The following is a 57,264-nucleotide window of genomic DNA, read 5'->3' on the forward strand; positions in this document are numbered from 1 at the left end:
CCCGGCCTTTTCGCCGCCGGCGAGGTCACCGGCGGCATGCACGGGGCGGATCGCATCGGCGGCCTCTCGAGCGCCAACGGCCTCGTATTCGGGAGGCGGGCGGGTCGCGCGGCAGCCGCATGGGCGGCACGCGTTCCCACCCCGTTATGCGGGCAGGCTCCCGCCATGCCGTCTGCGGGCATAACCGAGAAGGCGGCGCGCGACCTCACCGACCGCATGCGGCGAACCATGAGCGAACACGCCATGATCAACCGGACGGACGCCGGCCTTGCCCGGGCACTCGCCGACATCGACGCGATCCGCACGGATATGGAGCTCTTTGCCGCGCCTGCAGAACACGATGAGCCGGCGGTTGCCCGCGCCATCCGCCTGCGTTCGCAGCTCTCCCTCGCACGATCGATGCTCGAAGCCATGCGCACCCGCACGGAAAGCCTCGGATCCCACTACCGCGCCGACGACAGCGGCCAGGAACGCACCAAGTGATCAAGCCGTACGGAACGGGGCGCATCCCGAAACAGGAGGCGGGGTCCGCCTTGTGCCATCGGCCCTTCCTGGTGCGCTCTTGCCGGAAAGACAAGCCGCCTCCATAGATTATCCGCAGGGCCTCAGTGGAGGTTCGATGCGCACGTTTTGCTGAAAAATCGACGTTGTAGACGCCTGAAATCCAGACCCGCGCGAAACGGCACCCGCGGGACCGATGTTTCCGCAGGTGACGACCTCGCAGCGGGTGCGCTTTTCCGCGTGCGTCAGATCAATCCATCTACAACGTCGATTTTTCAGCAATTTTCCGCAGCGCAGCCTCCACTCGGCGTCCGCAGCTTCGGGGCCCTGCCGGGCCCCTCGCACGCTCGCTGGCAAACGCTCGCGCGTTTGCTCAGTCTCGCGACCTCCCGGTTCGAATCCCCCGAGAGCTGACCGGACATGAAAAAAGCTCCTTGTAGGAGCTTGTAAATCAAAGGGGTGGACCGTCAGGGATTCGCGGCCGCCTTCGGCGTCCGCAGCTTCGGGCGCGCTGCGCCCTCGCACGCTCGCTGGCAAACGCTCGCGCGTTTGCTCAGTCTCGCGACCTCCCGGTTCGAATCCCCTGGACGGTGGACGGATATGAAAAAAGCTCCTTGTCGGAGCTTCTGGATGCAATGGGTGGACCGTCAGGGATTCGAACCCTGGACCTTGGGATTAAGAGTCCCCTGCTCTAGCCAGCTGAGCTAACGGTCCATTATATGTGCAAGGGCATTGATGGTGGACCGTCAGGGATTCGAACCCTGGACCTTGGGATTAAGAGTCCCCTGCTCTAGCCAGCTGAGCTAACGGTCCATGAATGCCTGCTTAACAAGAGAGCGGATGGGGTGGGTAAAGGGACTCGAACCCTCGACCTACGGGACCACAACCCGTCGCTCTAGCCAACTGAGCTACACCCACCATGTGCTGCTCCTCTTGCAAAGCGCTTGATTATTATGCACGCACACCGGCATCTGCGCAAGCACTTTTTTCAAAAAAGTTTACGCGAAGGCAAACGCGCTGGATGAGGCCTGGATGAGGTCATGATATGGCACGTCGTGAGCCCGCAGCGCGCAGCACGGCACACCGAACCGCCACACCAAAAGCAGCTCCGCAGCAGTCGAGCATCACGTCGGTCACCATCCCGGACCGCCCCGCCACCGACAGCTGGATCGTCTCGTCCAGCGAGGGCACGAGCACGAGCAGCGCCGCGATCAGCAGCCAGCGGCAGCGCAGCCGGCTCCCGCGCGGATCGAGCGCCTGCGATGTCAGGATGCCCAGGACCGCGTACTCCGTGAAATGCGCCGTCTTGCGTACGAAGAAGTTCGTGACCCATGCGCTCGGCAGCGAGATGGCGTCGAGGAAGCTGCGCACCGCCTCCATGACAGCGGTGCTGATCGATGAGCTCCCCTCTCCGGGAACCAACGAGTTTCCCCAGATGAGGGCGATCATCGCCACCATGGCGATAAGCCACGGCACCGAAACGTATGAGCGGATGGAAGCCAAAGCGCGCCGCAAACCGATTACGCCTCTGCCGAAAGTCGCGGCATGGACATGGTGCCGCCCTGGATGACCCGCAGGTATTCCCTGCTCGTGCTGCGCATGCTCTGCGACGGGACCTTCTCGAGCTCTTCTTCCAGGATCTCGTTGATGCGCGTATGGCGGACCGTCTCGTTCGCACCCTCCGCAACCGCGCTCATGCGCAGCGGGTTGACCGGATCGGTGTTCTCGATCTTGCGGAAATGAGCACCGCGCGGCGGCTTCTGCTCGATGGGCTCCGGCTTCTCCTCCAGGATGGCGAGCGCCTCTGCCCACATGTCCTCATGGCCGCTGTAGTCGGCCACGGGAACCTCGACGACCGCGGGTTCCTCTTCCGCAGCGGACGCCGAAGCCAGGAAGTCATCCTGAGACAGCTCGGGCAGCACGCTGGTGATCTCGGTCTGCTGGACCGCAGAGGCGGGCGCGGCCGCAGGTTCGGCCTGGGACTTCGCGACCTGCTGCTGAGGCTCAACCGCAGGCACCTCGGAAACCTGGCGTACGACCGGGGCCGCAGAGGCATCCGCCGCCGCACGGACGGGCACGGGAGGCACCACGGCCTGGGCCTGCGTCGCCATGGCCGCCTGCATCTGAGACAGCACGAACGCACTGGTCGCAGTCATGTCGGGGGGCACCGGGGCGCCCGATGCCGACGGAGATGCGGTGGAGGCGGATGCCGTGCGGGCCATCTCCTCCAGCGCGATCTCGTAGATGTCCTTGGAACGAGCGGGGTCGCAGCTGACCGGCGAGCTTCCGTCGAGCAGCGAATCGATATCCGCCCACGCCTCCGCCTCGGTCAAGGCGTTTTGCGCACGCGCGATCACGGGCACGCCCTTCGGCGTGGCATTGCGGCTGTGGGAGAACAGGCCCCCCTTCTCCTTGACGCCGGCCTTCTCGTCGGCCTTGGCGTCCGCAGCGTCCTGCTCGCGCTGAAGGCGGGCGCGGACACGGGCGTCTGCGATGCTCACCCCGATGGCATAGATGCCCACGCCGGCAACGGAGCCGACCGCAAAGGGGACGACAGCCCCCTCGACCATCGCATGGACCTCTTCGAAGGGAATGGTCGCCGCATAGATCGCGGCAGAGACAGCCAAACCAGCGCCTACCGACAGCCCGGCAGTCAGCGCGCGATGCGCATGCAGGGGTCTCTCCATAGCCAAATCCTTTCGATGCATCCCTACCAACAGGAAATGCGACGAGCACACCCATCGCATCGCCGTGCGTTCGCCGGAAACGTTGATTTGTGCAGCTAGGAGGCAAGAGCCCCAAAGCGGCGGATAGTAGTTCAATTCATCTGCGTTTACCGTCGCGACCGTTATGCGCTATTATGCGATAACGCCTTTGCAAATGCAAATAATGCCTGTTCAACGCACACCTTTTTTCAACCGCACGCTCAGTCCGCGCCGTTTAGGGAAAAGATGGGGACGACTGGCATGCGCGACCGGCTTTGGGGAACAACGTCTCTAGGGAAACGCCGGTCAATTGCTTTCGTGCCAGGCGGCGCCTCATCCACGCGTTATGCGGTCGCGTCCGTTCCGGACAGCACGGCGCGCAGCAATCCGATCCGCGTTCCCCCGTACCGACGATTCGCCGCAAAGGAGCTCATATGCCGACTATCGCCATTGTGACCGGGGCCTCCTCGGGACTCGGCAGGGAATTCGTCCGCCTGATCGATGCCGGCGAGTTCCCGCATGTCGATGAGATCTGGGCCGTTGCGCGCCGCGCCGAGCGGCTCGATGCCCTGGTGCGCACCTGCTCCAAGGTCGTCCGTCCTTTCTGCCTGGACCTCACCGACCCCGATTCCCACGAGCTGCTGGAATCCGCGCTGTCGGAAACGCCCGCCGCGCGCGTCGCCCTCCTCGTCAACAACGCCGGCACCGGCTCGTTCGGCGACCTCGCCTCCATACCGCGAGAGGACACCGACCGCATGCTCTCGCTGCTCGTGCGGGCGCCCATCGAGCTCATCTACCGCACCCTGCCGTTCATGCGCGAGGGGTCGCGCATCATCAACGTCGCGAGCGTCGCCGCCTTTATCCCCCAGCCGCGGCTTTCGGTCTACTCGGCGGCCAAGCGGTTCATCCTCGACGTGTCCCGGTCCCTGGACGTGGAACTTTCCGGCACCAACATCCATGTGAGCGCCGTGTGCCCCAAATTCATGAACACCGAGTTCCTGGACGCCCCGGGAGATACCCGCGCCGCGCGCAAGATGTGCCGCATCGGGTTCGAGAACGTCTCCCGCGTGGCGCACAAGGCGCTGCGGGCCGCACGCGCCGGGCGGAGCCTGTGCATCCCCTCTGCGGACATGAAGGCGCTCTACGCGCTCTCGCACGTCGCGCCCTACCCCGCCGCCGTGGCGATCGAGCGCTTGATCGGCGTGCTGTAGACGCGGTCCATCCCTCGAAGGATAATCGGCGCCACCAAAGGTATACAACGTCGACAGTGGTCAAAATACCCATCGAACCGGGAAATCTGGCGGTCTAGAAGAGGATTTTGGTCCTCTCAGGCGCTTTTGCGGACACGTTGGCGCCCCATGCGGGCTTCAAGCGCTTCCGTTCTGTTCGTTTTGATTGTTATGGCAGCTTTAAATACGGCACATCGCGCCGCGCCATCCCGGTTCGATGACTCAATTGACCACGGTTCCAAAACGATAGGCGCAAGGCGCCCCGTCCGGCGTGTTTATTGCGTCTCGCATGCCGGACGGGGAAATCAAATCGAAAGCTACAGCGCCTCGGGATGGTCTGCGGCCTTCTTGGCCGTGCGGATCAGGAACTCCTCGTTGGAATTCGTGCCCTTGAGACCCTTGATGAACGACGCGGCGGCGCGCTCAGTGTTGTTCATATTGGCGAGCACGCGACGGATGCCCCACACGAAGGGGCGCATGTTCTCGTCGATCAGCAGGTCCTCGTTACGCGTGCCGGAGGCGACGGGGTCGATGGCCGGGAAGATGCGGCGGTCGGCCAGATCGCGATCCAGCTTGAGCTCCATGTTGCCGGTGCCCTTGAACTCCTCGAAGATAACCTCGTCCATCTTCGAGCCGGTGTCGATGAGGGCGGACGCGAGAATGGTCAGCGAGCCGCCGTTCTCGATGTTGCGCGCGGCGCCCAGGAAGCGCTTGGGCGGATACAGCGCCGCGGAATCGACGCCGCCCGACAGGATGCGGCCCGAGGCGGGCGCAGCGAGGTTGTAGGCGCGTGCCAGGCGCGTGATGGAGTCGAGCACCACCACGACGTCGCCGCCCATCTCCACGATGCGCTTGGCGCGCTCGATGACGAGCTCGGACACGCGCGTGTGGTTGTCAGCGGGCATGTCGAACGTCGAGGCGACCACGTCGCCCTTGATGGAGCGCTGCATGTCCGTCACTTCCTCGGGGCGCTCGTCCACCAGCAGGCAGATGAGGTGCACCTCGGGGTTGTTGATAGCGATTGACTGGCAGATGTGCTTGAGAACGGTGGTCTTGCCGGCCTTGGGCGGCGACACGATCAGGCCGCGCTGGCCCTTGCCGATCGGACTCACGATGTCGATCGCACGCCCCGTGATGGAATCGCGCCCGTGCTCCATCTTGAGCCGTTCGTTCGGATAGATGGGCGTGAGCTCGGAGAACTTGGGGCGCGTGCGGATTTCCTCGGGATCGACGCCGTTGATCGTGCGGATCTTCGCGAGCCCCGGGAACTTGTCGTTCGCGCGCGAGGGGCGCAGCGTTCCGGCGACCAGGTCGCCTGCGCGCAGGCGTGCGGCGCGGATGAGGTTCGCGGGCACGAAGGCGTCGTCGCGGCTGGGCATGTAGCCGTGGGCGCGGATATAGCCGAAGCCGTCGTTAGTGATGTCGAGAATGCCCTCGATGTCGCGGAAGCCCTCGGCGCGCGCTGCCGCGAGGTAGACCTCTTCGACCAGCTCGGCCTTCTTCTTACCCGCGGTGTCGATATCGAGCTCGCGCGCCTTGTCGCGCAGCTCGCCCACCTTCATGGCGGACAGGTCGTCGCGCGAGAGGCTCGGCTCGACCGGGGCGTTGTTGAAGCGCCCGTTGCGCTTGTTGTTGCGGTTGTTGCGCTCAGCGCGATTGTTCCGACGGTCGTTGCGGTTTTGGCGGTCGGCGTGCTCGCCGTGACGCGACGCATGGCGGCGATCGCGGGCGCCTTCCGCTTGCTGGGAGGCTTCCTGGGCGTCCTCTGCCTGCTCAGAAGCCTTGTCGGAACCCTTGTCCTTCTGCTCGGCCTTTTCGTCCGCCTGCTGCTTGGCGGCCTTGGAACGACGGCCGCGACCCGGACGGACATCCTGCTGCTCCGTCGCCTCGGGGGCCTCGGACGGCGAGGTCTCGCTCTGGGGCTTTTCCGCACGCGCGTCGGAAGCGGGCGCATCGGCTGCGACCTCCCCTGCCGCGGCCGCCTGGCTCTGGGCAAGAAGCGCTGCCGCGGCGGCCGCCGCGGCCCGCTCGGCCTCGATGTAGGCCTTGGGCTTGCGGCCGCGCCGGTGCGGACGCAGGGCGGGATCGACGGTGGGAATGGACGCGAGCATCTCGGGCGTCAGACCCTCGGGCACCGCCGCCTCGGCGGATGCCGGCTCGGCTGCCGCCTTCTTGCGCGGACGGCCCCGGCGCGGCTTGGGCGCGGGCTCGGATGCGGAGTCACCGTCCGGCGCGAGGATCTCGGCCGCGGCATCCTCCTCCTGGCGCTGACGACGGACCACCTGCGCCTGCGACACCTGGGCGAGCGCTCGCGCCTGGGCGACTTCCGGGCTCACCTCGGCCGCAGCCTCCTCCGGCTGCTCGACCTTCTTGCGCGGGCGGCCGCGACGGGGCTTGGGAGCCTCCTCGGTGGCCGGCACATCGTCTGCCGCCGCCTTGGGCTTGCGGCCGCGGCGCTTCGGCTTGGGCGCCTCCTGATCGGAAGCCCCCGTCTCGGGAGCGCTCGCCCCCGCAGCCGGTGCGGACTCGGCAGGCGCACTCGCCTGCTCGCGCACGGGCTCCGCCGGAGCCGGAGCGGAAGCCGCCCCGGCATCCGACGAAGCGGAAAACTCAATCGACAGTGTTTCGTTCTGCTCGTCTGCCACTATGCCTGCTCAACTACTTTCTTCCAGTCGGCCTCGAAGGAAGCGAGACCCTGATCGGTCAGAGGATGCTTGACGCACTTCTTGAGCGCCGCGAACGGGACCGTCGCGATGTCGGCACCGAGCAGGGCGGCCTGCGTCACGTGGTTGGGGGTGCGCACCGACGCGGTGATGATCTCAACCTGATCGTCGACGTTCTTGCCGGTCCAGTCGTAGTTCTTGATGCACGCCACGACGTCGGCGAGCTGGGAGATGCCGTCCTCGGCGATGTCGTCGAAACGGCCGACGAACGGGGAGATGTAGCGGGCGCCGGCGTTGGCGGCGAGCAGGGCCTGGGGAGCGGAGAAGACGAGCGTCATGTTGATGCGCACGCCCTCATCGGCAAGCGCGCGGCAAGCGGCGAGACCGGCCTCGCACACCGGAAGCTTGACGACGATGTTGGGGGCGAGGCCCGCAAGGCGACGGCCCTCCTCGATCATGCCCTCGGCCGTGGTCGCCGTGGACTCAGCGGAAACGGGAAGCCCCTCGCACAGCTCTGCGATCTTGAGCATGTGGGGCTCGAAGTCCGCCAGCTTGCCACCGGTGCGCGCGTACAGCGACGGGTTGGTGGTCACGCCGGCAAGGCAACCCCAGCTTTTCGCCTCGGCGATCTCGTCAAGATCAGCGGTGTCAATGAAGAACTTCATTCCAATACCTCCTTTATTTGCTGCCGCGCATGTGCGGCACGAACCCTAGGTTGGAACTAGAAAACATAAACGAACATTTTGCGAACAACATGCAAAACGCGCTGCCTACCTCTGCTCCCAAGCAGCAGTAATGGGATTAAAAACAGGATATGCCATATAAAGCAAGGTCACTATATCACAATTCGCCGAGCGCGCAGATACAACCGGACAAATGGGTATCCGAGCATGCACCGATTGCGAGCTTTTTTCGCTGCACGGGCCCGGATGCGCGTCGGATACGGGAAAAGACGGGCAGGTCGTAGCGGAGGCAATGCGGGCGCGGGCACCCGTCAACAGAAAAGAGGGCCCCGACCAGCGGGGCCCTCTTCAGGGAAAAACGCGTTACATCGCCTGCGGGGCGGAAACGCCCACGAGCGACAGCACGAGCGCGAGCACGGAGCGAACGGCGTCGCACGCGGCCAGGCGGGCGCGGGACAGCTCGGGATCGACCGGGTGCCCCTCGCTGGGGAGGACCTGACACGCAGCGTAGAAGCTGTGGAAATCGCCCGCCAGCTCCTCGGCGAAATGCGTCAGGCGGAACGGGGCGCGATCGCGGGCGCAGCCGGCGATCAGGTCCGTGAGCTCGGAGATCTTGCGGGAGAGCGCGAGCTCGGTCGGATCGGTCAGCAGCTCGTAGCGGACGTCGTCGCCGATGGCGCGGGCGGCCACGGCCTCCATGCCGAGCTCTTCGGCCTCCTCGACCGACACCTCGGCCGCACGGCGCAGGATCGAGCAGACGCGGGCGTGAGCGTACTGGACGTAGTAGACCGGGTTGTCCTGGCTCTTCTCCTTCACCGCATCGATGTCGAAATCGATCATCTGGTTGCTGGAACGGGAAATGAGCGTGTAGCGGGCGGCGTCGGCGCCGACCTCATCGAGCAGCTCGCGGAACGTGATCATGGTGCCGCGGCGCTTGGACATGCGCACCGGCTTGCCGGAGCGCAGCAGGTTCACGAGCTGGCCGAGCAGGACCTCGAAACGGCCCGGGAAACCCAGGGCGTCGCACACGCAGCGCACGCGGTTGATGTATCCGTGGTGGTCGGCGCCCCAGATATCGATCACGTGGTCGACGCGCTCGAACTTGTTCCAGTGGTACGCCACGTCGGAGGCGAAATAGGTGTACTCGCCGTTGGCCTTCACGAGCACGCGGTCCTTGTCGTCGCCCAGGTCGGTGGAGCGGAACCACAGCGCGTCGTCCTTCTTATAGAGGTAGCCCATCTCGTCGAGCTTCTTGAAGGCGCGGTCGACCGGCGACAGGCCGTCGTCACCCTTCTTGTAGAGCGTGCGCTCGGAGAACCACACGTCGAAGGTGCAGCGCGCATCCTCGCAGGTGGTGCGGATGTCGTCGAGCATGCGGGCGTAGCCCTGCTCGCGGAACGTCAGCACGCGCTCGCCCTCGTCGGCGTCCACCCAGCGGTCGCCATCGGTCTCGACGATGTGCGCGGCCTCGTCGATGATGTAGCCGCCGCCGTACGCGTTGCCGCCCAGGGCCTCGTTGAACGCGTCCATGAACGGGTGGGTGTCGGGCGCGGTGCCCTCCTCGTCGTCCACGTAGGCCACGCGGTCGGCCTCGAGCAGCGCGTGGGCCTCGTCGAGCGCCACGCCGCGCTCGCGCATGATATTGACGAGCTGCAGGTAGCGGACGGACAGCGAGCGGCCGAACACGTCCATCTGGCTGCCGTGGTCGTTCACGTAGAACTCGCGCTGAACGTCGTAGCCGGCGTGCTCGAGCACGCGGCAGAGCGAATCGCCGAGTGCCGCCCAGCGGCCGTGGCCCACGTGCATGGGGCCCACGGGGTTTGCGGAGACGAACTCGACCTGGGTCTTCATGCCCTCGCCCACGTTGGAGCGGGCGAAGTCCATCCCCTGGGCGCGCGCCTCGCCCAGCACGGCGTTCTTGGCGGCGCAGGAGAGGTAGAAGTTGATGAAACCGGGGCCGGCGACCTCGACCTTCTCGATTGCGGGGTCCGCGGGCATGTGCGCGGCCACCGCGTCGGCGATCTTGCGCGGGGCGCAGTGCGCGAGCTTCGCGGAACGCAGGGCCATGGTGGAGGTCCACTCGCCGTGAGTCGTGTCCGCCGGTCGCTCGATGCCGCAGTCATCCAACTCGAAAGCGGGGACATCGCCTGCCGCCATCGCCTGCGCGAGGGCGGCGCGCACCAGCTCTTCGATCTTCTCGGGCATGGATCCTCCTCTTATATTTGTGCCGCCGCGACGTGCCGGCGGCCCGATAGGGCATAAAACGTTCCCACTCTATCACACTCCCCTTTTGTTCAGGGGAAACATGAGATATGTCTCACAACTCCCGCCGAGGATCGCGCCGGCGCCCTTCGATATCGCCCGCTTGCCGTGTCATTTTGGCCGGAGTGTCAGTCTCGTTCGCCGATAATCTGGAAACTTGCGCATATGGACGCCCCACTTGTGTTACTATTTAGAGTTTTTGTGTCATCACACAGCAAAACCGCTGGTAAACGTGGTATTCTAGGGGCCGTGTCACGAATACCCTGTGTAAGCCTATCAGTTGGAGGAAGCATGTTCAGCATCGGAGAGCACATTATCCACCCCGGGCAGGGCGTCTGCACGGTCCTCGGTTACGAGGACGCCCCCTCGCCCATGATCGTTCTGGAAGCCAAGGCAGGCCACGCCAAGACCCGCTTGATGTATCCCCTGTCTCAACTCGACCGTCTGCACCGCTGCATCCCCCGCGAGCAGGCCGAGGCGCTGATCGAGGACTACGAGGCGCTCGAATGCGACCCTTACACGGAGCGCAACAGCTCGCTTGAGGAGAGCTATTTCAAGCAGCAGCTTAAACTCGGCGCACCGGAGACCCTCCGCGTGGCGAAGACCATGCGCCGCCGCATCCGCGACGCCGAGGAGCGCTCCAAAAAGCCCAGCAGCTACTATATGCGCGTCCTGAAGGAGGCCCGGCGCCGCTCCATCGAGGAGTTCGCCGTCGCGCTCGACGTGAGCGAGGAGGACGCCGAGTCCCGCCTGCACGCCGCCGCCGTCGCCGCCGGGGAGATCTCGGACAACTAGTCGCTCGGCGAAACGGCCGCTCCGCCCCCCATCCGATTGCGCCACCCGCCCGCCTCAGGCCTTGCCGACGGCAGGCGGGTTCGTTTTGTTCGGCCAGCCGCGCAGCGCGGATGTTTCGGTCACGGCACGTTGCTTCGCAGCGAGCCGGAGACGTCGCCGTCGCGCTATACTCGGCCCTGTACGAAATCCGCGACCCCTCGGACGGGCCGTTCAGCTGATAGGAGGAACCATGGCCGAGACGCTTCGCGCCGGCATGACCCGCGAGCAGGCGCACGCCCTGCTGTGCGAGCACAACCACGACCCCTTCCACATCGAGCACGGCGAGACGGTGGAGGGCGTGCTGCGCTACTTCGCCCGCGAATTCGACCCGGACAACGAGGAGTTCTGGGGCATCGTCGGCCTGCTGCACGATCTCGACTGGGAGGAGCACGCCGACGAGCCCGATAAGCACACCCTCTACGCGGCGCCGCTTATCGAGGCAGCGGGCGGCACGCCTGAGCTCGTGCACGCCATCCAGACGCACGTGTGCGACTTCAACCCCGACCTCCCCCGCCCCGCGACCACGATGGAGAAGATCCTGTTCGCCTGCGAGGAGCTGACCGGGCTTATCGGTGCGGCCGTGGTCATGCGCCCCTCGAAGAGCGTCATGGACTTCAACGTGAAGTCGCTCAAGAAGAAATTCAAGGACAAGCGCTTCGCCGCGGGCGTGAACCGCGACATCATCCGCGAGGGCGCCGACATGCTCGGGTGGGAGCTCGATGAGCTGTTCGCCCGGACCATCGAGGCCATGCAGTCCTTCGCGCCCGACCGCGACACCTTCGGGGCGGAGGCGTAGGCGGCGCCGGCAGGATGAGCGCATTGTAAGATGACGAGGGGCCGTTCGGGAGTGCTTCCCGAACGGCCCCTCGCGTTGTCTGTCCGACCGCTGCGCCTACGCGCCCAGCAGCGCCTCGACATCGGCGCGCGCGGGCATGGACGGGATGCCGCCGCGGCCGCGCACGCACAGGGACGCCACGGCGTTGCCCATGCGGGCGAAGGCAGCCGCGTCGTCGAGCGTCACGGCGTCGGGGGCAAGGCCGCTCTCGACGAAGGCCGCGAGGAAGCCGCCCCAGAACGAGTCGCCGGCACCCGTCGTGTCGACGACCTCGGCCGGGAAGCCGGGCACCTCGCGGACGCCCTCGGCGCAGCACACGAGCGCGCCCGATCCGCCAAGCGTCACGACGACGACCTTGACGCCCTGGGCGACGAGCAAGCGCGCCGCCTCGGCCGGGTCCGCGACGCCGGTCATGAGCTCGCACTCCTCGTCGGAGATTTTCATGAGGTCCACACTGGGGACGATGCTGCGCATCTGCTTGGAGGCCGCCTCGGCGGAAGGCCAGAGGTTCGCACGGTAGTTGGGGTCGTAGCTCACGGTGCAGCCCGCCTCGCGCGCGAGGTCGATGGCGGAAAGCGTGGCCGAGCGCGCCGGCTCGTCGGTGAGCGACAGCGACCCCACGTGGAAGACCTTGGTGGCGGCGATCACGTCACGTGCGAGGTCGGCAGGCGCGAGCTGCGTGTCTGCACCCGGCTTGCGCGCGAAGGAGAACGTGCGCTCGCCGGTGGGCGCCAACGCGACGAAGGCCAAGGTGGTGAAAAAGTTCGGGTCGCTGATCAGGCCCGTGCAGTCGATGCCCTCGCCCTCGAGGACCTCGCGCAGGAACGCACCGTGCATGTCGGTTCCCACCTTGCCGATAAATGCGGTGGGATGCCCCAGATGTTGAAGCGCCACGAGCACGTTGGCCGGCGCGCCGCCGGGATTCTGCTCGAACAGGCGCTGCCCGCCCTCGGAAACACCGGCTTCGGTGAAATCAATCAGGACCTCGCCCAACGCCGTCACGTCGTACATATCTGCCTCCCGTGTCAGGAATTCCCGTATCCAATATGGTAACGATACCACATGGCAGATTATATGCCCACCTGCGACATGTACCAGCGCAAACACGCCGTTGATCAATTGGGGACGGAGTAAAAATGATCCCACGGATCATTTTTACTCCGTCCCCAATTGATCACACGGGGCGACCTAAAACAGACCCCCTTTGTTGATCTAGGGCTGCACGGCATGCCGTGCAGCCTCGAAATCGATGCGGATTACGGGCGGACCTGGCCGGCGCCGCCGCTACAGCCCCGCATCCCGTTTGAGCAGGGCGGCCAGCTCAGCTCTGTTATGGACGCGTAGGGTCTTATAGGAAACATCGCGCGCGGTGTTAACGGTACCCACCGCATAATGAAGCTCCGATGCGATACGGCCAGACGTCTGCCCTCCCACGACACGCAAGACCACGTCGGCCTGAAGCGCGGAGAGCCCCCGACCCGTCAGATAGCTGCGCACGCGGGTCTCGTCAAACTCGACGTCGGCGAGCGCGACAAGCGCCTGAACCTCATCGACCGCCAACCGATATCTGCGCGAAAACAGAGCAAGACACGCGACAGACGCGACACCGAAGACAAAGACCCCACCGCTGAGCACGAGCGACACCGCACCCTCGGACGCCATGCCGCCGAACAGGGGAAGCTGCGTGCGCGCATACGCAGGCAACGCATAATACGCAAGCGACGAATCGACAAGCATATCCTCATAGGCGTTGACCGCTTTGAATCCGATGAATGCCCCGATTCCCGCCCCGAGCGCCATCGCCCAGACCGCCCGGTCGTCCGCCGCCCCGATCCTCATGAGCTCGCGCAGGGCGACACCAACAGCGATACCGCAGAGCAGCAGGGCAGCAACTGTCAGCTTGTAACCCCACAACCCGAGTGCAAGAAGAGGAACAGCCGCGATAATCCTGCGCGCCGCTCGACGCGACACACCGCGCACGAGCAGAAACGCCACCGCGATCGCAGCGATGAGAACGATTGCCATAAGCAACGAGAAATCATGACTGCGCCTATTGATATCGCGCCAGATCTCCTCAGCAGCGCACCCCATGACGACGCCCACGGCGAAAAACCCTGGAGCTGCAGTCGAGAAATCCGGCGCTTCGCACGCGTTAGGCGCACCGACTGCCGCCCCGTGATGGCCCCGTTTATTCAGGAGAGCAGCCACGGCAGCCGACACGCAGCCGACGATGACCAGGCATACGCTGATGTGTGGCATCGCCCTGGAAACGATGAGGCACACAGCCGCACAGACAGCCGGAACGGCGACGATCAGCCCTTCGCCATATGGATCCTGTCGCGATGCGGACGCGCCGAGAGCACCCAGGGCAAGCATGCCACCCGCCGCAAGGAGCCCCGCGTAGAGCGCACCGACGAGGGTATCGTGAGGAAAAAGCGCCAAAGGAGATGCGCCGAGCAGCCCGGCGCGTTGCGCATGCAGCAACGTGCCGCAGAGTATCCCCCATGCCGCAAGCGCCATCCGAGCGATGGGCGCTAACGAGACCGATGACCAAGGGCGGCAGCTACCTCCCGTTACCGAGCATACGATCCGGCTCCAGCACCCAATCGACGCGACGGTCAGAAGCGCCACGATATAGGGAAGGCCGGCTCCCCAGTCTCCAAACTCACCGATCGGCAAACCGGATAGGGCGCAGCCGAGCGGCAGTGTCGCGCACGGGAGCACCGTGACAACGCGCCCGAGAGTGCCCGCCGTACAGGGGAGCGTGGGCGGCACCGTAGCCACGGAGTCTACCAGGCGATCCTCGGCGTGCCCCGGCAGCACATCGCGGGCCTGCTCAAGGGAATCAACCTCGAGCTTTCGGTACGCACGCTGCAGATACGAGCGGACGGTTGAGGCCTTGATACCGAGCTTTTCCGCCACGTGCGCCGAATTCTCGCCGGCGAGTGCAAGCTCGAGACAAGTCGACTCGCGTTCAGTCAGGCGCTCGTCCAACAGAGGGGCAACGGATACGGATGGGCCCTCATCAGAACCGTGATCCGCTTGAGACTCAACCTCAGGGGAAGGAGGCGCGAGGATCGTCACGGTCATAAGATATGTCATGAAGGCGACACCGAGCGCGCAGAACATGCGGCTGCTCACCACAAAATCCGGGGCGAAAGGCATCCAGAGCTGCGAGCATGCAGTCCACAGCAGCATGCCGAGCGCACCGGAACCGACCTCAAGCGCCGCAGCCTCCACCGCGCGCTCGGCCGGAATGCCCGCAGACGAGCGGACGGCGCAAAAACCGATGACGAACAGGCCGACTGCCGTCACCAGCACCGCTGCCATCGGCTCGCCCGCCGACCAAGTCAGCGGGGTAAATCCCGGCAGCGTAACGGAGGCGTCAGCTGGGTACGTGGCATGCGGCAGGCACCACATGAGCGCGGGCGCGCGCAACGCACCCAAGGCGACGGTTACAGCGAGCGTCACGCGCAGCGGTCCGAACGCCGCACCCGACGCGAGCCGTCGCCCTTCCATCGCCTTCGAAAGAAAGCCGACGCAGGCGATGCCAAGACCCAACGCAGACGTGAAAAACCAATATGGGAGCGTCCAAGGTCGGAGCCTCCCCGCACCCAGCAACACCTCCATGACGGCAGGCGTTCCTGCGGGCCACCCATACCAGCTTGTACCGGCGCCCCAGGCATCCACCGCGATCCCGACTGTGGCCAAGATGCCGAAAACCATAAGCGCGATGCGGGCCAGCCGACGCGGGCGCACGGGCGCACGGCCGAGTGGAATCGACACCAGCGCCGCAACGAGAAGACCCGCAGCACTATATGAATGGTGGGTCGCAAGGGAGACGGAGAGCATGTCCATCGACTCCACGGGGACGAGCAACAGTATGCAACACCAGGCGCATAGCAGTGCGCCCGTCACGGCCGTGATCAACCGCATGCCTCTCATATCGCTCGCCCCCAAGTCATCTCTCAACGTCGCCGTCCAACAAAGGCGCGTACTTAAAGCTCGATATCGAACGCTATCGTGTTGTTGTGTACGCCTATCTGTTCTTCATCATCGACCAGCATGCCGACGTGAACGGAGAATGCGCACTCCCCCGCTCGGGCCGCCTCGATATCCTCGAGCGGAACCCAGTAATACACGCTCACGTCTTTCGTCTCGCCCGTAGCGATATACGGTTGGCTGCAGGTATAGGTCTCTTCGCCACCCGTACCGTCGTCGCGCGTGTGCTCATGCGGAGCGTCGGGGGAGCCTGCCGTGAAATACCCGCCGATGCTGTACTCGCCTGCAAGCCAATTACCGGGCTCATCACGTGCGGCATAGTTGACTCCCGATTGTTGCCTGACAGGCGTCAGGCGCCATTCGCTCATCAGCATGCAGGCATCCGAATCGTATTGATCGCTTACAACCCAAAAGTCCGCATCGACATTCTCGATGGACATATTGAGCTTTGCGACCCCATACGCAACATGGCCGTACTTACCGTCTCGCGCCTCAGCGGAATCGTTGATGTCAAAGCGGAGCATCTCGTCGGTAAGCCCCGCCTCTTCATGGGTGTCGAACAGCTCGATGCCGTTCATGCGGACCTTCAGCGTCCCCCGCCAACCAACCGGCTCGCAAGCCGGGGTGCGCGCCGCAAGCTCATCGGTGTCGAGCGTATACCAGACCCCCTGATCGACATGGGTCACCTCAGCACCCGCAAGCTGGCGATACAGATTGCGTTCGCTTGGACGCATGAGCTCATCCTCCGCACGCTGGCGGTAGAGTTCCGTTATGGGATCGGCAGCCGTGGCCACCTGCCCCGTCGCGGGTATGGCGCCACCCATAGCCCACATAGCCCCGATCGCAAAGACCGCCGTCGCAGCACCTCCCGCAACCACATGTCTGTGCTCCCGCATACCTTCTTTCAGCCTGCGCCAGATCCTCGCCATGATGACCTCCTTCGCGTCTGTCGCCCTCAAGGGGCGAGGCGGGGCCGCCGAGTCCCGACCCCGCTCTACCCGCATCTTGGGTCATCGCAGGCGCAGGTGTCTGTAGTCAAGCCGTATGAAAGCACTGTCTACATCGTTGAGCTGGGCAAATATAAGATTGCTTCTTCTTGGGAAAAGACCGGAGCGGCCATTCATGTTTACATGAACGGCCGTTCCGGCCTCACATATTCCTTATGAACGGATTACGGGCGGACCTGGCCGGCGCCGCGGACCAGGTACTTGTAGGTGGTGAGCGCCTCGGCGGCAAACGGTCCGCGCGCGTGCAGCTTCTGCGTGGAGATGCCGATCTCGGCGCCCAGGCCGAACTCCCCGCCGTCGGTGAAGCGCGTGCTCGCGTTGGCGTAGACCGAGCTCGCGTCGACCTCGCGCAGGAAGCGCTCGCAGGCGGCCTCGTCCTCGGCGACGATGGCCTCGGAGTGCATGGTGCCGTAGCGGTTGATATGGGCGATCGCCTCCGAAAGCCCGCTGACGCACGCGACCGAGATCTCAAGCGCCAGGTACTCGCGGCCCCAGTCGTCCTCGGTCGCCGGCACGAAGCCCTCCCCCTCGACAAGCCCGAGGTCGCGGCAGACCGCGCACGCCGTCTCGTCGCCGTGGATGAGCACGCCGGCATCCGCCAGCCCGCCCAGCATATCGGGCAGAAACGCGTGTGCGATCGACTCGTCCACCAGCAGGGACTCGCACGCGTTGCACACGCCCACGCGCTGCGTCTTGGCATTCATGACGATGGGGCGCGCCTTGGCGAAATCGGCGCTCTCGTGCACGTAGATATGGCAGTTGCCCGTGCCCGTCTCGATGACCGGGACGAGCGACTCGCGCACGCAGCGCTGGATGAGCCCCGCCCCGCCGCGGGGAATGAGCACGTCGACGATGCCGCGCAGGCTCATGAGCGCACCGGTCGCCTCGCGGTCGGTCGTCTCGATGATCGTCACGGCCTCGCGCGCGAAGCCGCACGCCTCGACGGCGTCGGCGAGCGCGTGCGCGATGGACGCGCACGAATGCTGCGCGAGCGAGCCGCCGCGCAGGATGCAGGCGTTTCCGGTGCGGATGCAGATGCCCGCCGCATCCGCCGTGACGTTGGGGCGCGCCTCGTACACCATGGCGACAAGCCCCAGCGGCACGCTGACCTTTTTCAGGTCGAGCCCCTGGTCGATGGTGCGATGCTCAAGCACGCGTCCCACCGGGTCGGGCAGCTCCGCGAGCTTCTCGAGCCCCGACGCCATGCCATCGATGCGCTCGGGCGTGAGCAGCAGGCGGTCGAGCAGGCCGGCGTTCGTCCCCGCCGCTTTCGCCGCCTCCATGTCCCGTGCGTTCGCCGCCAGGATCTCATCCGCCCTGCTGCGCAGCTCAGCGGCCATGGCGCGCACCGCGGCCTGACGGCTCTCGTTGTCTGCAAAGCCGAGCGAGCGCGAGGCCTCCTTGGCGGCGCGCGCAAGCTGCTCGACGTACTCCCTGATATCTTGTGCCATAGGGCACCTCCGATCGCGTGTGTTCGGCGCTCATCGCCTTACAATGGATCTCGATACCGTACAGTTTACCCTGTCAGAACCTCTCGCCGGCCGCATCCCGCGCGGTTAACGGTCCGTACAACAAAAAGGAGTCCGCATGGCCCAGCTTGCAAGCTACTACGTCCCCGGCCTGTATGTCGAGGACCACAGCATCGACGTCCCGCTCGATTGGCGCGGGCTGGAACCCGCCCTGCTCGCCATGGGCATGACCATGCGCGTCGGCGCGTTTCCGGCGGAGATCCCCGGCGCCCCCGAATCCATCAAGCTGTTCTACCGCGTCGTGTGCGCACCTGAGCATGTGAACGACGACCTGCCCCTGCTCGTATTTTTCCAGGGCGGACCGGGCGGCTCCTGCCCTCGCCCGCTCTCCCCGACCAGCGACGGATGGATCGCGGAGGCGGTCAAGCACTACCGCGTCGTCCTTCCCGACCAGCGCGGCACGGGCCGCAGCTCCCGGGTGAGCGGGCAGACCATGGCGGGGCTGGCGCGGCGCGCCCAGGCCTCCGGAGCCGACCCGGCGCGCGCCCAGGCGGATTTCCTCAAGCGGTTCCTCGCGCCGTCCATCGTGCGCGACTTCGAGTACCTGCGCCTCACGCAGTTCGGCGGCAAACCTTGGACCACGCTCGGCCAAAGCTACGGCGGGTTCATCACGCTCGCGTACCTGTCGAGCTACCCCACCGGTATCGCGGCGTCGTTCACCTGCGGCGGCATCCCGCATGTTCCCGCCAGCGCCGCCGAGGTCTACGACCACACGTTCCCGCGCATGGCGGCCAAGACGCGCCAGTATTACGAGCGCTATCCGGGCGACGTCGAGCGCGTCGCCGCCGTTGCCGACATCGTGGCCGCAGGCGATGTGGCGCTTCCCGACGGCAGCCCGCTCACGGTCGAGCGGCTGCAGCTTCTGGGCAGCGACTTCGGCATGAAGCCGAGCTTCGAGCGCATGCACTGGCTGTTCGACACCGCCTTCGAGCAGGGCGACGGCACGGTCGGCAGCGAGCCCGTGCTTTCCGACGGCTTCCTCATGGGCGTGCTCGACCGCACGACCACGCGCGTCAACCCGCTGTACTGGACGCTGCAGGAGCTCATCTACGCGGACGGGACCTGCGCCCCCATCCGGTGGGCCGCGGCCGCCGAGAAGGGCAAGCGCGCGGAATTCGATGCGGACGCCCGGCCGCTGATGTTCACCGGCGAGGCGTGCTTCCCCTGGATGTTCGAGGACATGCCCGAGCTCAAGCCCTTCGCCGACGCCGTCGGCCTGCTCATGGAGGACATCGAGTTCGATCCCGTGTACAACCCGGTGCGCCTGGCCCAAAACGAGGTGCCGCTGCACGCCGCGGTCTATTTCGACGACATGTACGTGGACTCCGGCCTGCAGCTTGACACGCTGTCGCGCGTCGGCAACGCGCACCCTTGGGTCACCAACGAGTTCGAGCACGACGGCCTGCACGGCGACCGCGTGTTCCGCCACCTGTACGAGGAGGCGTGCGACGCAGGGCATCTGCACGGCCGCATGAGATAGGACCGCCCGCAGCCTTCCCCAATACGCCGCGGCGCCGCCCTCGACATCCCGAAGACGTCGAGGGCGGCGCCGCGCTTTCATGTCAGACGCCCGGACGCGCCGACCGCCTCCTTTGCTATCACGCGAAGACGATCATCTCGTCGCGATGGATGGCCGGTTTGCCGGCAAGTGCCGCCAGCAGGCGGTTTGACGCGATCTCGTCCTGGTGCCGACCGGCCGCGAGTTTGAGCTCGTCGGAGCCCGCCTGGGCGAGGCCGCGCGCGATGGTGAGCCCGCGCTCGTCGCGGACGTCGAGCGTGTCGCCCGCCGAGAAAGCCCCCTCGACATGCGTGATTCCCACCGGCAGCAGCGACGACCCGCGGCGCACGAGCGCATCCGCAGCGCCCGCGTCGACCGTCACGCTGCCATGCGTCGAGTCGCCCAGCGCGATCCACAGCTTGCGCGGGGCGATGTCCAGCCGCTCCACCGGCGGCACGAACAGCGTGCCGACCGCCTCGCCCGCAGCGAGTCGAACGAGCACGTTGGGCTCGGAACCCGAGCAGATGACGCTTGCGATGCCCGCCGTCATGAGGATGCGGCAGCTGCGGATCTTGGTGATCATGCCGCCCGTTCCCACCGATGTGGAGGAGTCGCCCGCCGACGCGATGATGCCGGCGTCGATCTTCTCCACACGCGGGATGAACGCGGCGGTGGGGTCCTCCATGGGGTTGGCCGTGTAGAGCCCGTCGATGTCGGACAGCGTGACGCACAGGTCGGCAGAGACCAGGCAGCTCACGAGCGCCGCGAGCGTGTCGTTATCGCCGAAGCGGATCTCGTCGACCGTGACCGTGTCGTTCTCGTTCACGACCGGCACGACACCGAGCTCGACGAGCCGGGTGAGCGTGTCGCGCGCGTGCAGGTAGGAGTTGCGGCGCGCCGTGTCGTGGCGCGTGAGCAGCACGAGCGAGGTGAGCAGACCGCGGGCGCGGAACTCCTCGTCGTAGGCGGCCGACAGCACGCACTGCCCCACCGAGGCGCAGGCCTGCAGGCTCGGCATGTCGGTGGGCTTGGATGCAAAACCGAGCACCGGCGCGCCGCACGCGATGGCGCCCGAACTCACCACGACGAGGTTCCAGCCTGCGTCGGCGAGCTCCGAGGCTTGCCGGGCAAGATCGGCGATGAAGTCGCGACGCAGCGCGCGATCGGCCCCCACCAGCGTGGAGGAACCGATCTTGACGACCATGGTCTTACGATCAGAGGTCATGACATGCCTTTCGTTGACACGGAGATTAAGTGTTCACAGGAAAAGGGCGGCCCCCGCCGTCTTGCGGACAAGCGCATGTCCGCCCTCGTCGACAAGAGCCGCCCCGTCGTCTCCTCGTCCAGCCAGGGAAACGCTGATCGATTGCTCTCGCGGCGGTCGGTTCCGTGGCGAGGCGAATGCAGGCGAAGGCGAGGAAGACGCAGTGGAGCTGCGCCGGCGCAGCCTGAGCGCGCAGGCACCCGCCACGGGGCCGACCGGTGCGGAATGAATAGATCAGCGTTTCCCTAGATGCGCTTCCACGGGATAGCAGAGCTGCTCGCCGCCATGCGCTCGCGCACCAGCTCGTCGCGCACGCGGGCAAGGCCGCGCTCCATGCCCACCATGTAGGACTGCGGGTACAGGAAGCGCTTGTACACGGGGTCGAGCGCATCGAGCGCGTCCTTGCAGCGCGCGCGGGCGGCTTCGATCGACTCGCGGGGAGCCGCGGCGGCGCCGTCGCGCACCACGGGCTGCAGCAGCTCATGGTACGAAAGGTCGCGCACGCTCGTGACGAGTGCCGCATCGTTCACGGCCACGAGCGTCGTGCCGTCGCCCTCGATGTAGGACTCGTCATAGATCATGTCGCACACCGGGCTGCCCGTCTCGTCCACATAGCGGCGGACCTTCTGGATGCCGGGAATCGTGCGCTTGTACGGCTGCTCGGAGAGCTTGAGCACCGGCGTCCACGGGTCATCGGCCGAGGCGCGATGCGCGGCGAGCTTGTAGACGCAGCCGAGCGCGGGCTGGTCGTAGCAGGTCGCGAGCTTGGTGCCCACGCCGAAACTGTCGACCGGCGCGCCCTGGTTGAGCAGCGACTGGATGGTGTACTCGTCCAGGTCGTTGGACACGACGATCTTGACGTAGTCGAGCCCCTCCTCGTCGAAACGGTTGCGGACATAGGCCGAGAGCTTGGCCAGGTCGCCCGAATCGATGCGGATGCCCGCCAGGCGCTCGCCGCGCGCCTCCATCTCCTTCGCCACGACGATGGCGTTCTCGACGCCCTCGCGCACATCATAGGTATCGATCAGCAGCGTGCAGTTCTTGGGACTCGAGCTCGCGAAGGCGCGGAACGCCTCGAGCTCGGAATCGAACGTCATGACCCAGCTGTGCGCATGCGTGCCCGACACGGGGATGCCGTACTTGCGTCCCGCGAGCACGTTCGAGGTCGAGGCGCAGCCCGCGACGTAGCTTGCGCGCGCGACGGCCATGCCGCCGTCGGGACCCTGCGCGCGGCGCAGGCCGAACTCCGCGACCGGCCTTCCCTTGGCCGCCGCGACGACGCGCGCCGTCTTGGTGGCCACGAGCGTCTCGAAGCCGATCGTGTTGAGCAGCGCCGTCTCGAGCAGCTGGCACTCGAACATGGAACCGCTCACGCGCACCATGGGCTCGCGCGGAAACACCAGCTCGCCTTCGGGCACCGCGTCGATGTCCACATGGGGCCTGAAATCGCGCAGGTAGTTCAAGAACGAGGGGCTGAACAGGCTGCCGCCGGCAGGTGCGGACAGGCTCGCCAGGTAGCTGATGTCCTCATCGGTAAAGCGGAAGTTCTCCACCAGGTCAGCGAGCTCTGCCGAGCCGCACATCACCGCGTATTCGCTCCCAAACGGATGATCGCGGTAGAAGGCCGTGAAGCACGCCTGCTCATCCTGCTTGCCGTTCTCCCAAAAGCCCTGGGCCATCGTCAACTCATACAGGTCGGTGAGCATCGTGATATCGGTCGGGCGCGACGCATCTGTCAAAGCCATGATTGCTCCTTTACCGTGATGAACGCGCATGTGCGCCTTGTGGCGGACGCTGCCGGCGCGCAGCGGCTTATTTTGTTGCTAGATGAGGCCGGAATTGGAAAGCCAGATGTAGATGCCGCCGCCGATGAAGCACACCATGACGATGAGGATGATGATCTTCTGCGCGGGAGGCATCTTGGGGATGCCGTCGTCGTCGGTCTCCTCGGGCGTCATGACCATGCGCTGGCCGAACGTGCGGGGCTCGTGGTCGGCAGGGCGCAGGGCCGGTGCCTGGCGCTTCAGCTGAGGGGCGGGGGCGGACTCTGCCTGCTCCGCTTTCTTGGACTCCGCGCGCAGGGCCTCGAGCTCGGCGCGCTCCTTGCGGGCGCGCTCGGCCTCCTCGCGGGCGGCCTTCTCCGCGCGCAGGGCCTCGAGCTCGGCGCGCTCCTCGTCGGTAAGCGGGGTGCTATTCTGATCGGCCATGACAGGCCTCCGATTCAATATCATCCGGACAACCGGGACTGGTATATCTGCAGAAGTATACCCGTTTCCCATCAGAGGTGTTCGCGTAGGGACGCGCTGATTTGGATGGCCGATGTCGATTGAGACCCGCCCTGGGGGCACTTTTCACGCGCATCCCATCGCGCGCCCCATGGATCGGTCCGAATCGAAAGTACGCTATAGGAACGCTGCCTTGTTGACTGTACGGTATAGGCACGTTTTTCACCCGAAAGCGTTCCTATAGCGTACCGTGGATGAGGCTGGTTTCCTATAGCGTACCATCAATCCGCCGCGTACGCGGCCTCGCGCGCTGCGCAGAGATGCGGCTCCGCCGTTCACACGCTCCGCGCCCCGAGCAGGGTTCGATTCCCCTGCGGCGGCAACGAAAAAGAGCTCCTACGCAGGTAGGAGCTCTTGGCGAATCAAGGGTGGAGACGAAGGGAATCCGCGTCCGCTGCGCGGCCGCATCCGCTTCGGCCGCTGGCGCGGCCTCGCGCGCTGCGCGGCGAACGGCTCCGCCGTTCACACGCTCCGCGCCCCGAACGGGGTTCGATTCCCCTGCGGCGGCAACGAAAAAGAGCTCCTACCTGCGTAGGAGCTCTTGGCGAATCAAGGGTGGAGACGAAGGGAATCGAACCCTCGGCCTCTGCCATGCGACGGCAGCGCTCTCCCAGCTGAGCTACGTCCCCGAGACAAGTGTTTATGATAGCAAGCAAATCTTCGCTGTCAACAACAAACTTGGCAAAAAATGGGCCGCCCCACGCTTCACGAAAATGAACCCACCTCTACAAGGTGGGTGCCCTCATCGTCCGTTCCAGCGTCCTTAACAACGAAGGATACCTGTACTAGGCGCGACTGTGTGGGCTCCCTAAATAAACTCGACGGTTCACCCAGTTGCTCCGCGTGGGGCGGGACATCTTTATCATAAAGCACGCCGTTCGCATTACCAGTCTTGACTTGTATCGATGTGTGGTGGAAGATGGAAGCACACGCCTGTATCAAGGCTCTTTAAGCGCCTGACCGGCGCTTTTTCATGTGAAGAGGTGTTTCGTATGATCGTTCGCCCCGCCGCCCCAACCGACAGCACACCGGTACTCCATGTGTATGAACGCGTTGTGCACGCCATGCGCACCTCCCCATACGACGCCCATTGGGACATGGAGTTCCACCCGACCGCCGGCGATCTGTCCGCGGCCATCGAGGCGGGCGACCTCTTTATCGCTGTGGACGATTCTGAGGACGCAAGCGGCGCAGTCCTCGGCGCCTTCGTCCTCGACACGAGCCAAGACCCCCAATACGATCAGGTCCCCTGGCTTATCGCGGAACCCGCGGACCGCACCGCCTGCATCCACCTGCTTGCCGTCGATCCCGACGCCCGAGGCCGCCGCATCGGCGCCGTGCTCGTCAACGCCGCGATCCGCACGGCGTGCGCACGGCGCATGCGCTCCATCCGCCTCGACGTCATCGCCCACAATCAGCCGGCTGTCGACCTCTACGCGTCCTGCGGCTTTACAGACCACGGCGTCTTCACGCTCGATTACGGCGGCGGGCTCATGCTTCCCGCCCATCTGATGGAACTCGCTCTGGACAACCCCGCCCCGAACGCCGATCGCGCGCTGCTGGCCCCCGCCTCGCTCGCTTCATGCGAGCTCTGCCCCCGCCGATGCCGCGCGGACCGCACCGCCGGTGCTACCGGCGTGTGCGGCGCAGGACCCACCCTCAGGCTCGCCCGAGCCGCCCTCCACCTATGGGAGGAGCCTCCGATATCGGGTGAGAAGGGCTCGGGGACCATCTTCTTCAGCGGATGCCCCCTCAAGTGCATCTACTGCCAAAACCACGAGATCTCGACGGGCAATTTCGGTATCGACGTGCCCGAGCCGCGGCTGGCGGAGATCATGCTCGAGCTGCAAGACCTGGGCGCGCTCAACATCAACCTGGTGACCGCGACGCACTTTGCGCATCTGCTGCCCGGTGCCCTCAAGGCCGCACGCGCCCGGGGCCTCCACATCCCCATCGTATACAACACGAGCGGCTACGAGCGCACCGAGGCGGTACGGGAACTCGACGGCATCGTGGACATCTGGCTTACCGACTTCAAGTACGCAGACGCCTCGCTGGGCCGGGAGCTCTCCCACGTGCCGGACTATCCCGAGCAGGCGACACGCGCCCTGGCGTGCATGGCGACGCAGGTTGCCGCGCGCGGCGGCGTCGTCTACAACGAGGACGGCATCATGCAGCAAGGCATCATCGTGCGCCATCTCGTGCTGCCGGGGCACGCAGACGACTCATGCCGCGTGCTCGACCTCATATGGAACGCTGCGGGCGATGTGCCCATCTCGGTCATGAACCAATACACCCCCAACGAGCGGATGCGCACAGATGGCGGCGCCATGGCGCGCGCCGTCACGGACGAGGAGTACAAGATGGTGCTCGACCACGCCGACGACCTGGGCTTCAGCACGGTTTTCTGGCAGGAAGGCGGAGCCGTGAGCGAAAGCTTCACCCCCGCATTCGACACGACGGGCGTCCTCAAGGCCGCAGACGGCCCGATACAGCCGAGGTCCTGACGTCAAGCAGGGCCCGATACCCTATCGCGCAATACCCGACACGGCAACCTCGACCGCCTGCTCGACATCGTCGGTAATCTGCATGAGCGAGGGGTCGAGCTGCGAGATGTTGCCCTCTTCGAGCACGGTGCCGGTGATCCAGTCAAACAGGCCCTGCCAGTACTGCGTGCCCACAAGAGCCACCGGAACCCGCTTGACCTTATGGGTCTGCACGAGCGTGAGCAATTCGAAGAGCTCGTCGAGCGTGCCGAATCCGCCGGGGAACACGATGGCGCCCGAGGAATACTTCACGAACATGGTCTTCCGCACAAAGAAGTACCGAAACGTCATGCCCAAGTTGACCCAGGCGTTGAGCTCCTGCTCGTGAGGCAGCTCGATGCCCAAGCCGACCGACGTGCCGCCCGCCACCGCCGCCCCGCGGTTGGCGGCCTCCATGATGCCCGGCCCGCCGCCTGTGATCACCGCGACGTCGCGGGCCGCGATGAGCTTTCCCGCCCGGCGTGCCGCCTTGTACATGGGGTCGGTGCGCGGCGTGCGCGCGGAACCGAACACGGAGACCGCAGGGCCCAGCTCAGCCAGGGCACCGAATCCGTCGACGAATTCCGCCTGAATGCGCATGACGCGCCACGGGTCCATGTGGAGCCAGTCCGTGGACTCCTCAGATGCCAGGAGCTTCCCGGTCGTGGTCTCGCTCGGAATCATCTGCCCGCGAAGGATGACCGGGCCCTTGTGGTAGGTGTTGCCGAGCGGGGCGTGCGAAACGCCGGAAGCAGAATCGGCTTGGGAGGAATCGGGGCGGATGTCGTCATCGGACATGGGGAGGCTCCTTGCGTCGGGTTCAACAGATGAAGGTGCCGGACGGGCACCCTATCAGCAGTATTCCCCGTTCACCCGTGAAATAGTGCGCGCCGCTCCCCGCGGGCGGTGCAAATTGGGGGACGTACCTTCCGCGTGCAAAAATGCACGCGGAAGGTACGTCCCCCAATTTGCATTTTGATCGGGGCGATCTGCTCCCGAATTGTTCGGTGTTTCCCTACAGCCCCTTGAGGTACTTCTGGAACTCGGGCTTGAACCCGATATGGTCGGGCGCCTGCGAGGGCATCTGCGGGAAGGCGTCGTGTCCCGGCAGGTTGTTGGCCTCGATGAACAGCGGGCCGTCCTCGGTGATGGCCACGTCCCAGCCCACGTAACCCATCTGCGGGATGCGCGTCGCCGCCTTGAGGCACAGGCTCATGACCTGGTCCCACAGCGGGATCTGGTAGCCGGTCAGCAGGGTGCCCGTACGCGGATGGCGCTCGTAGACATGGTAGTTCTTGTCGCAGGCGGGACCGGCGATCTTGCCGGTCTCCAGATCGACCACCGAATACATGCCGCCCGCGTTGATATTGTCCACCGGTCGGTCGGAGTTGCCCATGCGGATGCACGCGTAGATCACGTGCGGCTCGCCGTCGGCCAGGATGGTATAGACGCGGATGGTGTTCACCGAGCCGGGATTGATGGCGGCCATGGCAGGATGCTGGACGACAACGTCCTCGACCAGGTCGATATCGGCGCGCTTCAGGTAGTCGTACATGGCGTCAAGCGAATCGAAATCCGCCTTCTTGAGCTTCTCGACGCCCTGGCCGCAGGACTTGTCGCTCGGCTTGGCCATGATCTGGTCGCGATCGGCCATGAAGGCGATGAAGTCCTCCTTGGGGCATGCCGAGAAGTGCAGCCACCCGCGGTGCAGGTAGTCGGAGAAGTTGGTGTAGAACTCGAACTTGTCGTCGATGCAGTGGTAGTACTCGGGGTCGTTCAGCATGCGCACGATGGTGTTGTTGACGCCGCGCGTCACGAAGGTCGCGCGGTGGGCATCGTCCATGTTGTAGAACTCGAGCAGGTCGTAGTCCTTATAGCCCGCGCCGAACTTGAAGCCGCATTTGACGATATCGAAGAACAGCCAGGCGCGGTTCTTGCGGCTCTTCTCGTGCACGCGGCTCACCGTATCGAACAGCGCGCCGTAATCCATATGGGCGATACAGCGAAAGATATATCCGAGACGACCCATGCCGGCCCCTCCCTCAGATCTGCAAATCAATAGCTTGTTGAGTATAGCTCAGCTCGCACACCGCCTTGCATGGAGAGCCGTAATATGGGACCCCTCCACAGATGATTGAAAAGCGCGATCACGCTGCAACGACGACGTGCAACAATGATGCCGAGGGGACCATCGGCCAGGTGTCCGCGCGCCCGGTACGGCGCCGACGGGCGCGCAGGGCCGACCGGTATCTCCCAGAAGAAAGGAGCCCGTCATGCCCAAGACGACACCCGACCGCCGCCAGCGCGGAGACGACCTCACCCGCCGCGAGCGCGGACGCGCCGCGCGCGAGGCATGCCCCCGCTCCTCGCACGGGGCCTGGACTGTCGAGGAGCACCGCGACGAGGTCATCGACCTGATCGAGGAGCAGTCCTCCGAGCGCGTCCAAGAACTCATCGGGCTGCGCTACGAGCGCATGGGGGCCTCCCCCTTCACGTTCTATCGCGGCAGCGCCATCATCATGGCGCACGACCTGGCGAGCACGCCGAGCACCGGCATCGAGGTCCAGTGCGTGGGCGACGCGCACATCGCGAACTTCGGGATCTTCTCGAGCCCCACCAGGCACCTGGTCTTCGACATCAACGATTTCGACGAGACCGCTCCCGGCCCGTGGGAATGGGATATCAAGCGCCTCGCCGCGAGCGTCGAGATCTGCGGGCGCGACCGAGGCTTCGACCCGTCGGAGCGAGAGGATGCCGTGCGCGCCTGCGCCAAGGCGTACCGCAAGAACATGGCGCGCTTCGCCGAGATGCGCGAGCTCGATATCTGGTACGCGCATCTCGACGTCGAGCAGACCGTCGGCCAGTTTGAGGAGGAGCTCAACGGCAAGCAGAGCAAGACGCTCCGCCGCGCCATAGAGAAGGCGCGCGCAAAGGACAACGTCCGGGCGGCCGACAGGCTCGCTCGCTGCCGCGAGGACGGGACGATGCGCTTTCTCAGCGAGCCGCCCGAGCTCGTCCCACTCGACGACCTCGGCCGGTTCGAAGGGGCCGACAGCGCCGAGGTGGCCCGCCGCATCGGAGCGCTGTACGCCGGCTACCTCGATAACCTTTCGTATGACAAGCGCTGCCTGGTCAACCGGTACCGTCCCGACGACATCGCGCGCAAGGTCGTCGGCGTGGGCAGCGTGGGAACCCGCGCCTGGGTGGCGCTGCTGCACGGCAAGGACCGAGACGATCCGCTGGTTCTGCAGATCAAAGAGGCGGGGGCATCGGTGGTCGAGCGGTTCTATCGCGCCGCCCCGTTCTCGTCCCATGGCGAGCGCGTCGTCCAGGGGCAGAAGCTCATCCAATCGACCAGCGACATCCTGCTCGGATGGACGGGCATCGAGCTTCCCTGCGGCCGCACGCGCGACTACTACGTGCGCCAGCTGTGGAACGGCAAAGGCTCGATCGACCTCGAAAAGATCGGCGAGGAGGGCCTTGCCAGCACGGCGCGCCTGTGCGCCTGGGCGCTCGCGCACGCGCACGCGCGCACCGGGGACGGCGTGGCCATCGCGGCGTATCTGGGAGACGGAAACGCCTTCGACGATGCGCTCTGGGAGTTCTCGCAGGCCTACGCAGACCAAAACGAGGCCGACTACCGGCTCTTCTGCGAACGCCTGCTCTCCTAGCGAGACGCCGATCGATTCATTTCCGCACACGGCGGCGCCCTCGCCCGAACGCGCCGCCGCGCCTTCCGCGAAGGACGACGCGGGGCCTTTTTCTCGGGAGATATCGATCAGTAATCTTGGGCGGCGGGGCTATCCATCCACTCCTGCTGGAACTCGGCATAGCGGCCGTCGATGATGGCCTGGCGCGCACGGCGCATGAGGTCGAGCAGGAAATAGATGTTGTGCATCGACAGCAGGATGCCGCCGAGCATCTCCTTTTGCGTCACCATGTGGCGGATGAGCGCGCGGCTGTAGCCGCCGGTGCACACCGGGCAGGTGCACTGCGGGTCGATGGGCCCCGCGTCGCGGGCAAAGCGCGCGTTGCGGAAGTTCAGACGGCCCTCGTGAGAGAACGCCGTGCCCATGCGCCCGGTGCGCGTCGGCAGAACGCAGTCGAACATGTCGATGCCGATCCCGACGCCGCGCACCAGCGTCGTGGGATTGCCCACGCCCATGAGGTAACGGGGCTTGTGCTTGGGCATGTACTCGGACGCGAGCGGCGTCAGCGACTCGAACATCGTCTCGTGGTCCTCGCCCACCGAATAGCCGCCGATGCCGTAGCCCGGGAAGTCTCCGCACTCCTCGAGATGGCGCAGGGAGCGCAGGCGCAAATCGAGATGCATGCCGCCCTGCACGATGCCGAAAAGCGCCTGGTCGGAACGGGTGTGCGCGGCGTAGCAGCGCTCCGCCCACATGCTGGAGAGCTCCACGGCGCGCTCGACGTAGGCGCGCGTGGCCGGATAGCCCGGGCACTGGTCGAGCTGCATGCAGATGTCGGATCCGAGCTTCTGGGCGATCGCCATGTTGTCCTCGGGCGTCCAGAAGATATGCGACCCGTCGTAGTCGGTTGCGATGAAGCGCACGCCGTCATCGGTCAGCTTGACGGCGTCGCCATGGGAAAACACCTGGAAACCGCCCGAATCGGTCAGGATCGGCCCGTGCCAGTTCATGAAGGTGTGCAGGCCGCCGAGCTCATCGATCAGGTCCTCACCGGGGCGCATGGCCAGGTGGTAGGTGTTGGCGAGCACAATCTGCGCACCGAGCTCGCGCACGGTCTCGGTGGGGATGCCCTTAACGTTGGCCTTGGTGCCCACCGGCATGAAGATGGGCGTCTCGATATCGCCATGCGGCGTGTGCAGGATGCCCGCGCGCGCATGCGTCTTGGGATCCTCAGCGACGATATCGTAGGTGAACAGGCTCTGGTCCATGAGGCCTCCTTGTTACAGCGATGCTTCGACCAGCCATTCTACTATGAAAGCGAACGGGTTGGCCGCAGCGCGCAATCGGGAGCCGTCTCCACATCGAACCCAGGAAAACGCAGATCGGTTGCCCTCCCGCCACGCCATGCCACGGCGAGCAAGATGAATTTGGTATCAATATCACGCCCATAGCGCGCATAACAGAGAACCCGATACCGCCGCGACCTGCGGTTTCATTTCCGAAGGACAGTTCGCGTGCCACGAAAACTGCGCCAGGAGCCCGAGATAACCGGTAAGTTGATACCAAATGTCCGGGAAGCCGTCCGCCGCAGCGTCTGGGAATCGCTTCCGCGCCCGAGACGGGGCGCGCACCGCGTTGACATCCCCCACGAAACCCGCTGGCTATGTTACATATACCATAGCCAGCGGGAAATGAATCAATCAGTGGTTTCCTAGCGTTCACCTGCCGCATTCAGCAGGGTCGCCACGCAGTCCGCCATTCCGTCGGCGGCGGAGCGGATGTTCGCGATCCATGGAGCCAGGCGCCCGTCGCCTGCGGCCTCGGCTTCCAGCACGTCGCAGTTTGCCATCATCGCCATGAGCGGTGTCTTAAGCTCATGCGATGCCGAGATGACGAACTCTTGCTCCCGCTTGCGCGCCGCATACACGGGGCGCAGCAGATGGCCGGCGGCGATCCAAAGGACTGCCGCGGACGCCGCCGACAGCACTATGGTCGCAGCGATGCAGCGAAACGCGATTCCTCGCAGGTAGTCGTAATGATAGGAGATATCGATGAAGGTATAGACCCGATCGCCCGCATCGGAACCGGCGGCATCCGTGGCGACCTCCGCGTCCTCGATCGCGCCGGTGGGCGACACCGTGATGCCGTCCTCCGACTCCCCCGCCGGCTGCCATGTGCCCAGCCACGTGCAGCCGGCATACTCGAACGGCGCGGATCCCTTCTCGTCACGCAGGCCGACGAGCTTGGATAAGTCCTTCGAGGTGAACGTCGTCTCCGGGTCGGGCGTCCACGTGAACTGATCGCCGGCCGCGGGCAGGGCCACCTCCAGAACCTCGCCCGCATCGTTTACCAGGACTCTCCAAACGGTCTCCGACGGGTAGATCCCGCCAGACGGCAGCGTCACCTCGCGGGCATCGAGTCCATCCGCCGAAACGCCCGAGAACGGGGCGTTCGAGGCGTCCTCGAGCTTCGCGCGATAACCGCTGAGATTCGCATCCACCACCACATAGCACAAGGCGGCCATGCAGAGCGCAACGCAAACCGTGAGCGCCCCTGCTGCCGCAGCGACGATGCGACGACGAAAACGCTTGAGCTCATGATCTTTCACGGCCCTCCCCCTCCTCTTCCAGCACGTAGCCCATGCCTCGCACCGCCCGGATGCGCACGGGCGCGTCGACCGCGCGCAGCTTCGCGCGCACGAGCGACACCTGCACGTCCAGCCGGGTGTCCGACGCCGCGTCGTCCGGCCCCCACGCCGCAAGCTCAAGGCGCTCTCGCGTGACCGTGTGCCCGGCGGCGCGCATCAGCGCCTCGAGCACCAGGCCCTCTTTGGGCGTGAGCGCCACCGACACGCCCTCATGCTGTAGCTCGCGCGATTCGGGAACGTAGCAAAGGCCCAGTTCTTGAATGGCTGACGCCGAGTCGGGCGCTCCACGGCGGCGCAACACGGCGCGGATGCGCGCCAGCAGCTCCTCCACATGGAAGGGCTTGGCCAGGTAGTCGTCGGCACCCGCGTCGAGCCCGCGCACGCGGTCGCGCACGTCGCCGCGAGCCGTCAGCAGGATGACCGGCGTGTCGATGCGCTCACGGCGCAGCTTCGCGAGCATCGACAGGCCGTCGAGCTGCGGAAGCATGATGTCGAGCACGATGGCGTCATAGGCTCCCGTGCGCGCGAGTTCGAACCCTCGCGCCCCGTCGCACGCCGCGTCAACCGCGTATCCTGCTCGCCCGAGTGCGTGGACGAGCGGTTCGGCGACCAGGCGCGCATCCTCTACCAGCAGGATTCTCATACTCATCTCCTCGATTCGGGCCGTCTGACGCAAAGCGGGACGGCCCGGAACGGAATGGATCGACCGGCGCTTCCTTACGCCTCGGACCCCGATGCGCCGCCTTCCGCGATCGACTCGGGCACGGTAACCGTCAGATCGGGCGCGAACTCCCCCGGCTCAGCGGTCCCGTCAAGCGCCCGATACGACTCGACAGCGTAGGTGATCATGCCGTCTCGCCTGCTCAGCTCGTCGCCCAACGTGATGACGACACCCTGCTCGACCGGATCGGCGCTCGCCGTCCGAGGCTCGCCCAGCACCGCTGCCGATCCGACGACGGCGCAGCACGCGCTCGCGACCGCCAGCGTTCTCATCATCGTCTTCATCCGTATTCCCATCGTATGCCTCCTCGGGTGGTAGGTGTATCCGGGTGGCCACCCTGAGCACATCTTACGAGGCGAAGATTGAGGAAAGTTTTAGGTCGGCCGACGAAATCGGAAGATCGTTCAGAAAAGGGATGGGATGCAGCCGCGCAAAACAAAGCGCCCGTCGACCGAAATGGCCGACGGGCGCCCTCAGTCACGGATCGTACCGCGCATCTACCCAGCGAGCTTGGCCGCGAAGTCCGCGAGCGTACCGGGGATGTCAATCTGCTGCGGGCAGACCGCCGCGCAGCTGCCGCACCCGATGCAGGCGTCCGGGCGCTTGTCCTCGGGCAGCGTGTTCACGTACATGCTGGGGATGAACCCGCCCTTGCCGCCGGTCACGATGGCCTCGTTGTACATCTCCAGCAGCTTGGGGATGTCGAGCCCCTGCGGGCAGTGGCTCGTGCAGTAGTGGCACGCGGTGCACGGCACGGTGCCGCGACCGAGCATCTCGTCCACAACCGCCTGCAGCGCCGCGGACTCCTCCTCGTTCAGCGGCTTATCCTCGGAGAACGTCTGGATGTTCTCCTTCAGCTGCTCGAAGTTGGACATGCCGGACAGCGTCACGCAGACCTCGGGGATGCCCTGGATGAAGCGGAACGCCCACGCGACCGTGGACTCGTCGGGGCGCAGCTCGTGCAGGCGCGCGCTCTCCTCATCGGTGATCTGCGCAAGCTTGCCGCCGCGCACCGGCTCCATGACCCACACGGGCAGGTTGTACTTGCTCAGCAGCTCGACCTTGCCCTTGGCGTCCTGGAACTCCCAGTCCAGGAAGTTCAGCTGGATCTGGCAGAACTCCATGTGCTCGCCGTACGCCTCCAGGAAGCGCTCCATCACCGGGATGGCGCCGTGAGCGGAGAATCCCAGATGGCGGATGCGGCCGGCCTCCTTCTGCTTAAGCAGGTAGGCGACGATGCCGTGGTCGAGATTGAGGTACTCGTCGATATTCATCTCGCACACGTTGTGGATGAGATAGAAATCGAAGTACCCCGCACCGGTCTTCTCGAGCTGCTTCTCGAAGATCTCCTCGACCTTGTCCATGTTCGACAGGTCGTAACCGGGAAACTTGGTGGCGAGGTAGAAGGAGTCGCGCGGATGGCGGGCGAGCGCAGCACCCATCGCGATCTCGGAATTGCCGCCATGATAGCCCCACGCGGTGTCGAAGTAGTTGACGCCCTGCTCCAACGCATAGTCGACCATCTCGTCGACCGCGGCCTGATCGATCTTGGTGTCATCACCGTCGACAACCGGCAGGCGCATCGCGCCAAAGCCGAGCGCGGACAGCTTCATGCCCTGAAAGTCCTTGTACAGCATCTGTTTTCCCCTCTGTACGCGTGCACAACACGAAAGACCGCAGCGCACGGCGCGGCCCTGCGCATATGGTAGAACCTGGACCGCGCTCCAAGTCAATCGGGTCGCGCAACATCCGCGCGCCGTTTTTGTACTTGACGTAAACGCTCGCAGACGCGCGCCGCGCCATCCCCGCGTGTCCCCTCAAGGGTTTATTATGGTGCGGTGAAACATATGCGCGCTGCCATAGCGGCGCGTTTGAGAGATGGAGCGACCATGAGCGACGAGCGTACAACCAAACAGCCCGGCGTTTGGGACGAAGACATACAGGCAAGCGACGAGGCGCAGGAGGGCGCGTCGGTCGACGACGATGAGGCCGCCGAGACGGACGCCGCCGTCGACGAGAAGCCCAAAGCAGAAGAGCCGCTCTACCTCGCCGAGGACGAGGACGAAGATGACAGCGACGAGGAGGACGATGCCGAGGGCGACGACCCCGAGGACAGCGCCCCTGACGCAGGCGAGCCCGCAGACGACGAGACCCCGGCAGAAGACGAGGACGACCTGCCCGCCGACCTCGATGAGGACGGCGCGGACGAGGCCGACGGCGATGAGCCCGATGCCCCGCATGCCGCCGCCGACGACGCGGAGCCGGAGTACTACGGCAGCATGCCGCGCTTCCTGACGCGCGAGGAGTACGAGAACTTCGGCGATGACCCCGAGCCGCTGCCCGAGGGATTCGAGGTCATCGAGGGAGGCGCGGGCAACACCGGCAGCATGCCGCCCGTCTCCGCCGCACCCTCCCCCGCCCCCACCGAGCCCGAGCAGAACGGCCCTTCCCGTGGCGAGCATTTCGCGCGCGCCGCGTCCGAGGCGGCAAGCGCCGCGTCGGTCGCCGCCAAGGAGGCCGCGAGCACGGTCAACGCGTTCATCAGGCAGGGCGTCGGCGCCGTGCGTGAGATGAGCGACGCCAAGCGCGCCCACGCCGAGGCGCGCGAGCAGCTCGAGGAGCTCAAGCACCGCATCACCGACCAGACTGCCGAGCTCGAGCACCGTCGCGACGTCACCGAGCGCTATCCCGAGATCATCCAAGAGCAGACGACGCGCAAGTCGAGCGCCGCGGCATCGATCAAGGCCGCCCAGGCGCTCCAGAAAACCATCCAGGACAACATCGACATGCTCAAAAAGCAGCTCGATGACATGCGCGCGAGCGACGAGGCGACCGAGAAGCGCCTCAAGTCGGCCCTGGAGGCCGCCGAGAACCGCGAGGAATCCGCCCGCGACGCCGCCAACCGCCTCAAGCGGCGCCTTTCCGACGCGCAGCGCGCCGTCGAGAAGGCGCAGGAGGCCAAGGCGACGAACATCGAGACGGCCCAGCATGCGGTCGAGGCGGCAAACGCGCGCCTCAACACGCTCCGCGAGGAATACGCCGAGCTGCAGCGCAACCCCTCGGCGAACTCCGCCGCCTACAGCGTGCGCGACAACCAGCTCTCCGCCGAGATCGCCGACGCCACCGAGGAGCTGCGCCGCGCCAAGGAGAACCTGCCGCGCGTGACCGCGGACGCCGAGGCGACGCTTCTGGCCGCCAAGTCCGCGCTTGCCGAGGCCGAGAGGCCCGTCGCCGAGGCCAAGGACTCCTTCCGCGGCATCGCCGACGAGACGGGCAACGCGCGCGATGCGCTCGAGGCGTCCCGCAAGGAGGCCGCCGACCGCCAGAAGGCCCTCAAGAGCAAGATCTCCGAGCAGGAGCGCGCCTACCGGGATCAGCAGCGGGCCCAGGAGGAGGCGCAGGCAGAGATCGCCGACGCCGACGACACCATCACCAAGGCCGCCGAGATCCACGACAACCCCGACGTCACCGACCGCATCGCCGCATCGCTTGCCGCCGACACCGCCGAGCACGATGAGCTCATGCAGCAGGTCCAGGCCCTCGCGGAAACCGAGGCGAACGTCCGCGAGCGCACGCGCGACTCGCGCGTGAAGTTCATCGGCGCCATCGCCGCCGTCATCGTCGTGATCGTGATCATCGCGGCCATCTGGTTCGCGCTCACGTAAATGCGCTGGCTCGGCATCGACGGGGGCGGCACCAAGACCGCGTTTTCCATCTACGATGAAAGCCTTCGGCAGGTCGACCGTATCGTGCTGCCGACCTGCCACTATGCGCAGGCGGGCCTGACGGGCATGCGCGCGGTGCTCGCCGAGGGAACCGAGCGCGCCATCGCGACCGGGCATCTGGGCCCGCGCTTTGGCATCGGGTTTTCCATCTGCGGGTTCGGCGAAGATGCCGAGGCGGACCGCGCCGCGAAGGACGCCGCGCGCGATATCGCGCAGGGGCGGCCCTATGCGCTCGTCAACGATGTCGAGGCGGCTTGGGCCGCCGGACTCGACATGCGCGACGGCATCGCCCTGATCGCCGGCACCGGCTCCATCGCGCTCGGCGTGCGCGCAGGGCGCACCGTGCGCTGCGGCGGCTGGGATTTCGAGATCGGCGACGAGGGCAGCGGCGGCTGGATGGGTCGCGAGGTGCTGCGCGCCTTCACGCGGCAAGCCGACGGCCGCGATGCCCGAGGACCCCTGTACGACCTGGTGCGTCGCGAACTTGCCCTCGAGAACGATTTCGACATCATCGGACGCGCCCGCACCCTGCTCGCCGACCGCACGCAGACGGCCGCGCTCAGCCGTCTGGCAAGCGAGGCCGCGCGCGCAGACGATGCGAGCGCCCGGGCCATCTTTGAACGCGCGGCCGCCGAGGAGGCGGATATGGTCGGCGCCATCGTCCGCCGGCTGTTCCGCGACGTTGCAGACAGCCCGGCAGCGGTCCCGGTTGCCTATATCGGCGGCACCTTCAACGCGGGCGATCTCATCTTGAATCCGCTTTCCGACGCGCTCCCCTCCTGCTGCCGGCTCGTCGCCCCCGCCCATGAGCCGGACCTCGGTGCGGTCCTTATCCTGCGCGACCGCCTGGATAAAGACCGCTGATCTGGGACGTTCCAGGACGAGGCCAACCCCGCCAATTGAAAAGCTACGACACGCGCTCGAGCGTCACCGCGGTGCCGCTCGCCGTGACCATGAGCATGCCGCCCTGGCCGAGCACCTCGTAGTCGAGGTCGACGCCCACCACGGCGTGGGCCCCGAGCTCGGAAGCGCGCCGGCCGAGCTCGTCGAGCGCCTCCTCGCGCGCGGAGATCAGCTCGTCCTCATAGCCCTTGCTGCGCCCGCCGACCAGGTTGCGCAGGCTCGCGCCGATATCCTTGATGAAGTCGATGCCCGCGATGACCTCGCCGAACACGATGCCGTAATACCCACTGATGCGGTACCCCTCGACGTTGGGTGTGGTCGTGATGATCATGGCTCCACCTTTCTTTCTTCCGAGGCGGCCCGGCATCAGCCGCCGGGCCGTCTTGCGGTACAAACGCGCCTATTGCTCGATGGCCGTCACGGGACGCACCAGCGCCGCGCCGGCGTCTTCAGCGACCGCCGTCGCGTCCTCATCCTCCTGCGATCCGTCGGCGGTCGGCGCCTCCTCGGCCGTGCAGGTAAAGGCGATCTGGTCGCCCACCCGGTAGCGCACGATGGAAAGCAGGTCGGGCAGGGCAAAATCGTAGATGTCGGAGGAGCCCTCGAGCGTTACGTAGAAATGGGAGTTGCCGTCGATGACCGCCTGCGCGATCGTCGCGATCTTGCCCTCGACCCGCTGCTGCACGCCCGACGCCTCGGCCTGCTCATCGGAGAGCGTTCCGTCCGCAGCGAGCATCTGCAGATAGCTATCCTGGCAGGCGGCGACCGTCGAGCCCGTAGCGACATTCTGGTAATGCTCCACGTTGAGCATCGCGTACATCTTCACCAGGCCGGCATCGTCCTTCATGGCCATGAAATACGTGGGCTGACCGGCCACGTTGAGCAGCAGCGGGAACGTCGCCTGGTAGCGCAGGTTCTGGAGCTCGCCCTCGGCGCTCGCCATCGCGGAGTCCTCGGTCGCCCCCGCGACGGGATAGAAGTGGGACTCGCCCGTGCGCTGGTTCACGAGGATGAACCCGACGTTCGAGCTGTCGGCGGTCACGCTCGACACGCCGGAATACAGGTAGATGTCCTCACCCTGCGCCAGGTAGTTGTAGCCCAGCTCGCCGTCGGTCCCGCGCGTGGTCCGCACCACGTCGCGCTGGCCCAGCCACGAGTTGAGCCAGCCGTTCACGTAGGCCCCGCTCCAGTTGTACTGCTGGATGATGAGGTCGCTCGGATACGCGCGGTCGACCCACGTGGGGACGTCCTCGACCGCGTAGTCCGCCGTCTCTCCGGTGCAGGCGTTCACGAGCACCACGCGCTGGATGGTCGTGCCCTCGAACAGGCCGATGGTGCGGCGCTGCACGGGATAGACCCACCAGGGCGTGCCGTCCTCGTCGAGCTCGAACGACTTCTGGTCGAACATGTAGGTCGGATACTTGAGCTGCACGTAGCGGTCGACGTTGCGCGCGAGCGGCTCGGACTCGCTGTACTTGATGGGCTCGTCCAGCCGGACGACCTCGGCCTCCTGGGTCACCATGTCGACCAGCACGTAGGCCGGGATGCCCGACTCGCGGTTCGAGAACCATTTGAACAGGTCGGCGTAGATCAGCGGGCTCACGCGCACCGGGCGGCCCTGGTAGTTGATCTGGCTGTAGGCATCCGAGATCTCGAACTGGCTCACGTACTCGGGGATCGAGCCCATGGCGCGGGCGCCGAGCAGGATGGCCGACGCGCGGTCGATCACCGGCACGTCCGCGTAATCGACCTCCTGGATGTCCTCGGCGAAATCGCCGTCGGTCGTCTCGAGCACCGTGGCGTAGCGCTCCGCGTTGCCCGGAATGAACGGGAATCCGGCGACGACGCCCACCACGAACGCCGCGATCACGGCGATCGGCACGATGATCAGGCGGCGCAGCAGCACCTCGTGCTTCGTCGAGCGCATCGAGAGCACCTTGAGCGCAAAGGCCGCGACGGCGGCGATGCCCAGAATCCAGCTCCAGACCTGCGGGCTCTGCAGGTTAAGCGCAGGGTGGAACCACCAGTAGCTCGCGGCGAGCACGACGACGAGCACGATGCAGGCCACGATCAGGGCCCGCTTGCTCCATTGCGCCAAGCGGTCGAGCAGGTCGCCTCCCGCATGTCCTCGCGGCCCGCGCGACGAGCGGCGCTTTTTGCCCCCTGAGTTGCTCGAGGCCGACGTCCCCTTCTTGCCGTCTCCCTCGGCATCGTTCGCGTCGCCGATCACCGCGTCCACCGGTATGGCGTCGTCGCCGTCTCGGTCCTCGGGCACGGGCATCCCCATCATGCGAAGCAATCTGAACAGGTCTTCATGGTCGTTGGCCATGGGTTCGCTCCTTCGTAGCGGTCCGACTCACGAGGCTATGATACCCAAGTGCGCGCATGCCCAACGACGGGGAGGGCCAGCTTCCTTAGGGAGGCGCTGGCCAACGGCACCGTCCCCCCTGTTGCGTCAGAGGGCCCCGGGGATGCTGCCCTTCTCGGGAAAGTGGCTAGAAATTTCTGTTTTGCTGTGAGCCGGGCGGGGCGGAGGTGTCTGGATAGGCTGTCTTGACCTTATTGACTGGTTACGAAGTTGGTTTTCGAACCCTCAAACCCCCAAAACAGGCGCTTCCGGGGAGAAACCGGTGCCGGCGGCGGGCTTCCGACCCCTCCATCCAGGCTCAGCTACAGCAAAATAGAAATATCTAGCCACTTTCGCCCGGAAGAGGTCGCGGCAGGGGCCACGCGGGCACTCCCGATCGGAATTGATCAACGTTTCACTAGCGTTCGGCCATGGCCCTGAGCACCCAATCGACCGGTCCGGGCTGGAGCCTGCGGCGCACGTCGCGCAAGCGTTCGGGGATGTCGATCTGCTGGGGGCAATGGCGCGTGCAGGCGCCGCACCCCACGCAGTTGCTCGCAAGACGCGGCGAGCCGGTGCGGATGGCGCTCGCCGTGAAATACTGCTGCACGCCCGTGAACCAGCTGTGGGCGAAGCTCGCGTTGTATGCGGCGAAGCAACCGGGGATGTTGACGCCGTGCGGACAGGGCATGCAGTAGCTGCAACCGGTGCACGGGATGCGATTGGCCTGCTCGATGTGGCCGAGCGCCTCCTGGACGACCTCGAGCTCGGACTTCTCCATGCTGTCTGGCAGGGCGTGGCAGGCGATCCGGGCGTTGTCGGCAACCTGCTCGGCGCTCGTCATCCCCGAAAGCAGCATGGTCACCTCGGGGTGGTTCCACACCCACGACAGCCCCCATGCGGCGGGCGTCGTCAGATGCCCATGGGACGCCGCGTCGAAGACGCGCTGCGCCGCGCGCGGAAGCTTGGTCGCCAGACGGCCCCCGAGCAGCGGCTCCATGATGAACACGGCCATCCCCCGCCCGGCAGCGGCCTTGAGGCCCACGGTCCCCGCCTGATAATGCTCGTTAGCGTAGTTGTACTGGATCTGGCAGAAATCCCAATCGTAGGCGTCGAGTACCACCGGGAAGTCGACGGCGCTGCCGTGGAAGGAGAATCCGATCTGACGGATGCGCCCCCGTTCCTTCTGGGCGGCTATCCAGCCCTCGATCCCCAGGCCGCGCACCCGTTCCCACTGGCCCGGGCTCGTGATGTTGTGCATGAGGTAGTAGTCGATATGATCGGTTCGAAGACGGCGCAGCTGCTCGTCGAAGAAGCGGTCGAAGTCGTCTGCGCGCTTGCAGGAGGCATGGGGCAGCTTGGTCGCCAGGAACACCCGGTCGCGCATGCCGAGCTTCTCGAGCGTCGCCCCCACGACGGCCTCGTTGCCCGGATACAGGTAGGCGGTGTCCAGGTAGTTGATGCCTGTCTCCACCGCCGCCGAGATGATCGAGGCGGCCGCCCGGGCATCGGGTTTGCCCAGGGCAAACCCTGGGATGCGCATGCAGCCGAGTCCCAGCGCCGAAATCCTGTTGCCGCTTTTAGGGTCGATACGATACTGCATTCGTCCTCCTGTACAGCCCATCGTCCTCCTGGAAGCCGGACCCGGCGCCAAAACGCACCGTCTAGGCGACCGCGTCTTTCATCTTCTTGATCAGCTCCTTTTTTGAAGAGCAGACCACGAGCTTGCCGTCGATGCGCGCGAACGTGCGCCCGGAGTCGGCGTCCTTCTTCTTGACGCACGCGTGCACGCAGCCCTCTTTCCAGTAGCTTTTGTCGATGGTCCCCTTGAGGTCCTTCGGCGAGATGCCCGAGCACTTCTTGCAGAACTTAATAACCGTCTTTCCCATGATGACTCCCCAACATAGTCGCAGCCCGTTAATTGTTATCGGGATTGTTGCATATTGAAAAACGTTTGCCAAGGTAAACTTCGATAAGGGTCATCGGGGAGGCGGCCCCGATCAGTGACGGTCGCGATACCACCGGACGAACACGGCGATGGCGAGCGCCACGAACACGACGGGCAGCAGGCGCAGCGCGCCGACGAGCACCGTGCCCAGAAACGACAGCACCAGCGATATGATGGCGGCTATCACAAGCAGGATGCCTAGGTAGACCAATAGCTCCATGTACGTCTCCTCCATGTCGTCTTTCTCCCCCATTATCCCCTATTACCTTGTCCCCTGTGGCCAAAGACCTCCCTTGCCCCTCGAAACCGCTACACTGGATGAAACGTCCGGGAGATGGAGGCCGCACATGGGACTGTTGGATCGCATTCGCGCATGGGGCTCGGCAGACAATACGAAGACGCCCACGGTGCGAAGCCCCCTTGAGGTGCAGCTCATCGAAACCATGCAGGACCGCATCGGCGATCCGCTGCACGAGGAGCGCCCTATCCGACTCTACCTGCGCTTCACCGGAGAGGTGCAGGGCGTGGGATTCCGCTGGACCAACATGGGGCTCGCGCGCGAGCACGGCATGACGGGCTGGGTCATGAATCTGTCCGACGGCTCGGTCGAGATGGAGATCCAGGGGACTCCAAGACAGGTCATCGTCCATCTTGACGAGCTCCACGCGTACTACCGGCGGTTCGCCAACCGCATCTGGCTTGAGGAGAAGCGCGAGATTCCCGTGATCGCGGACGAGACGTCGTTCGAGGCGCGCTACGAGCCCGGCATCACTCTATAATGGTTCGGCTTGATGTCCGTTCAGAAAGGATCCAACGCTTGAACGTCACCATCTATACCGACGGCGCCGCACGCGGCAACCCCGGCCCCGGCGGATACGGAGCCGTGCTGCGCTACACCGCTCCTTCGGGCAAGGTGCACGTGCTCGAACTGTCGCGCGGATACGAGCGCACCACCAACAACCGCATGGAGCTCATGGCGGTCATCGCCGCGCTCGAGGTGCTCAACCGCCCCTGCACCGTCGAGCTGCACTCCGATTCGCAGTACGTAGTGAACGCGTTCAACAAGCATTGGATCGAGGGCTGGCAGAAGCGCGGCTGGAAAACCGCGGCGAAGAAGCCGGTGAAGAACCCCGACCTGTGGCGGCGCCTGCTCGCAGCGAAGCAGCAGCACCAGGTCACCTTCGTGTGGGTCAAGGGCCACGCCGGCCACACCTTCAACGAGCGCTGCGACCAGCTCGCCACGAGCGCCGCCGACAACGGGCCGCTCTATGTCGACGAGGGCTTCGTGGAGGGCGACGTCGATTAGCGGCACCTTTTGGGGGACGGGTCGAAACGAACCCGTCCCCGCAGGACCCATCCAAAAAAGCACCAAAGCAGGTGTCATTTTATGGAGACGGACGCCATACCTTGATTCGGGCTTTTTCTTTTGCTGAAATGCACATGAGGTCAGTTGAAAAGGAGGGCGCCATGACGGTGCAGCGCAGGAACACCAAGCAGCGCACGCTCGTGCTCGACGCGGTGCGCTCTCGCAACGACCACCCCACCGCCGAGGACATCTACCTCGACGTCCGTCGCCAGGACGACAAGATCAGCCGGGCCACGGTCTACCGCAATCTGCGCCTTCTGGAAGACACCCATGCGATCACCTGCGTCAAGGCGCCCGGTGGCGACCGCTTTGACCTGCGCCTCGACGCGCACGCGCACGTCGTGTGCACCGAATGCGGAGCCGTCATCGACGCCACGCTCCCCTATGACGAGTCGGCCGACGACGCCGTCGCAACCGGCACCGGCTACACCGTCACGGGGCACAGCACCATCTTCACCGGCATCTGCCCGAACTGCCAGCGCACGGGGAACCCTGAGCAGTAGCCTTCGCGATCAGTCGCGCGAGATCCCCTTAAGCCGTTCGAGGATGAGGTTCAGCGAGCGGTACATCTGGATGCGCTGGATGTCGCCAAGCTCCTCGCCCGCCTCCGCGACGACGCGGCGGATGATCTCGCCCACCGTATCGGTGACCTCGCGGCCGCGCTTGGTCAGGCGCACCGGAGCCCGGTAGCGCGACCCCGTCTTCTGCTCGCCCGCGACCTCGACGAAACCGTCTTCCTCCAGATGGGCAAGCGTGCGCGAGACCGCGGCGCGCGTGACGTCCGCCTCGCGCGCAAGCCCGGATCCGGTCAGCCCCTCCTCATGCTGCCCCAGGTAGTACAAGCACATGATGTCGGACCCTTTGAGGCCCAGCTTGGAGGCCTCGACCGTCTTGATGCGCTGGATCTCTTTGGAGATTAGCGTGATGAGGCCCACGAAATCCTCGAATCGCTCCGTCTCCACGGGGCCTCCTTCCATCCATAACTTGTTAACGCGTCAACATTCATTCTATCGATGTATTCCCGCAGTTCAAACGGGGTCAACCGGTCTTCACAGACGCGACAAAGGAGGGGACGGGCAGGCGGCGGCGATCCGGTCGCCCGCGCCCAAAAACGGCGAACCCGCCCGCCGCGATCGAGTGCGGCAGGCGGGTTCGCAAGAAGGCAAGAGCGGTGATGCGCCTTAGCGGTTCTTCTTGGCGAGGTCCTTGAGGTCGACGCCCGGATAGCGCGTGTTGAAGTTGTCCTTGAACTTCTGCGCCAGCGCCTCGGCCTCGCGGTCGTACGCCTCGGGATCCTCCCAGGTGTCGCGCGGGTTGAGCAGCTCGGTGGGAACGCCGGGGCAGGCGATGGGCACCTCGACGTCGAACAGGTCGTTGTGGCGATAGCCCGCGATGTCCAGCTCACCGGTCTGCGCGGCCTTAACGAGCGCGCGGGTGTGGAACAGCGCGATGCGGTGGCCGACGCCGTAGGGACCGCCGGTCCAACCGGTGTTCACGAGGTAGACGCGCGTGTTGTTCTGCGCGATCTTCTCGCCCAGCAGGTAGGCGTACACCATGTGGTCGAGCGGCATGAACGGCTCGCCGAACAGCGCGGAGAACGTGGGCTGCGGCTCCTTGACGCCCAGCTCCGTGCCGGCGACCTTGGCGGTGTAGCCGGTCAGGAAGTGGAACATGGCCTGCTCGCGGGAGAGCTTGGAGATCGGGGGCAGCACGCCGTAGGCGTCGGCGGTCAGGAACAGCACGACGCTCGGGATCTCACCGGTGCCGGACTCGACGACGCGCTCGATGTGCTCGAGCGGATAGGCGGCGCGGCCGTTCTCGGTGATAGAGCTGTCGGAGTAGATGGCGGCGCGGGTGCGACGGTCGAGCTTGACGTTCTCGGACACCGAGCCGAAGCGGATGGCGTCGAAGATGTCCGGTTCGCGCTCACGCGTGAGGTCGATGGTCTTGGCGTAGCAGCCGCCCTCGATGTTGAACACGCCGCGCGGGCTCCAGCCGTGCTCGTCGTCGCCGATGAGCAGGCGCTCGGGGTCGGCCGACAGCGTGGTCTTGCCGGTGCCGGACAGGCCGAACAGGATGCAGGTCCTGCCGGTGTTGGGGTCGACGTTCGCCGAGCAGTGCATGGGCAGCACGCCGTCCTCGATGGGCAGCAGGTAGTTCATCATCGTGAAGACGGCCTTCTTGATCTCACCGCAGTACCCGGTGCCGGCCACGACGATCTTCTTCTTGTTCATATCGAGGATGACGGCCGCGGGCTCGACGCCGTCGCGGTCGCGAGAGCACACGTAGGAAGGCGCGGCGAAGACCAGGATCTCGGGGCGACCGAAGACCTCGAGCTCATCCTTGGTGGGACGAACGAGCATGTTCTGGATGAACAGGGCCTGATGCGCGCGCTCGCACACGACCATGACCTTGCGGGCGTACTGGCGGTCGGCGCCGGCGTAGCCGCGGATGACGAACAGGTGGCGACGCTGGGACATGTAGCGAGTCACGTTCTTGCGGACGCGCTTGTAGGTCTTGTCGTCGATCGGCTTGTTCGTGGGGCTGTTCCAGTTGACGTTCTTCTCGGCGGCCCCGGCGTCGACGATGTAGCGGTTCTCGGGGGAGCGGCCGGTAAAGGCACCCGTGCTGACCGAGAGGGAGCCGGTCGAGGTGAGGTAGCCCTCGTGGTGAGAAATGGCGTGCTCGATGAGCTTGGCAGGGCTCCAGTCGACGTGCACGCGATCGATGTCGCAGTCGATGCCCGATTCCAACAGTATGGTCTCGATCATAAGCAGCAACCTTTCATACTCGGCGCGATGCTTGGCGCAAGGCGCCCTACTAAATAAACCCACGTTGGATGGGGCGTTGTCCCGAGAGGACAGCGCACTTGCTACATAATACCTGCACAAGTGACTCCCCGTATAGCGAGATATCGGTGAAAGAACAGCAACGGGGCACAAATGTACCGGATACCTATTCGAGGGTCGCACGAGGCTCCGAGAAATGGTATAAAGGTGCATTTCATTTCGCCGGGGCGCTCGATTGCCCGCCGGAAGCTCCCCGCCGCGACGGATCCGTGCACCTCCATCTGCAACAGTGACGGTATCACCCGGCCGGAATGCACGGAATCGGCGGCGATTCCGTGCATTCCGGCCGGGTGATACCGTCGGAGTTGCACCACGGGGCACGCGGTTCGGAATGAACTGGTCGGCAGCCCGAAGGCCAACCGCTCCCCTACAGCATCGTGCCCGCCATCGCGATCAGCGACATCGCGACCAAGAAGCCCAGCGCATACGGCAGGACCGAGCGCAGGAGCTCCGCGTCCTTCCCCACCACGCGCACCGAGGCGAGGCCGATGGCGAGGGTCTGCGGCGAGAGCATCTTGCCCGCCGCGACGCCGAGCTCGTTTAGGGCGACCATCCAGTACGGATCGGCCCCGAGCGCCGAGGCGGCCTGCGCCTGCACGGGACCGAACAGCATGCCGGAGCTCGTTCCCGAGCCGGTCACGAAGGCGCCCACCATGCCAATCCACGGCGCCACCAGAGGATAGAGGCCCCCGGTCATCTGGATGCAGAACGCGGAGATGGACGAGATCATGCCCGCGTAGCCCATCACCTTGGCACACCCGAGCACCGCGAGCATGGTGACGACCGTCGGCATCATCTGCCGAACCGTGGCGGCGAACACCCGCGCCATCTGGCCCGCCCCCGCGCCCTGGATGCGCCCGCCCGCCAGCGCGGCGACGATGATCCACACGCCGGGCGTGTTCACCCAGGAAAACGACAGCGAGCCGGGGTCCGCGCCGGTGTACACGACGACCGTCGAGCTGAATTGCGCGAGCCAAGCGTTGAGGGGCGCCACGAGCTTCGAGGTTCCCATGAGGAGCACGAAGATCAAGATGAAGGTGGACCAGGCGACGATCGCCTCGCGGATGCCGACCGCCTGTGACCGGTCGACCTTCATATGGAACCGCGCATCGAGCACGTCGGCCCGCTCGGCGCGCATGCCCAGCAGGGCCGTACAGGCCAACGAGCAGATGGAGCCGACCACGACCGAGAGCTCGGGCCCCACCAGCGCGGCTACGACCGCCGTGGGCACGATGAACGACACGCCCGAGACGAGGGCGATGATGCCGACGCCCCGCATGCGGACGGCAAACGAGGCGGTCTGGGTGTTGCCCGACCCCGCCACGAGCACGATCAGGAAGGGCGCCGCGATGAAGAACGGGGCGAGCTGGATCGCCTCGGTGAAGGCGAGCTGCGCGGGGTCAAGCCCCACGAGGCCCGCGAGCGAGACCGTCGGGATGCCGATGGACCCGTAGGGCGTGGGCACGCCGTTGGCCAGCAGGCAGACGAGCACCGCCGACAGGGGGCTGAACCCGAGGCCCACGAGCATGCCGGCGGGAATGGCGACCGCGGTGCCGAAGCCCGCCATGCCCTCCATGAAGCCGCCGAAGCACCAAGCGATCAGCAGGGCGAGAATGCGGCGGTCGCTCGAGATGGAGCAGATCATCCTGCCGATCACATCCATCGCACCCGTGCTCACGCACAAGTTGTAGGCGAAGACCGCGGCGATGATGACCAAGACGATCGGCCAGAGCGCCATGCAGAAGCCCTCGAGGCTCGCCGTCGCCACCTCGCGCAGGGGCAGATGCCACATGAGGAACGCGAGGGCGCAGGCGATGAGAAACGAGCCGATGGAGGCCTTCCACGCCGGAAGCCTGAAGACGAGCAGGACGACCACCAGCCACAGGATCGGGGCGAGCGCCAGGATGAATGCGAGCAGATCCATGGGACTCCTTCACGATGAAAAACCGGAATGGAAAATAATTTCGATATCAGCACCATCAGCATACCGCAACAGCCGTCATGAAAACACGCCGTGGCTATGAAACCGGCGCATGGTTATCTGCGCCGAACTGTCTATGTCACGGCAGCGCGTCTTCCAAGAAGGGCACGGCGACGCCGATCGATTCCGCGCCGCCCGGCGGCGCCGTACCAATATGGAACGAAGCGGCAGATATGGCCCCTTCCCTCACACGGGTGCCGACGGCAACGTATCATGTGGGGGACATCGATTCTTCTGGAGGCTCATGGCTCTCTCACTACTCGACCGCCTGCGCGCCCGACGCGCAGCTCGCGCGGCCGCCCGCGCCGTCGGCAAGCCGCAGTACCGCACCGTACCCGCAAGCTCCGTTCCGCCCGCGACGCCGGCGCGCACGCCGTCGCGCCCGCATCGCACCGGTCCTATCGCCCGTCTCGTCAACCGCTGGTGGAACCGCCTGCTGCAATCCGTCTACGAGGGCTCCCTCTCCGAGCAGGAGGCCCAGTACGAAGAGGGCAGCACCACGCGCGACTACCTGTGGAACACCGTCGGCACCTCGGTCTGGGGATTCACCTTCCCGCTGCTCACCGTCGTGGCGACCCAGCTCGCCGGCGTCGAGGGCGCCGGCATGTTCTCCATGGCGTTCGTCGTGGGCACCCTGCTGATGATCGCGTCGAACTACGGCATCCGCAACTACCAGGTCTCGGACATCGAGGAGGCGAACTCGTTTTCCTCCTACCAGATCAACCGCTGGCTGACGGGCATCGTCGCCCTTGCGGTCGGCGCGCTGTACTGCGCCCTGCGCGACTACGACGCCTCCATGACGACCATCTGCGCGGGCGTGTTCGTCTACAAGGTGCTCGACGGTGTCGCCGACGTCTACGAGGGCAGGCTCCAGCAGGCCGACAAGCTCTATCTCGCCGGCATCAGCCAGGCGCTGCGCTCCGTCGCGATCGTGGCGGCGTTCTCCGTGCTCCTGTTCGTGACGCGCAGCCTGGAGATCGCCTCAGTGGGCATGGCGATTGCCGCCGCCGCGACCTTCGTGCTCGTCACCGTCCCGCTCGCCCTGCTCGAGACCGAGAAGTCGCGTCCGGCGAGCATGAAGGAGGTGGCGCGCCTGTTCACGCAGGGCTTCCCGCTGTTTTGCGCCCTGTTCATGTTCAACCTCATCGAGAGCATGCCTAAGTTCGTGATGGAGGGGTCCATCGCCTACGAGAACCAGCTCTACTTCAACGCGCTGTACTTCCCGGCGCAGGGGATCCTGCTGGCGACGGGCTTTATCTACAAGCCGCAGCTCGTGCGCCTGGCGAGTATCTGGTCGAACCCGCGCAAGCGCCGTCGATTCGACCTCATCATCGGCGCCGTCGTGGGCGTGGTCGTCATCATCTCGATCGTGTGCGGGATCTTTTTGGGCTCGATCGGCATCCCGCTCATGAGCTTCATGTACGGCGTCGACTTCGAGCAGTTCCGCCCGCTCGCCTACTGCATGGTCGCCGCCGGCGGCGTCACGGCCGTCATCGATTTCCTGTATGCGATCATCACCGTGCTGAGGCGCCAGGGCGACGTGATCCGCCTGTACCTCATCGCGTTCGCGGCGTCGGTCGCGCTGCCACTCGCGCTCGTGAACCTGTTCGGCCTCGCGGGTGCCGTGGCGAGCTACCTCGCCGTGATGGCGCTGCTGCTCTGCCTGCTGGTCTGGCAATACGCCCAAATCCGCAAGGAGATCACGCGCCGAGCCGACCCCTTCGCCTAGGGAGGCCCCGGTTTTTTGGCGAATGCGGGCCCGTGGCCTTCCAGGGGCGCCCGTCGCGCGGCGACGGCGCGCAACGAGCGGATTCCGGGCCCCGTATGCGCGCGGTGGGCAAACCGCACCGCAAAACTCCAGGAATGAGGGGGTTACTATTTTTTGAAAATGAATTTGGTATCGATTCGGGAAGCACAGAGAGGAAAACGGCTATATCTGACAAGCCTGTGACCTGCGGCTTCTTTGTCCGGCAGATTCCAGCGGTCCCGCGAGGGGCACTCGATCCACCGGGAAGCGGTCCTTATTACCCAAGAATTGATACCAAATTCAAAACAGGGCATCCGCGCACCTTGGTAAAACCATTTATCAAGGTGCGATTCTGCACATGGGCGGATACAGCGACCCCTTCTGCGTCAGGCGCCCTCTTCGATGGTCCCGTAGAAGACGGCGTGGTCGTCGAGGCGCATGATTCCCACGCGCCCGTGGGGCGCGCCCGCGGCGGCCGAGCAGTCGATGTCGATGCGGTCGGCCACGCCGAACGTGTCCCAGCAGGCTCCGACCTCGACCATGTTCGCCCGATCGTCCTCGTTGAGCACCGGTCCGCCCATCATCTCGGCGTAGCGCGCCAGCAGCACCGTCGGCGTGTGCCCGGAGATGACGACGGGACCGCGCCCGTCGGGACCGACCAGGCCGGTCGGCTCCCCCCAGAAGGCCCCGCGCGTCCACAGCAGGTCCTCGGGATCCTGCTCGGCGAGCGCCGCGCGCCACACGTCCTCCGGCACGTCGCCGTATCCGGTGCCCGCGCTGAAGCCGGCCGTTGCCAGATAGCCGCGCAGGCCAAGCGCGTCGATGCCGGCATGCGCGAGCAGATACGTCCTTTCGCCCACGCTCACCACGTCGAACAGCGGCAGCTCCGAGATCCAGCGGATGATGTCCACGTACTCGTCGTGCGGGCAGGCATCGAGGCCGGCGGCCGTGGACGAGCCGCCGTTCATCTCCCAGGTCAGAAGATCGAGCTGGGTTCCCGATGAGATCGTGTTGAGCAGCATGTCCTCATGGTTGCCCATCAGGACCTGCGCGTTGGGGAGGCTCCGGACCAATCGCAGTACGCCCACCGGATCGGGTCCGCGGTCGACCATGTCTCCGAGCACGTAGAGCCTGTCGTCGGCGCCAAGGGAGATCTGCTCGAGCGCCGCATCGAATGCGCGCAGATGGCCGTGCGCATCGGAGGTAACATATGTCGCCATGGCCTGCCTCGCAATCCTTAAACTTCAAGTTGAACGTTATTGTACACGTTTCCCGCTACCACATCCGAGCCGGCACCAATCCCCCATGCGAGATTACGCACCGGTTAACGAAAACGCATAAAATACTTTGCTATGCTAGAGTTAGGCGCACTTTGCAATCGACTCAGGTCTGGAGGTCGCGTATATATGGCACGCGTGCACAACTTCTCCGCCGGCCCCGCCGCCCTTCCGCTCGAGGTGCTCGAGCAGACGGCGTCCGAGCTGATCGACTACCGCGGATGCGGCATGTCCGTGCTGGAGATGAGCCACCGTTCGGCCGCATACCAGCGCATCTACGATGAGACCGAGGCCTGCCTGAGACGCATCCTGAGCATTCCCGACACCTATCAGGTGCTCTTCCTGCAGGGCGGAGCGACGCTCGAGTTCGCCGCCATCCCGCTGAACCTCATGCGTCGCGGGCGGGCAGGCTACGTGGTATCGGGCAACTTCGCCAAGAAGGCATGGGAGGAGGCCCGCCGCTACGGCGAGGCGGTCGCGCTCGCCTCGAGCGAGGACACGAACTTCGATCGCATCCCCGATCTCTCCCCCGTCGCCGAGCGCGTCGCATGCGGCGACCTCGACTACATCCACATCTGCCAGAACAACACCATCTTCGGCACGATGTACCACGAAATCCCGAGCACCGGCGAGGTGCCGCTCGTGGCCGACGTGTCGAGCTGCTTCCTCTCGATGCCGCTCGACATCGAGCGCTACGGGGTCGTCTACGCGGGCGCACAGAAGAACGCGGGCCCCGCGGGCGTGACCGTCGTCATCGTGCGCCGGGACCTGATCGAGGACGGACCGGCGCTGCCCATCTGCCCAACCTATCTCGATTGGCGCACCCAGGCGGCGAAGGGCTCCATGCTCAACACGCCCAACACGTTCGGCATCTACCTGTGCGGCAAGGTCTTTGCCTGGATCGAGCGCACCGGCGGGCTCGCCGCCATGGAGCAGCGGAACCGCGCCAAGGCGGAGCTGCTCTACAACCTGCTCGACGGCAGCGACCTGTTCCACGGCACGGCCCAGCCCGCCTCGCGCTCGATCGCCAACGTGACGTTCAGGACCGCCTCACCTGAGCTCGACGCCGCCTTCATCGCCGGCGCGCGCGAGCGCGGCATCGAGGGCATCGCGGGGCACCGCCTCGTGGGAGGCATGCGCGCGAGCATCTACAACGCCGTCGACATGGCGTCGGTCGAGGCGCTCGCCGCGTACATGACCGAGTTCGAAGAGAGCCGGCGCACGCAGACGCGATCTTCGTAGCCCGCTGACACGCGGGCCCCTCTCGACCGTTACGGCAACACAACGAAGATCGACAAAGGAGATCGTTCCATGCGCTACATCAAGACCATCGATGACATCACCAAGGACGGCAACGTCGAGTTCGGCGAGGGCTACGAGTTCGTCGAGCGCACCGAGGACGCCGACGCCATCCTCATGCGCTCCACCGACCTGCACGGCTACGAGCTTCCCGACGGCATCCGCGCCATCGCGCGCTGCGGGGCGGGCGTCAACAACATCCCCGTCGAGGAGTACGCCAAGCGCGGCGTCGTGGTGTTCAACTCCCCCGGCGCCAACGCCAACGCCGTGAAGGAGATCGTCATCGCCATGATGATCCTGTCCAGCCGCGGCATCGTCCAGTCCATGGAATGGGTGAGGAACAATGCCGGCGACCCCGACATCCTCGTCAACGCCGAGAAGGCGAAGAAGGCGTTCGTGGGCCACGAGCTCAAGGGCAAGCGCATCGGCGTCATCGGCCTGGGTAACGTGGGCTCCAAGGTCGCCAACGCAGCCGTGAGCCTCGGCATGAACGTGTACGGCTACGACCCGTTTATCTCCGTCGAGCACGCGTGGGCGCTCTCCCAGGACGTGCAGCGCGTGGGCACGCTCGAGGACCTGTGCCGCGGGTGCGACTACCTCACCCTCCACGTGCCGTCCAAGGCCGACACCGTCGGCATGATCTCCACCGAGCAGCTCGACCTGCTCGCCCCGGGCGCGGTGCTCGTCAACTTCGCGCGCGAGACCATCGTGGACGAGGACGCCGTGGACACTGCCCTGCATCGCGGGCAGCTGTCCTGGTTCGCCACCGACTTCGCCACGCCGAAGACCGTGCTCATGCCCAACACGTTTATCACCACGCATTCCGGCGCGGGCACGGGCGAGGCCGAGGCCAACTGCGCCGACATGGCGATCTCCGAGCTCAAGGACTACCTGGAGAACGGCAACATCGCGCACTCCGTGAACTATCCGGCCTGCTCCATGGGCAAGGCGCGCGCCGCGAGCCGCATCGCCTGCCTGCACGCCAACGTGCCGAACATGATCGGCCAAATCACGCGAATCCTGGCGGACGACAACGCCAACGTCCAGCGCATGGTCAACGAGAGCGCGGGCGAGAACGCCTACACCATGTTCGACACCGACGAGCATCTCGACAGCAGCACGATCGAGGCGCTGAAGAGGATTCCCGCCGTCTACCGCGTGCGCGTCATCAAGTAGCACCAGCAACCGATACGAGGAGTCGACATGTATTCCGCTTGGGAGCTCGCACAGCAGCTCGTGGGGATCGACAGCTCCGACCCCGGGGCATATGAGGGCGAGATCGAGCAGGCCATCAAGCAGCTGGTCGAGCACCGGCTGGCGCAGATGCCCCCCGAGCTCGCGGCGTGCGTGGACATCGAGGAGCTCGAGGCGCTGCCCGGACGCTGCGACCTCATGGTCACCGTGCCCGGCACCACCGACGAGGAGCGGCTTGTCTACATCTGCCATATGGACACCGTGACCTTGGGCGAGGGGTGGAGCGACGACACGCCGCCGCTCGGCGCGGTCGTACGCGACGGGCGGCTGTACGGGCGCGGCGCCTGCGATATGAAAGGCGGGCTCGCATGCGCCCTGTCGGCGCTGTTCTCGCTGCTCGACGAGGTCGAGCGCAAGCAAGCGCTGCCCCGGCGCGGATTCTCGCTCATCTGCTCGGTGGACGAGGAGGACCTGATGCGCGGCGTCGAGGCCGCGATCGAGGCCGGCTGGGTCGGCTCTGGCGAGTGGGTGCTCGACACCGAGCCCACCGACGGGCAGATCCAGGTCGCGCACAAGGGGCGCACGTGGTTCGAGCTCACGATGGAGGGTATGACTGCCCACGCGAGCCAGCCCTGGCAGGGGGCGGACGCCATCGCGGCCATGGCGGAGGCCCTGTGCTCGATCCGCCGCGCGTTCGCCGACCTGCCCGCCCACGGCGAGCTGGGCCCCTCGACGGTCACGTTCGGCATGATTTCGGGCGGCTACCAGCCCTATGTCGTCCCCGACCGCTGCCAGGTCTCGATCGACATGCGCCTCGTACCGCCAACGGACACGGCGGCTGCGCGCCGCATCGTGGAGGAGGCGTGCGCCGCCGCCGAGGGCGCCGTGCCGGGCACCCACGGCACCTATGTCATCACCGGCGACCGGCCCGCCGTCGAGCGCGACCCCGACTCGCCGCTGCTCGCCGCCCTGCTTGCAAGCACCGAGGCCTGCGGCGCGCCCGCCGAGGTCGGCTTTTTCACGGGCTACACCGACACCGCCGTCATCGCGGGGCGCTGCGCCAACCGCAACTGCATGAGCTACGGACCGGGTTCGCTCGCCCGCGCGCACAAGCCGGACGAATTCGTGCCGCGCGCCGACATCGAGCGCGTTGAGCGCGTGCTCACCGAACTGACCCGCCGCGAGCTCTGGTGATAAGAAACGCGAAGGCGCCCCTTCCCGCCTGCGGGACGGGGCGCCTTCGCATCCGTCTACACAATGAGCGCCATGAGCGGGATCGTGAGGATCGAGGCGAACACCGATAGGAACATGCCTTGCATGACCGGCTTGGCGTCCATGCCGTACATGAGGCAGTACAGGATGCCGTTCGTCGCCACCGGCATGGCCTGACCGAGCACGATGACCGACAGGATCAGCGGCGTCGCGGCGAACCCGCGCAGGGTCGCGAACAGCAGCAGCGGCACGCCAACCAGCCTCAGCGCGGTCGCCACGTAGGCGCGCCAGTTGCTCAGCATCTCGCGCGCCGAATAGTTCGCCAGCGACGAGCCGCAGATCAGCAGCGCCGCGGGCGTCGTGAAGGCGCCCACGTTGGACAGGCCGTCGCCGACCACGCCGAAATCGTTGATGCCGACGAGGGCGAACGCCAGCACGATCAGGCTCGCCACGAGCATGGGCGAGACGAGCCGCTTCGCGCTCGCGCGCAGGGCCTTAGCAAGGCCGCCTTCCGGCAAGCCCGAGATCATGAGCACGCCGATGCTGCTCGACAGGATGTACCAGGGAATGTTCGCGATGGCGGCATAGAGCACAGCGTCCGGTCCAAGCACGGCGTTCAGCACGGGGAAACCGATGAAGCCCACGTTGCCGAACGCGATGACGAAACTGTATGCGCCGGATTCGGGCGCGCGTATCAGCCTCGGGGCGATCAGCGCCACGATGACGGCCATGACGTAGCCCGCGGCGGACAGGGCGAGCAGCTGCAGCAGCTCGGTCGCCGGCGGCAGCTCGCGACCGCACACCGAGACCAGGATCATGCACGGCAGCGTGATGTTGATCACCAGCTTGGACAGCGCGCTGTCGAAATCCCCGCCCAGAAAGCCGAGCTTATGCGCCACGTAGCCGATCAGGATGGGGATGGCAAGCGTGACCATCTGCAGCGCCGTCTCGATAAATCCCATAGGTGGAGCTCGCATTCCCTCGTGGTGTGCAACAGGTGTATAAGAATACACCCAACGTCTTTCCTTTGGTTACATCATGGGACGCCCCGCAGCGCACGAGGCGCGCGGCGCGTGCCCTGCGGTATGATGGCTGTGGTTCGACCGGCCGATCCACGATCAGAAAGGCATCCCATGCGCGTCCTCCCCTTCCCCTGCATCCGCCCCGTCCCCGAGCACGCCTCCGACGTCGCGGCCCTGCCCTACGACGTCTTCGACCGCGCGGAGGCGGCCGAATACGTGCGCACGAGGCCCCTGTCCTTCCTGAACATCGATCGTCCCGAGACGCAGTTCGCACCAGACCAGGACATGTACGCCCCGGAGGTCTACGCCCGCGCATCCGAGGTGCTCGAGCAGCGCATCGAGGACGGGACGTACCTCTCGGATTCGAACCGCGCCTACTACATCTACGAGCTGCGGATGGACGGACATGCGCAGACGGGCGTGGTAGCCATCTGCTCGATCGACGAATACGAGGACGGCACTATCAAGCGCCATGAGCTCACGCGCGAGGACAAGGAGCGCGACCGCATCGAGCACATGCGCGCGCTCGGGTGCCAGACGGGCCCGATCTTTCTCACCTACCGCGACCAGCCGGTGCTCGACATCATCATCAACGCGGCGAAGGAGTCCTCGCCGATCTATCGCTTCACCGACGACGAGGGCGTGGAGCAGATCGTGTGGGAGGTCGCGCGCACCGATGCCGTCGAGGCGATCCACGCCATGTTCGAGCATGTTCCGTGCGCCTACATCGCCGACGGGCACCACCGCACCGCATCGGCCGTGAAGGTCGCGCAGGCCATGCGCGACGAGGCGCGTGCCGCCGGCACGCTGACCGGCAAGGAGCCGTTCAACTTCTTCCTGTCCGTCCTGTTCCCGGCGAGCCAGCTGACGATCCTGCCGTACAACCGCGTGGTGGCAGATCGTGCGGGGCTGACCGTCGACGAGCTGCTCGCGCGCGTGCGCGAAGCGGGCTTCACCGTCGACGCCGCGCCTACGGCGGTGGTTCCCTCGTCCGCGGGAACGTTCGGAATGTTCACCGATGGGCGCTGGTGGCAGCTGGCCCTGGGCGAAAAGCTCGCCTCCCAGATCGCCGACGGAGACCCCGTCTCCGCGCTCGACGTCACCGTGCTTCAGGAGCGCGTGCTCGCCCCGGTGCTGGGCATCGGCGATGTGCGCAGCGACCCCCGCATCTCCTTTGTGGGCGGCATCCGGGGCGTGGACGAGCTCGAGCGCCGCGCGGGCGCCGAGGGCGTGGCGTTCTCGATGTACGCCACCTCCATCGACCAGCTGCTCGCCGTGGCGGATGCGGGCCTGCTCATGCCGCCCAAGTCGACCTGGTTCGAGCCCAAGCTCCGCAGCGGCCTGTTCATCCACCGCATCGCCCGCCCCTAATGGGTCATTTGGGGACGGGTTCGTTTCAACCCATCCCGACGTGAGCGCGACATGGCACCTCAGAATGCCAGCGCCCGCAGGATTCTCGCGAGTCCTGCGGGCGCTCTTTTCGTCCGGACGGCCTCAACCCTCCTTCTGCTCCTCGCTCGTCACGATGCGATCGAGCGAAAAGGCCGAACCATC

At 65.6% G+C, this 57,264-nt stretch carries 46 protein-coding genes, 4 tRNA genes and 2 pseudogenes (2 of these 52 running past the window's edge); 18 read left to right on the plus strand and 34 right to left on the minus strand.

Features of this window, described 5'->3' with window-relative positions; all coding sequences use genetic code 11:
- A protein-coding gene (locus B5F74_RS02415; protein ID WP_087199732.1) for an FAD-dependent oxidoreductase crosses the window boundary here: on the plus strand, window positions 1-483 show its 3' end. 1,086 nt of this gene lie to the left of the window's left edge; the window shows 483 of its 1,569 coding nt (coding positions 1,087-1,569); the start codon falls outside the window, past its left edge; its stop codon occupies window positions 481-483.
- A 658-nt stretch (window positions 484-1,141) separates the two neighbouring features.
- On the opposite strand, the gene B5F74_RS02420 is transcribed toward B5F74_RS02415, so the two are convergent.
- The 5 genes from B5F74_RS02420 to B5F74_RS02440 form a co-directional block, all read right to left on the minus strand.
- Window positions 1,142-1,215: transfer RNA gene (locus B5F74_RS02420), tRNA-Lys, on the minus strand.
- A gap of 22 nt (window positions 1,216-1,237) precedes the next feature.
- Window positions 1,238-1,314, minus strand: a tRNA-Lys gene (locus B5F74_RS02425).
- 28 nt (window positions 1,315-1,342) lie between these two features.
- Window positions 1,343-1,419: transfer RNA gene (locus B5F74_RS02430), tRNA-His, on the minus strand.
- A 120-nt stretch (window positions 1,420-1,539) separates the two neighbouring features.
- Window positions 1,540-2,016, minus strand: a complete 477-nt coding sequence (locus B5F74_RS02435) for a VanZ family protein (protein ID WP_239283321.1) — start codon at window positions 2,014-2,016, stop codon at window positions 1,540-1,542.
- Window positions 2,017-2,021: 5 nt separating this feature from the next.
- A complete protein-coding gene (locus B5F74_RS02440; RefSeq protein ID WP_087199734.1) occupies window positions 2,022-3,188 on the minus strand; it encodes a hypothetical protein in 1,167 nt (388 codons plus the stop codon).
- Window positions 3,189-3,640: 452 nt separating this feature from the next.
- On the opposite strand from B5F74_RS02440, the gene B5F74_RS02445 reads away from it, so the two are divergent.
- The gene (locus tag B5F74_RS02445) at window positions 3,641-4,417 is read left to right on the plus strand and encodes an SDR family NAD(P)-dependent oxidoreductase (protein ID WP_087199735.1); all 777 of its coding nucleotides are present in this window, start codon (window positions 3,641-3,643) and stop codon (window positions 4,415-4,417) included.
- A gap of 335 nt (window positions 4,418-4,752) precedes the next feature.
- Here B5F74_RS02445 and rho read toward each other — a convergent pair whose 3' ends face one another.
- From rho to argS, 3 genes are all read right to left on the minus strand, one after another.
- Window positions 4,753-7,080, minus strand: a complete 2,328-nt coding sequence (rho, locus tag B5F74_RS02450; protein WP_239283322.1) for a transcription termination factor Rho — start codon at window positions 7,078-7,080, stop codon at window positions 4,753-4,755.
- The gene (locus B5F74_RS02455; RefSeq protein ID WP_066834430.1) at window positions 7,080-7,763 is read right to left on the minus strand and encodes a transaldolase family protein; all 684 of its coding nucleotides are present in this window, start codon (window positions 7,761-7,763) and stop codon (window positions 7,080-7,082) included. The genes rho and B5F74_RS02455 overlap by 1 nt, the downstream gene beginning before the upstream one ends.
- Before the next feature lie 381 nt (window positions 7,764-8,144).
- A complete protein-coding gene (gene argS, locus B5F74_RS02460) occupies window positions 8,145-9,986 on the minus strand; it encodes an arginine--tRNA ligase (protein WP_087199737.1) in 1,842 nt (613 codons plus the stop codon).
- A 348-nt stretch (window positions 9,987-10,334) separates the two neighbouring features.
- Here argS and B5F74_RS02465 point away from each other — a divergent pair, with 348 nt between their 5' ends.
- Window positions 10,335-10,838 carry a CarD family transcriptional regulator gene (locus B5F74_RS02465; RefSeq protein WP_066834426.1) on the plus strand — a complete coding sequence of 168 codons (504 nt, stop codon included), beginning with the start codon at window positions 10,335-10,337 and terminating at the stop codon, window positions 10,836-10,838.
- Between the two features lie 229 nt (window positions 10,839-11,067).
- A complete protein-coding gene (locus B5F74_RS02470) occupies window positions 11,068-11,673 on the plus strand; it encodes an HD family phosphohydrolase (RefSeq protein ID WP_066834424.1) in 606 nt (201 codons plus the stop codon).
- A 96-nt stretch (window positions 11,674-11,769) separates the two neighbouring features.
- Here the strand turns inward: B5F74_RS02470 and B5F74_RS02475 are convergent, their stop codons facing one another.
- The 4 genes and pseudogenes from B5F74_RS02475 to B5F74_RS02490 all read right to left on the minus strand — a co-directional run.
- Entirely contained in the window at window positions 11,770-12,723 is a 954-nt protein-coding gene (locus B5F74_RS02475) for a carbohydrate kinase (RefSeq protein ID WP_087199739.1), read from the minus strand.
- 273 nt (window positions 12,724-12,996) lie between these two features.
- The gene (locus B5F74_RS02480) at window positions 12,997-15,570 is read right to left on the minus strand and encodes a LuxR C-terminal-related transcriptional regulator (protein WP_158095671.1); all 2,574 of its coding nucleotides are present in this window, start codon (window positions 15,568-15,570) and stop codon (window positions 12,997-12,999) included.
- Between the two features lie 140 nt (window positions 15,571-15,710).
- Window positions 15,711-16,643 carry a hypothetical protein gene (locus B5F74_RS02485; RefSeq protein ID WP_066834420.1) on the minus strand — a complete coding sequence of 311 codons (933 nt, stop codon included), beginning with the start codon at window positions 16,641-16,643 and terminating at the stop codon, window positions 15,711-15,713.
- Between the two features lie 242 nt (window positions 16,644-16,885).
- Window positions 16,886-18,187: pseudogene (locus B5F74_RS02490) on the minus strand (glutamate-5-semialdehyde dehydrogenase); the annotation flags it as partial.
- Window positions 18,188-18,308: 121 nt separating this feature from the next.
- Here B5F74_RS02490 and B5F74_RS02495 point away from each other — a divergent pair.
- On the plus strand, window positions 18,309-19,730 hold the full coding sequence (locus B5F74_RS02495) for an alpha/beta fold hydrolase (RefSeq protein WP_087199745.1): 1,422 nt from the start codon (window positions 18,309-18,311) through the stop codon (window positions 19,728-19,730).
- 118 nt (window positions 19,731-19,848) lie between these two features.
- Here B5F74_RS02495 and proB read toward each other — a convergent pair whose 3' ends face one another.
- From proB to B5F74_RS02515, 4 genes are all read right to left on the minus strand, one after another.
- Window positions 19,849-20,973 (minus strand): glutamate 5-kinase, encoded by a 1,125-nt coding sequence (gene proB / locus B5F74_RS02500; RefSeq protein ID WP_066834415.1) that lies wholly within the window; start codon window positions 20,971-20,973, stop codon window positions 19,849-19,851.
- Between the two features lie 284 nt (window positions 20,974-21,257).
- On the minus strand, window positions 21,258-22,757 hold the full coding sequence (locus tag B5F74_RS02505; protein WP_087199747.1) for a nicotinate phosphoribosyltransferase: 1,500 nt from the start codon (window positions 22,755-22,757) through the stop codon (window positions 21,258-21,260).
- 78 nt (window positions 22,758-22,835) lie between these two features.
- Window positions 22,836-23,219 carry a hypothetical protein gene (locus tag B5F74_RS02510; protein WP_087199749.1) on the minus strand — a complete coding sequence of 128 codons (384 nt, stop codon included), beginning with the start codon at window positions 23,217-23,219 and terminating at the stop codon, window positions 22,836-22,838.
- Between the two features lie 634 nt (window positions 23,220-23,853).
- Window positions 23,854-23,926, minus strand: a tRNA-Ala gene (locus B5F74_RS02515).
- Between the two features lie 468 nt (window positions 23,927-24,394).
- Between B5F74_RS02515 and B5F74_RS12580 the strand changes: the two are divergent.
- Both B5F74_RS12580 and B5F74_RS02520 read left to right on the plus strand, forming a co-directional pair.
- A pseudogene (locus B5F74_RS12580) lies at window positions 24,395-24,751 on the plus strand (GNAT family N-acetyltransferase); the annotation flags it as partial.
- Window positions 24,752-24,808: 57 nt separating this feature from the next.
- Window positions 24,809-25,804, plus strand: coding sequence for a radical SAM protein (locus B5F74_RS02520; RefSeq protein ID WP_239283331.1), 996 nt, complete (start codon window positions 24,809-24,811; stop codon window positions 25,802-25,804).
- 21 nt (window positions 25,805-25,825) lie between these two features.
- Here B5F74_RS02520 and B5F74_RS02525 read toward each other — a convergent pair whose 3' ends face one another.
- Both B5F74_RS02525 and B5F74_RS02530 read right to left on the minus strand, forming a co-directional pair.
- Window positions 25,826-26,620, minus strand: coding sequence for a TIGR00730 family Rossman fold protein (locus B5F74_RS02525; RefSeq protein ID WP_087199753.1), 795 nt, complete (start codon window positions 26,618-26,620; stop codon window positions 25,826-25,828).
- A 217-nt stretch (window positions 26,621-26,837) separates the two neighbouring features.
- Entirely contained in the window at window positions 26,838-27,851 is a 1,014-nt protein-coding gene (locus B5F74_RS02530) for a sugar-transfer associated ATP-grasp domain-containing protein (protein ID WP_087199755.1), read from the minus strand.
- Window positions 27,852-28,095: 244 nt separating this feature from the next.
- Between B5F74_RS02530 and B5F74_RS02535 the strand changes: the two genes are divergently transcribed.
- Window positions 28,096-29,493 (plus strand): DUF2252 domain-containing protein, encoded by a 1,398-nt coding sequence (locus B5F74_RS02535; protein WP_087199757.1) that lies wholly within the window; start codon window positions 28,096-28,098, stop codon window positions 29,491-29,493.
- 107 nt (window positions 29,494-29,600) lie between these two features.
- Here the strand turns inward: B5F74_RS02535 and tgt are convergent, their stop codons facing one another.
- The 5 genes from tgt to B5F74_RS02560 form a co-directional block, all read right to left on the minus strand.
- Window positions 29,601-30,740, minus strand: a complete 1,140-nt coding sequence (gene tgt, locus B5F74_RS02540) for a tRNA guanosine(34) transglycosylase Tgt (protein WP_087199758.1) — start codon at window positions 30,738-30,740, stop codon at window positions 29,601-29,603.
- 443 nt (window positions 30,741-31,183) lie between these two features.
- Window positions 31,184-32,080, minus strand: coding sequence for a histidine kinase dimerization/phospho-acceptor domain-containing protein (locus tag B5F74_RS02545; protein ID WP_087199760.1), 897 nt, complete (start codon window positions 32,078-32,080; stop codon window positions 31,184-31,186).
- On the minus strand, window positions 32,067-32,762 hold the full coding sequence (locus tag B5F74_RS02550; protein ID WP_087199761.1) for a response regulator transcription factor: 696 nt from the start codon (window positions 32,760-32,762) through the stop codon (window positions 32,067-32,069). Before B5F74_RS02550 ends, B5F74_RS02545 begins: the two co-directional genes overlap by 14 nt.
- A gap of 74 nt (window positions 32,763-32,836) precedes the next feature.
- Window positions 32,837-33,136 (minus strand): hypothetical protein, encoded by a 300-nt coding sequence (locus B5F74_RS02555; RefSeq protein ID WP_143753748.1) that lies wholly within the window; start codon window positions 33,134-33,136, stop codon window positions 32,837-32,839.
- A gap of 201 nt (window positions 33,137-33,337) precedes the next feature.
- Window positions 33,338-34,477: an aldo/keto reductase gene (locus B5F74_RS02560; RefSeq protein WP_087199766.1), complete on the minus strand. Its 1,140-nt coding sequence runs from the start codon at window positions 34,475-34,477 to the stop codon at window positions 33,338-33,340.
- A 252-nt stretch (window positions 34,478-34,729) separates the two neighbouring features.
- Here B5F74_RS02560 and B5F74_RS02565 point away from each other — a divergent pair, with 252 nt between their 5' ends.
- Together B5F74_RS02565 and B5F74_RS02570 are read left to right on the plus strand one after the other, a co-directional pair.
- Entirely contained in the window at window positions 34,730-36,505 is a 1,776-nt protein-coding gene (locus tag B5F74_RS02565; RefSeq protein WP_087199768.1) for a hypothetical protein, read from the plus strand.
- Window positions 36,506-37,429: a BadF/BadG/BcrA/BcrD ATPase family protein gene (locus tag B5F74_RS02570; RefSeq protein ID WP_087199770.1), complete on the plus strand. Its 924-nt coding sequence runs from the start codon at window positions 36,506-36,508 to the stop codon at window positions 37,427-37,429.
- 43 nt (window positions 37,430-37,472) lie between these two features.
- On the opposite strand, the gene B5F74_RS02575 is transcribed toward B5F74_RS02570, so the two are convergent.
- The 5 genes from B5F74_RS02575 to B5F74_RS12495 form a co-directional block, all read right to left on the minus strand.
- The gene (locus tag B5F74_RS02575; RefSeq protein WP_087199772.1) at window positions 37,473-37,799 is read right to left on the minus strand and encodes a heavy metal-binding domain-containing protein; all 327 of its coding nucleotides are present in this window, start codon (window positions 37,797-37,799) and stop codon (window positions 37,473-37,475) included.
- A 69-nt stretch (window positions 37,800-37,868) separates the two neighbouring features.
- On the minus strand, window positions 37,869-39,797 hold the full coding sequence (locus tag B5F74_RS02580) for a Tat pathway signal sequence (protein ID WP_239283323.1): 1,929 nt from the start codon (window positions 39,795-39,797) through the stop codon (window positions 37,869-37,871).
- Between the two features lie 436 nt (window positions 39,798-40,233).
- Window positions 40,234-41,418 carry an aldo/keto reductase gene (locus B5F74_RS02585; RefSeq protein WP_087199774.1) on the minus strand — a complete coding sequence of 395 codons (1,185 nt, stop codon included), beginning with the start codon at window positions 41,416-41,418 and terminating at the stop codon, window positions 40,234-40,236.
- 61 nt (window positions 41,419-41,479) lie between these two features.
- Window positions 41,480-41,704: a hypothetical protein gene (locus B5F74_RS02590; protein ID WP_066834379.1), complete on the minus strand. Its 225-nt coding sequence runs from the start codon at window positions 41,702-41,704 to the stop codon at window positions 41,480-41,482.
- A 111-nt stretch (window positions 41,705-41,815) separates the two neighbouring features.
- A complete protein-coding gene (locus B5F74_RS12495) occupies window positions 41,816-41,983 on the minus strand; it encodes a hypothetical protein (protein WP_204212395.1) in 168 nt (55 codons plus the stop codon).
- Window positions 41,984-42,110: 127 nt separating this feature from the next.
- On the opposite strand from B5F74_RS12495, the gene B5F74_RS02600 reads away from it, so the two are divergent.
- The 3 genes from B5F74_RS02600 (at window position 42,111) to B5F74_RS02610 (ending at window position 43,632) form a co-directional block, all read left to right on the plus strand.
- Window positions 42,111-42,542 carry an acylphosphatase gene (locus B5F74_RS02600; RefSeq protein WP_087199777.1) on the plus strand — a complete coding sequence of 144 codons (432 nt, stop codon included), beginning with the start codon at window positions 42,111-42,113 and terminating at the stop codon, window positions 42,540-42,542.
- Window positions 42,543-42,580: 38 nt separating this feature from the next.
- Window positions 42,581-43,069: a ribonuclease HI gene (rnhA, locus tag B5F74_RS02605; protein ID WP_066834373.1), complete on the plus strand. Its 489-nt coding sequence runs from the start codon at window positions 42,581-42,583 to the stop codon at window positions 43,067-43,069.
- Between the two features lie 161 nt (window positions 43,070-43,230).
- The gene (locus B5F74_RS02610) at window positions 43,231-43,632 is read left to right on the plus strand and encodes a transcriptional repressor (protein ID WP_204212397.1); all 402 of its coding nucleotides are present in this window, start codon (window positions 43,231-43,233) and stop codon (window positions 43,630-43,632) included.
- A gap of 9 nt (window positions 43,633-43,641) precedes the next feature.
- On the opposite strand, the gene B5F74_RS02615 is transcribed toward B5F74_RS02610, so the two are convergent.
- From B5F74_RS02615 to B5F74_RS02625, 3 genes are all read right to left on the minus strand, one after another.
- On the minus strand, window positions 43,642-44,091 hold the full coding sequence (locus B5F74_RS02615) for a MarR family transcriptional regulator (protein ID WP_158095673.1): 450 nt from the start codon (window positions 44,089-44,091) through the stop codon (window positions 43,642-43,644).
- Window positions 44,092-44,310: 219 nt separating this feature from the next.
- On the minus strand, window positions 44,311-45,900 hold the full coding sequence (gene pckA, locus B5F74_RS02620; RefSeq protein WP_066834370.1) for a phosphoenolpyruvate carboxykinase (ATP): 1,590 nt from the start codon (window positions 45,898-45,900) through the stop codon (window positions 44,311-44,313).
- Between the two features lie 445 nt (window positions 45,901-46,345).
- Window positions 46,346-47,902, minus strand: a complete 1,557-nt coding sequence (locus tag B5F74_RS02625; RefSeq protein ID WP_087199786.1) for an L-lactate permease — start codon at window positions 47,900-47,902, stop codon at window positions 46,346-46,348.
- Between the two features lie 301 nt (window positions 47,903-48,203).
- Between B5F74_RS02625 and B5F74_RS02630 the strand changes: the two genes are divergently transcribed.
- Window positions 48,204-49,688 (plus strand): oligosaccharide flippase family protein, encoded by a 1,485-nt coding sequence (locus B5F74_RS02630; RefSeq protein ID WP_087199788.1) that lies wholly within the window; start codon window positions 48,204-48,206, stop codon window positions 49,686-49,688.
- Window positions 49,689-50,092: 404 nt separating this feature from the next.
- Here the strand turns inward: B5F74_RS02630 and B5F74_RS02635 are convergent, their stop codons facing one another.
- Window positions 50,093-50,926 carry a metallophosphoesterase gene (locus B5F74_RS02635; RefSeq protein WP_087199790.1) on the minus strand — a complete coding sequence of 278 codons (834 nt, stop codon included), beginning with the start codon at window positions 50,924-50,926 and terminating at the stop codon, window positions 50,093-50,095.
- 186 nt (window positions 50,927-51,112) lie between these two features.
- Here B5F74_RS02635 and serC point away from each other — a divergent pair, with 186 nt between their 5' ends.
- From serC to B5F74_RS02650, 3 genes are all read left to right on the plus strand, one after another.
- Complete coding sequence (gene serC / locus B5F74_RS02640) at window positions 51,113-52,225, plus strand: 3-phosphoserine/phosphohydroxythreonine transaminase (RefSeq protein WP_087199792.1); 1,113 nt, start codon at window positions 51,113-51,115, stop codon at window positions 52,223-52,225.
- Window positions 52,226-52,294: 69 nt separating this feature from the next.
- Window positions 52,295-53,458 (plus strand): phosphoglycerate dehydrogenase, encoded by a 1,164-nt coding sequence (locus B5F74_RS02645; protein ID WP_087199794.1) that lies wholly within the window; start codon window positions 52,295-52,297, stop codon window positions 53,456-53,458.
- 27 nt (window positions 53,459-53,485) lie between these two features.
- On the plus strand, window positions 53,486-54,670 hold the full coding sequence (locus tag B5F74_RS02650; protein ID WP_087199796.1) for a M20 family metallopeptidase: 1,185 nt from the start codon (window positions 53,486-53,488) through the stop codon (window positions 54,668-54,670).
- A gap of 56 nt (window positions 54,671-54,726) precedes the next feature.
- Here B5F74_RS02650 and B5F74_RS02655 read toward each other — a convergent pair whose 3' ends face one another.
- The gene (locus B5F74_RS02655; RefSeq protein WP_158095674.1) at window positions 54,727-55,650 is read right to left on the minus strand and encodes an AEC family transporter; all 924 of its coding nucleotides are present in this window, start codon (window positions 55,648-55,650) and stop codon (window positions 54,727-54,729) included.
- Between the two features lie 171 nt (window positions 55,651-55,821).
- On the opposite strand from B5F74_RS02655, the gene B5F74_RS02660 reads away from it, so the two are divergent.
- A complete protein-coding gene (locus B5F74_RS02660; RefSeq protein WP_087199801.1) occupies window positions 55,822-57,081 on the plus strand; it encodes a DUF1015 family protein in 1,260 nt (419 codons plus the stop codon).
- A 123-nt stretch (window positions 57,082-57,204) separates the two neighbouring features.
- Here the strand turns inward: B5F74_RS02660 and B5F74_RS02665 are convergent, their stop codons facing one another.
- Window positions 57,205-57,264: the 3' portion of a histidine phosphatase family protein gene (locus B5F74_RS02665; RefSeq protein ID WP_087199803.1), read on the minus strand. Its footprint extends 522 nt past the window's final position; 60 of the gene's 582 nt are visible here — the last part of the coding sequence; the start codon falls outside the window, past its right edge; its stop codon occupies window positions 57,205-57,207.

Source organism: Collinsella sp. An271, assembly GCF_002159695.1.
GTDB lineage: Bacteria > Actinomycetota > Coriobacteriia > Coriobacteriales > Coriobacteriaceae > Collinsella > Collinsella ihumii.

What these genes read in the sequence shown, in the direction of transcription:
- B5F74_RS02630 (WP_087199788.1), top strand. Translation starts at nt 48,204, where the DNA reads ATGGCTCTCTCACTACTCGACCGCCTGCGCGCCCGACGCGCAGCTCGC.
- B5F74_RS02570 (WP_087199770.1), top strand. Translation starts at nt 36,506, where the DNA reads ATGCGCTGGCTCGGCATCGACGGGGGCGGCACCAAGACCGCGTTTTCC.
- B5F74_RS02635 (WP_087199790.1), bottom strand. Translation starts at nt 50,926, where the DNA reads ATGGCGACATATGTTACCTCCGATGCGCACGGCCATCTGCGCGCATTC.
- B5F74_RS02525 (WP_087199753.1), bottom strand. Translation starts at nt 26,620, where the DNA reads ATGTCCGATGACGACATCCGCCCCGATTCCTCCCAAGCCGATTCTGCT.
- B5F74_RS02565 (WP_087199768.1), top strand. Translation starts at nt 34,730, where the DNA reads ATGAGCGACGAGCGTACAACCAAACAGCCCGGCGTTTGGGACGAAGAC.
- B5F74_RS02655 (WP_158095674.1), bottom strand. Translation starts at nt 55,650, where the DNA reads ATGGGATTTATCGAGACGGCGCTGCAGATGGTCACGCTTGCCATCCCC.
- B5F74_RS02510 (WP_087199749.1), bottom strand. Translation starts at nt 23,219, where the DNA reads ATGGCCGATCAGAATAGCACCCCGCTTACCGACGAGGAGCGCGCCGAG.
- B5F74_RS02625 (WP_087199786.1), bottom strand. Translation starts at nt 47,902, where the DNA reads ATGGATCTGCTCGCATTCATCCTGGCGCTCGCCCCGATCCTGTGGCTG.
- B5F74_RS02660 (WP_087199801.1), top strand. Translation starts at nt 55,822, where the DNA reads ATGCGCGTCCTCCCCTTCCCCTGCATCCGCCCCGTCCCCGAGCACGCC.
- B5F74_RS02445 (WP_087199735.1), top strand. Translation starts at nt 3,641, where the DNA reads ATGCCGACTATCGCCATTGTGACCGGGGCCTCCTCGGGACTCGGCAGG.
- B5F74_RS02440 (WP_087199734.1), bottom strand. Translation starts at nt 3,188, where the DNA reads ATGGAGAGACCCCTGCATGCGCATCGCGCGCTGACTGCCGGGCTGTCG.
- B5F74_RS02610 (WP_204212397.1), top strand. Translation starts at nt 43,231, where the DNA reads ATGACGGTGCAGCGCAGGAACACCAAGCAGCGCACGCTCGTGCTCGAC.
- B5F74_RS02470 (WP_066834424.1), top strand. Translation starts at nt 11,068, where the DNA reads ATGGCCGAGACGCTTCGCGCCGGCATGACCCGCGAGCAGGCGCACGCC.
- argS (WP_087199737.1), bottom strand. Translation starts at nt 9,986, where the DNA reads ATGCCCGAGAAGATCGAAGAGCTGGTGCGCGCCGCCCTCGCGCAGGCG.
- serC (WP_087199792.1), top strand. Translation starts at nt 51,113, where the DNA reads ATGGCACGCGTGCACAACTTCTCCGCCGGCCCCGCCGCCCTTCCGCTC.
- B5F74_RS02505 (WP_087199747.1), bottom strand. Translation starts at nt 22,757, where the DNA reads ATGGCTTTGACAGATGCGTCGCGCCCGACCGATATCACGATGCTCACC.
- tgt (WP_087199758.1), bottom strand. Translation starts at nt 30,740, where the DNA reads ATGGACCAGAGCCTGTTCACCTACGATATCGTCGCTGAGGATCCCAAG.
- B5F74_RS02580 (WP_239283323.1), bottom strand. Translation starts at nt 39,797, where the DNA reads ATGGCCAACGACCATGAAGACCTGTTCAGATTGCTTCGCATGATGGGG.
- B5F74_RS02645 (WP_087199794.1), top strand. Translation starts at nt 52,295, where the DNA reads ATGCGCTACATCAAGACCATCGATGACATCACCAAGGACGGCAACGTC.
- B5F74_RS02560 (WP_087199766.1), bottom strand. Translation starts at nt 34,477, where the DNA reads ATGCTGTACAAGGACTTTCAGGGCATGAAGCTGTCCGCGCTCGGCTTT.
- pckA (WP_066834370.1), bottom strand. Translation starts at nt 45,900, where the DNA reads ATGATCGAGACCATACTGTTGGAATCGGGCATCGACTGCGACATCGAT.
- B5F74_RS02550 (WP_087199761.1), bottom strand. Translation starts at nt 32,762, where the DNA reads ATGAGAATCCTGCTGGTAGAGGATGCGCGCCTGGTCGCCGAACCGCTC.
- B5F74_RS02650 (WP_087199796.1), top strand. Translation starts at nt 53,486, where the DNA reads ATGTATTCCGCTTGGGAGCTCGCACAGCAGCTCGTGGGGATCGACAGC.
- B5F74_RS02585 (WP_087199774.1), bottom strand. Translation starts at nt 41,418, where the DNA reads ATGCAGTATCGTATCGACCCTAAAAGCGGCAACAGGATTTCGGCGCTG.
- B5F74_RS02530 (WP_087199755.1), bottom strand. Translation starts at nt 27,851, where the DNA reads ATGGGTCGTCTCGGATATATCTTTCGCTGTATCGCCCATATGGATTAC.
- B5F74_RS02575 (WP_087199772.1), bottom strand. Translation starts at nt 37,799, where the DNA reads ATGATCATCACGACCACACCCAACGTCGAGGGGTACCGCATCAGTGGG.
- B5F74_RS02480 (WP_158095671.1), bottom strand. Translation starts at nt 15,570, where the DNA reads ATGGACATGCTCTCCGTCTCCCTTGCGACCCACCATTCATATAGTGCT.
- B5F74_RS02555 (WP_143753748.1), bottom strand. Translation starts at nt 33,136, where the DNA reads ATGGGAATACGGATGAAGACGATGATGAGAACGCTGGCGGTCGCGAGC.
- B5F74_RS02600 (WP_087199777.1), top strand. Translation starts at nt 42,111, where the DNA reads ATGGGACTGTTGGATCGCATTCGCGCATGGGGCTCGGCAGACAATACG.
- B5F74_RS12495 (WP_204212395.1), bottom strand. Translation starts at nt 41,983, where the DNA reads ATGGAGCTATTGGTCTACCTAGGCATCCTGCTTGTGATAGCCGCCATC.
- B5F74_RS02485 (WP_066834420.1), bottom strand. Translation starts at nt 16,643, where the DNA reads ATGGCGAGGATCTGGCGCAGGCTGAAAGAAGGTATGCGGGAGCACAGA.
- B5F74_RS02520 (WP_239283331.1), top strand. Translation starts at nt 24,809, where the DNA reads ATGGAACTCGCTCTGGACAACCCCGCCCCGAACGCCGATCGCGCGCTG.
- B5F74_RS02465 (WP_066834426.1), top strand. Translation starts at nt 10,335, where the DNA reads ATGTTCAGCATCGGAGAGCACATTATCCACCCCGGGCAGGGCGTCTGC.
- B5F74_RS02535 (WP_087199757.1), top strand. Translation starts at nt 28,096, where the DNA reads ATGCCCAAGACGACACCCGACCGCCGCCAGCGCGGAGACGACCTCACC.
- B5F74_RS02475 (WP_087199739.1), bottom strand. Translation starts at nt 12,723, where the DNA reads ATGTACGACGTGACGGCGTTGGGCGAGGTCCTGATTGATTTCACCGAA.
- proB (WP_066834415.1), bottom strand. Translation starts at nt 20,973, where the DNA reads ATGACCTCTGATCGTAAGACCATGGTCGTCAAGATCGGTTCCTCCACG.
- B5F74_RS02495 (WP_087199745.1), top strand. Translation starts at nt 18,309, where the DNA reads ATGGCCCAGCTTGCAAGCTACTACGTCCCCGGCCTGTATGTCGAGGAC.
- B5F74_RS02455 (WP_066834430.1), bottom strand. Translation starts at nt 7,763, where the DNA reads ATGAAGTTCTTCATTGACACCGCTGATCTTGACGAGATCGCCGAGGCG.
- B5F74_RS02590 (WP_066834379.1), bottom strand. Translation starts at nt 41,704, where the DNA reads ATGGGAAAGACGGTTATTAAGTTCTGCAAGAAGTGCTCGGGCATCTCG.